This window comes from Streptomyces sp. NPDC014623 (genome assembly GCF_043088245.1).
Taxonomy (GTDB): Bacteria; Actinomycetota; Actinomycetes; order Streptomycetales; family Streptomycetaceae; genus Streptomyces.
The window spans coordinates 166,560-213,125 of the sequence record NZ_JBIBZU010000015.1 but is presented as its reverse complement, the minus strand read 5'-3'; the positions used below and the strand labels follow the sequence as shown (position 1 = coordinate 213,125).

At 70.1% G+C, this 46,566-nt stretch carries 39 protein-coding genes and 3 tRNA genes (1 of these 42 cut by a window edge); 19 read left to right on the top strand and 23 right to left on the bottom strand.

What is annotated here, in order from left to right; translation table 11 throughout:
* Nucleotides 1-262: 262 nt before the first annotated feature.
* Complete coding sequence (locus ACF1FZ_RS24185; RefSeq protein WP_391775478.1) at nucleotides 263-679, top strand: VOC family protein; 417 nt, start codon at nucleotides 263-265, stop codon at nucleotides 677-679.
* A 59-nt stretch (nucleotides 680-738) separates the two neighbouring features.
* On the opposite strand, the gene ACF1FZ_RS24180 is transcribed toward ACF1FZ_RS24185, so the two are convergent.
* The 4 genes from ACF1FZ_RS24180 to ACF1FZ_RS24165 form a co-directional block, all read right to left on the bottom strand.
* Entirely contained in the window at nucleotides 739-1,902 is a 1,164-nt protein-coding gene (locus tag ACF1FZ_RS24180) for an alkaline phosphatase PhoX (protein ID WP_391775477.1), read from the bottom strand.
* A 116-nt stretch (nucleotides 1,903-2,018) separates the two neighbouring features.
* Complete coding sequence (nirD, locus tag ACF1FZ_RS24175; RefSeq protein ID WP_391775476.1) at nucleotides 2,019-2,378, bottom strand: nitrite reductase small subunit NirD; 360 nt, start codon at nucleotides 2,376-2,378, stop codon at nucleotides 2,019-2,021.
* The gene (gene nirB / locus ACF1FZ_RS24170; protein ID WP_391775475.1) at nucleotides 2,378-4,963 is read right to left on the bottom strand and encodes a nitrite reductase large subunit NirB; all 2,586 of its coding nucleotides are present in this window, start codon (nucleotides 4,961-4,963) and stop codon (nucleotides 2,378-2,380) included. Before nirB ends, nirD begins: the two co-directional genes overlap by 1 nt.
* Nucleotides 4,963-6,210: an NAD(P)/FAD-dependent oxidoreductase gene (locus ACF1FZ_RS24165; RefSeq protein ID WP_391775474.1), complete on the bottom strand. Its 1,248-nt coding sequence runs from the start codon at nucleotides 6,208-6,210 to the stop codon at nucleotides 4,963-4,965. The genes nirB and ACF1FZ_RS24165 overlap by 1 nt, the downstream gene beginning before the upstream one ends.
* A gap of 148 nt (nucleotides 6,211-6,358) precedes the next feature.
* Here ACF1FZ_RS24165 and ACF1FZ_RS24160 point away from each other — a divergent pair, with 148 nt between their 5' ends.
* Nucleotides 6,359-7,150 (top strand): sulfite exporter TauE/SafE family protein, encoded by a 792-nt coding sequence (locus ACF1FZ_RS24160; RefSeq protein ID WP_391775473.1) that lies wholly within the window; start codon nucleotides 6,359-6,361, stop codon nucleotides 7,148-7,150.
* A 26-nt stretch (nucleotides 7,151-7,176) separates the two neighbouring features.
* Here ACF1FZ_RS24160 and ACF1FZ_RS24155 read toward each other — a convergent pair whose 3' ends face one another.
* The 4 genes from ACF1FZ_RS24155 to ACF1FZ_RS24140 form a co-directional block, all read right to left on the bottom strand.
* Complete coding sequence (locus ACF1FZ_RS24155; protein ID WP_391775472.1) at nucleotides 7,177-7,809, bottom strand: class F sortase; 633 nt, start codon at nucleotides 7,807-7,809, stop codon at nucleotides 7,177-7,179.
* A 23-nt stretch (nucleotides 7,810-7,832) separates the two neighbouring features.
* Nucleotides 7,833-8,543 carry a hypothetical protein gene (locus ACF1FZ_RS24150; protein WP_391775471.1) on the bottom strand — a complete coding sequence of 237 codons (711 nt, stop codon included), beginning with the start codon at nucleotides 8,541-8,543 and terminating at the stop codon, nucleotides 7,833-7,835.
* Nucleotides 8,544-8,908: 365 nt separating this feature from the next.
* Nucleotides 8,909-9,385: a DUF5990 family protein gene (locus ACF1FZ_RS24145; RefSeq protein ID WP_391775470.1), complete on the bottom strand. Its 477-nt coding sequence runs from the start codon at nucleotides 9,383-9,385 to the stop codon at nucleotides 8,909-8,911.
* A 73-nt stretch (nucleotides 9,386-9,458) separates the two neighbouring features.
* Nucleotides 9,459-10,274: an aminotransferase class IV gene (locus ACF1FZ_RS24140; RefSeq protein ID WP_391775469.1), complete on the bottom strand. Its 816-nt coding sequence runs from the start codon at nucleotides 10,272-10,274 to the stop codon at nucleotides 9,459-9,461.
* Nucleotides 10,275-10,343: 69 nt separating this feature from the next.
* Here ACF1FZ_RS24140 and ACF1FZ_RS24135 point away from each other — a divergent pair, with 69 nt between their 5' ends.
* Nucleotides 10,344-10,922 carry an NADPH-dependent FMN reductase gene (locus ACF1FZ_RS24135; RefSeq protein ID WP_391775468.1) on the top strand — a complete coding sequence of 193 codons (579 nt, stop codon included), beginning with the start codon at nucleotides 10,344-10,346 and terminating at the stop codon, nucleotides 10,920-10,922.
* A 56-nt stretch (nucleotides 10,923-10,978) separates the two neighbouring features.
* The gene (cutA, locus tag ACF1FZ_RS24130; protein WP_391775467.1) at nucleotides 10,979-11,317 is read left to right on the top strand and encodes a divalent-cation tolerance protein CutA; all 339 of its coding nucleotides are present in this window, start codon (nucleotides 10,979-10,981) and stop codon (nucleotides 11,315-11,317) included.
* A 119-nt stretch (nucleotides 11,318-11,436) separates the two neighbouring features.
* Here the strand turns inward: cutA and ACF1FZ_RS24125 are convergent, their stop codons facing one another.
* Nucleotides 11,437-13,512 carry a molybdopterin oxidoreductase family protein gene (locus ACF1FZ_RS24125; protein ID WP_391775466.1) on the bottom strand — a complete coding sequence of 692 codons (2,076 nt, stop codon included), beginning with the start codon at nucleotides 13,510-13,512 and terminating at the stop codon, nucleotides 11,437-11,439.
* A gap of 67 nt (nucleotides 13,513-13,579) precedes the next feature.
* Nucleotides 13,580-14,335 carry a vancomycin high temperature exclusion protein gene (locus tag ACF1FZ_RS24120; RefSeq protein ID WP_391775465.1) on the bottom strand — a complete coding sequence of 252 codons (756 nt, stop codon included), beginning with the start codon at nucleotides 14,333-14,335 and terminating at the stop codon, nucleotides 13,580-13,582.
* 181 nt (nucleotides 14,336-14,516) lie between these two features.
* Here ACF1FZ_RS24120 and ACF1FZ_RS24115 point away from each other — a divergent pair, with 181 nt between their 5' ends.
* The 5 genes from ACF1FZ_RS24115 (at nucleotide 14,517) to ACF1FZ_RS24095 (ending at nucleotide 21,255) form a co-directional block, all read left to right on the top strand.
* A complete protein-coding gene (locus tag ACF1FZ_RS24115) occupies nucleotides 14,517-15,305 on the top strand; it encodes a sirohydrochlorin chelatase (protein ID WP_391775464.1) in 789 nt (262 codons plus the stop codon).
* 16 nt (nucleotides 15,306-15,321) lie between these two features.
* Nucleotides 15,322-16,632, top strand: coding sequence for a deoxyguanosinetriphosphate triphosphohydrolase (locus tag ACF1FZ_RS24110; RefSeq protein WP_391775463.1), 1,311 nt, complete (start codon nucleotides 15,322-15,324; stop codon nucleotides 16,630-16,632).
* Nucleotides 16,633-16,748: 116 nt separating this feature from the next.
* On the top strand, nucleotides 16,749-18,008 hold the full coding sequence (locus ACF1FZ_RS24105; protein WP_391775462.1) for an NAD(P)/FAD-dependent oxidoreductase: 1,260 nt from the start codon (nucleotides 16,749-16,751) through the stop codon (nucleotides 18,006-18,008).
* Nucleotides 18,009-18,104: 96 nt separating this feature from the next.
* Nucleotides 18,105-20,012: a DNA primase gene (gene dnaG, locus ACF1FZ_RS24100; RefSeq protein WP_391775461.1), complete on the top strand. Its 1,908-nt coding sequence runs from the start codon at nucleotides 18,105-18,107 to the stop codon at nucleotides 20,010-20,012.
* Between the two features lie 175 nt (nucleotides 20,013-20,187).
* Complete coding sequence (locus ACF1FZ_RS24095; protein ID WP_391775460.1) at nucleotides 20,188-21,255, top strand: RNA polymerase sigma factor; 1,068 nt, start codon at nucleotides 20,188-20,190, stop codon at nucleotides 21,253-21,255.
* A gap of 191 nt (nucleotides 21,256-21,446) precedes the next feature.
* Here the strand turns inward: ACF1FZ_RS24095 and ACF1FZ_RS24090 are convergent, their stop codons facing one another.
* The 4 genes from ACF1FZ_RS24090 to ACF1FZ_RS24075 form a co-directional block, all read right to left on the bottom strand.
* Nucleotides 21,447-23,372: an ABC transporter ATP-binding protein gene (locus tag ACF1FZ_RS24090; RefSeq protein WP_391775459.1), complete on the bottom strand. Its 1,926-nt coding sequence runs from the start codon at nucleotides 23,370-23,372 to the stop codon at nucleotides 21,447-21,449.
* Nucleotides 23,372-25,105: an ABC transporter ATP-binding protein gene (locus ACF1FZ_RS24085; protein WP_391775458.1), complete on the bottom strand. Its 1,734-nt coding sequence runs from the start codon at nucleotides 25,103-25,105 to the stop codon at nucleotides 23,372-23,374. The genes ACF1FZ_RS24090 and ACF1FZ_RS24085 overlap by 1 nt, the downstream gene beginning before the upstream one ends.
* A 112-nt stretch (nucleotides 25,106-25,217) precedes the next feature.
* Nucleotides 25,218-26,663 carry an FGGY family carbohydrate kinase gene (locus tag ACF1FZ_RS24080; protein WP_391775457.1) on the bottom strand — a complete coding sequence of 482 codons (1,446 nt, stop codon included), beginning with the start codon at nucleotides 26,661-26,663 and terminating at the stop codon, nucleotides 25,218-25,220.
* Nucleotides 26,664-26,732: 69 nt separating this feature from the next.
* On the bottom strand, nucleotides 26,733-27,035 hold the full coding sequence (locus tag ACF1FZ_RS24075) for a YtxH domain-containing protein (RefSeq protein ID WP_391775456.1): 303 nt from the start codon (nucleotides 27,033-27,035) through the stop codon (nucleotides 26,733-26,735).
* A gap of 181 nt (nucleotides 27,036-27,216) precedes the next feature.
* Here ACF1FZ_RS24075 and ACF1FZ_RS24070 point away from each other — a divergent pair.
* The 3 genes from ACF1FZ_RS24070 (at nucleotide 27,217) to ACF1FZ_RS24060 (ending at nucleotide 27,656) form a co-directional block, all read left to right on the top strand.
* Nucleotides 27,217-27,289: transfer RNA gene (locus ACF1FZ_RS24070), tRNA-Asn, on the top strand.
* Nucleotides 27,290-27,294: 5 nt separating this feature from the next.
* Nucleotides 27,295-27,367, top strand: a tRNA-Asn gene (locus tag ACF1FZ_RS24065).
* Nucleotides 27,368-27,579: 212 nt separating this feature from the next.
* Nucleotides 27,580-27,656: transfer RNA gene (locus tag ACF1FZ_RS24060), tRNA-Ile, on the top strand.
* A 149-nt stretch (nucleotides 27,657-27,805) separates the two neighbouring features.
* On the opposite strand, the gene ACF1FZ_RS24055 is transcribed toward ACF1FZ_RS24060, so the two are convergent.
* The 3 genes from ACF1FZ_RS24055 to ACF1FZ_RS24045 all read right to left on the bottom strand — a co-directional run bounded on the left by ACF1FZ_RS24055 (nucleotide 27,806) and on the right by ACF1FZ_RS24045 (nucleotide 30,854).
* Nucleotides 27,806-29,164 carry a tyrosine-type recombinase/integrase gene (locus ACF1FZ_RS24055; RefSeq protein WP_391775455.1) on the bottom strand — a complete coding sequence of 453 codons (1,359 nt, stop codon included), beginning with the start codon at nucleotides 29,162-29,164 and terminating at the stop codon, nucleotides 27,806-27,808.
* Between the two features lie 139 nt (nucleotides 29,165-29,303).
* Nucleotides 29,304-29,762 carry a Crp/Fnr family transcriptional regulator gene (locus tag ACF1FZ_RS24050; RefSeq protein WP_391775454.1) on the bottom strand — a complete coding sequence of 153 codons (459 nt, stop codon included), beginning with the start codon at nucleotides 29,760-29,762 and terminating at the stop codon, nucleotides 29,304-29,306.
* Nucleotides 29,763-29,957: 195 nt separating this feature from the next.
* Nucleotides 29,958-30,854, bottom strand: a complete 897-nt coding sequence (locus tag ACF1FZ_RS24045) for a universal stress protein (protein WP_391775453.1) — start codon at nucleotides 30,852-30,854, stop codon at nucleotides 29,958-29,960.
* Between the two features lie 366 nt (nucleotides 30,855-31,220).
* Between ACF1FZ_RS24045 and ACF1FZ_RS24040 the strand changes: the two genes are divergently transcribed.
* Nucleotides 31,221-32,291, top strand: a complete 1,071-nt coding sequence (locus ACF1FZ_RS24040) for an alcohol dehydrogenase catalytic domain-containing protein (protein WP_391775452.1) — start codon at nucleotides 31,221-31,223, stop codon at nucleotides 32,289-32,291.
* Between the two features lie 26 nt (nucleotides 32,292-32,317).
* On the opposite strand, the gene ACF1FZ_RS24035 is transcribed toward ACF1FZ_RS24040, so the two are convergent.
* Nucleotides 32,318-33,013 (bottom strand): response regulator, encoded by a 696-nt coding sequence (locus ACF1FZ_RS24035; protein ID WP_391775451.1) that lies wholly within the window; start codon nucleotides 33,011-33,013, stop codon nucleotides 32,318-32,320.
* Nucleotides 33,014-33,218: 205 nt separating this feature from the next.
* Here ACF1FZ_RS24035 and ACF1FZ_RS24030 point away from each other — a divergent pair, with 205 nt between their 5' ends.
* Nucleotides 33,219-34,949 carry a GAF domain-containing protein gene (locus ACF1FZ_RS24030; RefSeq protein ID WP_391775450.1) on the top strand — a complete coding sequence of 577 codons (1,731 nt, stop codon included), beginning with the start codon at nucleotides 33,219-33,221 and terminating at the stop codon, nucleotides 34,947-34,949.
* 40 nt (nucleotides 34,950-34,989) lie between these two features.
* Here the strand turns inward: ACF1FZ_RS24030 and ACF1FZ_RS24025 are convergent, their stop codons facing one another.
* Nucleotides 34,990-37,671, bottom strand: coding sequence for a GNAT family N-acetyltransferase (locus ACF1FZ_RS24025; RefSeq protein ID WP_391775449.1), 2,682 nt, complete (start codon nucleotides 37,669-37,671; stop codon nucleotides 34,990-34,992).
* A 173-nt stretch (nucleotides 37,672-37,844) separates the two neighbouring features.
* On the opposite strand from ACF1FZ_RS24025, the gene ACF1FZ_RS24020 reads away from it, so the two are divergent.
* Nucleotides 37,845-38,750 (top strand): universal stress protein, encoded by a 906-nt coding sequence (locus ACF1FZ_RS24020; RefSeq protein WP_391775448.1) that lies wholly within the window; start codon nucleotides 37,845-37,847, stop codon nucleotides 38,748-38,750.
* Nucleotides 38,747-39,403: a CBS domain-containing protein gene (locus ACF1FZ_RS24015; RefSeq protein WP_391775447.1), complete on the top strand. Its 657-nt coding sequence runs from the start codon at nucleotides 38,747-38,749 to the stop codon at nucleotides 39,401-39,403. The genes ACF1FZ_RS24020 and ACF1FZ_RS24015 overlap by 4 nt, the downstream gene beginning before the upstream one ends.
* Before the next feature lie 54 nt (nucleotides 39,404-39,457).
* On the opposite strand, the gene ACF1FZ_RS24010 is transcribed toward ACF1FZ_RS24015, so the two are convergent.
* Nucleotides 39,458-39,913: a universal stress protein gene (locus ACF1FZ_RS24010; protein ID WP_391775446.1), complete on the bottom strand. Its 456-nt coding sequence runs from the start codon at nucleotides 39,911-39,913 to the stop codon at nucleotides 39,458-39,460.
* A 278-nt stretch (nucleotides 39,914-40,191) separates the two neighbouring features.
* Between ACF1FZ_RS24010 and ACF1FZ_RS24005 the strand changes: the two genes are divergently transcribed.
* Together ACF1FZ_RS24005 and ACF1FZ_RS24000 are read left to right on the top strand one after the other, a co-directional pair.
* A complete protein-coding gene (locus ACF1FZ_RS24005; protein ID WP_391775445.1) occupies nucleotides 40,192-41,064 on the top strand; it encodes a universal stress protein in 873 nt (290 codons plus the stop codon).
* A gap of 185 nt (nucleotides 41,065-41,249) precedes the next feature.
* Nucleotides 41,250-41,927 (top strand): helix-turn-helix domain-containing protein, encoded by a 678-nt coding sequence (locus ACF1FZ_RS24000; protein ID WP_391775444.1) that lies wholly within the window; start codon nucleotides 41,250-41,252, stop codon nucleotides 41,925-41,927.
* A 43-nt stretch (nucleotides 41,928-41,970) separates the two neighbouring features.
* Here ACF1FZ_RS24000 and ACF1FZ_RS23995 read toward each other — a convergent pair whose 3' ends face one another.
* Genes ACF1FZ_RS23995 through ACF1FZ_RS23985 form a run of 3 tightly spaced genes read right to left on the bottom strand, consistent with a single transcriptional unit; the run spans nucleotide 41,971 to nucleotide 45,439 of the window.
* A complete protein-coding gene (locus ACF1FZ_RS23995) occupies nucleotides 41,971-42,966 on the bottom strand; it encodes an Acg family FMN-binding oxidoreductase (RefSeq protein ID WP_391775443.1) in 996 nt (331 codons plus the stop codon).
* Nucleotides 42,967-42,995: 29 nt separating this feature from the next.
* Nucleotides 42,996-43,931 carry a universal stress protein gene (locus tag ACF1FZ_RS23990; RefSeq protein ID WP_391775442.1) on the bottom strand — a complete coding sequence of 312 codons (936 nt, stop codon included), beginning with the start codon at nucleotides 43,929-43,931 and terminating at the stop codon, nucleotides 42,996-42,998.
* A gap of 47 nt (nucleotides 43,932-43,978) precedes the next feature.
* A complete protein-coding gene (locus ACF1FZ_RS23985) occupies nucleotides 43,979-45,439 on the bottom strand; it encodes a nicotinate phosphoribosyltransferase (protein WP_391775441.1) in 1,461 nt (486 codons plus the stop codon).
* A 241-nt stretch (nucleotides 45,440-45,680) separates the two neighbouring features.
* Here ACF1FZ_RS23985 and ACF1FZ_RS23980 point away from each other — a divergent pair, with 241 nt between their 5' ends.
* Nucleotides 45,681-46,566: the 5' portion of a universal stress protein gene (locus tag ACF1FZ_RS23980; RefSeq protein ID WP_391775440.1), read on the top strand. The gene runs 11 nt beyond the window's last position; the window shows 886 of its 897 coding nt (coding positions 1-886); its start codon is at nucleotides 45,681-45,683; its stop codon lies beyond the right edge, outside the window.

The following is a 46,566-nucleotide window of genomic DNA, read 5'->3' as shown; positions in this document are numbered from 1 at the left end:
CCCCCAGGTCATGCCTTCGACAGGGGGACACAGTCATGCCGGGCCCGGAGGCCAGCGGTCCCATTGCAGGACCGCCAAGAACATAACGGGGGCGGCGGACCAGCCGGCCCGGCGTCCGGGCCCGGAAGACCGGGAACGCGGTGCGCGGAAAAGTTTTCGTCTCCCGGGCGATGAGTTCCGTACGCCGCCGTCGTCTACCTCTCGTAAGCGCTTCGACGGAGCACGCGGAAGCACCCAGAGTGCCGGACGGAAGAGTGGAACCATGTCTCAGCCCCAGATGATCTTCGTGAACCTGCCGGTCAAGGACCTGGAGACGACGAAGAACTTCTTCGCGAAGCTCGGCTTCGGTTTCAACCCGCAGTTCAGCGACGACTCGACGGCCTGTCTGGTCATCAGCGACACGATCTTCGCGATGCTCATCAGCGAGCCGCGCTTCAAGGACTTCACCAAGAAGGACCTGGCCGACGCGTCGAGAACGACCGAGGTCATCCTCGCCCTGAGCGCCGAGAGCCGCGAGAAGGTCGACGAGATGGCCGACGCCGCGCTCGCCAACGGCGGGTCGCCCGCCAACGACCCCATGGACGAGGGCTTCATGTACGGCCGTTCCTTCCAGGACCCCGACCACCACATCTGGGAGGTCGTCTGGATGGACGCCTCCGCGGTCGAGGGCCAGGCCTGACATCCGGTGGGGCAGCGGTCGCGTGAGCCGGCCCCGCGACCGCTGCCGCACGGGGCGCGTCAGGAGCGGAACGGCCCGGTGACCTCGTAGGTGATGCCGCCGGAGGAGCTCCCGCTGGTCCCGCGCTGCGAGGAGAAGTAGAGCCGCCTGCCGTCCGGGGAGAACGCCGGGCCGGTGATCTCCGAGCCGGACTGGCCGCTGACCCGCAGGAACGGGGCGACGGTGTCGTCCGGGGTGATCAGGCAGATCTCCATGTTCCCGCCGTCCTCCGCGACGTACAGGTCACCGGAGGCGGCACGGGTGACGTTGTCGACGCCGGTCAGCGGGGCGCCGCCCGTGACGAGCGAGTCGTCGTAGGCGAGCGAGAGGGACGAGGTGTTCGCGTCGTACGCCCACACCCGGTTGTCGCCCTTGGTGGTGAACCAGCAGGTGCCCGCCGCGTAGAAGCAGCCCTCGCCGCCGTTGAACACCTTGGCGCCGGAGACCTGGTAACGGGTCTGTGCGGGCGAGCCGTCCGGGTCGGGAACCGTCTTCCAGGTGACCGGGCCCGAGGTGCCGGTGCCCGCCACCAGCACCTGGAGCGTGCCGGACGACAGGTTGCCCCACGTGGTGGGGCGGAAGCGGTAGAAGCGGCCGTCCGTCTCGTCCTCGGTCAGGTAGACGTAGCCGTGATCGGGGTCGGCTGCCGCGGCCTCGTGCTTGAAGCGGCCCATCGCGGGACGCTGTACGGCGGCGCTCACCCCCCACGGGTCGGTCTCGTACACGAAGCCGCGGGTCACCTCCTCGCAGGACAGCCAGGTGTTCCAGGGGGTGCGGCCGCCCGCGCAGTTGGTGTTCGTACCGGACAGGATGCGGTAGGCCGAGGTGACGGCGCCCGAGGAGTTGAAGCGCACCGCGCTCGCCCCGCCGCCGCTGCTCGCGGAGACCTCCGCGTTGGAGACGTAGATCCAGCCGCTGCCGTCGGTGAACGTGGCACCGCCGTCGGGCGCGTGGTGCCAGGTGTACGAGGTGCCGGGGACGGTCCGGCCCGAGCGGGCGATGATCCTGCTGGTGAAGCCGCTCGGCAGCAGGATGCCGTTGCCGTCGGCCGCCTGCAGCGCACCGTAGGGGCCGGCGGCCGGCTGGGCCGGGTCCGCGAAGGCGGCGCCTCGCCACAGGGTGCCGCCGAAGGCCGCCGCCGAGCTGCCGATCACCGCTGTACGCAAGAAGGTCCGACGTTCCACGATCACTCCACGGGTGACGTGCGGGCCCGCCGGACCGGCCGGCCCGGCGGGACGAACGTCAGGACAGTAGAGGGACGCGGTTTACGGAGCGTCAACACCCGGTGAACGCAACGGAGTCAGCCCGCGCGGACCGGGAAGACCGGCACGGTGACGTCGTCGTCGTCCAGGCAGGCGCCCGTCTCCAGATCGAAGCGCTGCTTCAGCAGCGGCGACGCGACGAACGGCCGCCCCTCCGCGGAGCCGACCAGGCCGCGTGAGAGGACGTACGCACCGGTGAACGGGTCACGGTTGTCGATCGCGTACGCGCGCCCCGCCCGGTCCACGAACAACGCGACCTGCCGGCCGTCCGGGAGGAGCGCCGCCACACCGCGCCCCGGGGTCAGCAGCGAACGGTCGCAGACCGTGAGCCAGCCGGCCCCGTCCGCGAGCTGGATCGCCCGGGTGTCCTGCGCCGTTTCCATCGTCTGGGTCGTCATCAGGAAGAAGTCCCTTCAAGAGTACGGATGGCAAGCACCGGGCCCGCGAGGATGTCCAGGTCGGGCTTGACCTGGTCGCGCTCCGGGACGAACCTGACCGAGGGGTCGGGCGCGTCGGGGGCGTTGACGAAGGTGACGAAGCGCCGCAGCCGCTCCGGGTCGTTGATGGTCTCGGCCCACTCGTCGCGGTAACCGGCGACGTGGTCGGTCATCAGCCGCTCCAGCTCGTCGCACAGGCCCAGCGAGTCGTGGACGACGACGTCGCGGACGTGGTCAAGGCCGCCCTCGATCCGGTCCAGCCAGGTCGAGGTGCGCTCGAGGCGGTCCGCCGTGCGGATGTAGAACATCAGGAACCGGTCGATGAGACGGACGAGTTCGGCGTCCGAGAGGTCCTGGGCGAGCAGGTCCGCGTGGCGGGGAGTCGCGCCGCCGTTTCCACCCACGTAGAGGTTCCAGCCCTGCGCCGTGGCGATGATCCCGAAGTCCTTGCCCCGGGCCTCCGCGCACTCCCGGGCGCAGCCCGAGACCGCCGACTTCAGCTTGTGCGGCGAGCGCAGGCCCCGGTAGCGCAGCTCCAGGTCGATGGCCATCCTCACCGAGTCCTGCACGCCGTAGCGGCACCAGGTCTGCCCCACACAGGACTTCACCGTGCGCAGCGACTTCCCGTAGGCGTGTCCCGACTCGAAACCCGCGTCCACCAGGCGCGTCCAGATCAGCGGCAGCTGGTCGACGCGGGCGCCGAACAGGTCGATCCGCTGGCCGCCGGTGATCTTGGTGTAGAGGCCGAAGTCCCGGGCCACCTCGCCGATCACGATCAGCTTCTCCGGGGTGATCTCACCACCGGGGATGCGCGGCACGACGGAGTACGAGCCGTTGCGCTGGAGGTTGGCGAGGAAGTGGTCGTTGGTGTCCTGGAGGGCCGCCTGCTCACCGTCCAGGACGTAACCGCTCGCACCGACCGTCGGGGCCAGCGAGGCGATGACCGAGCCGACCGTGGGCTTGCAGACCTCGCAGCCGTCGCCACCACGGGCGGCCTCACGGCCGTGCGAGTCGAGGAGGCCGGCGTACGTCGTGATGCCCAGGGTGCGGACGATCTCGTACAGCTCGCTGCGGGTGTACGCGAAGCAGCCGCACAGTCCCTGGTCCTCGGGTTGCGGAAGCAGCTGCCCGATGACCTTGAGGCAACTGCCGCAACCCGTGCCGGCCTTGGTGCACTTCTTCACCTCGGGCAGCGTGGTGTGTTCACAGATCGCACCCTTGGTGACGTTGTGGCAGGAACAGATCACGGCCTCGTCGGGCAGCGAGGACGGGCCGAGGGTGACCGGGCCGCCCGCGCCGGCCGGCAGCACCAGTTGCTCCGGGGCGACGGGGAGCACCGTGCCGGTCATCGGCCGCAGCGTCCCGTACTGGTCGGCGTCGCCGACCAGGACACCACCGAGGAGCGTGCCGTCCTGGCCGATCACCAGCTTCTTGTAGACACCCGAGCGGGAGTCCGCGTACACGACGTCGAGACAGCCCTCGGCCGCGCCGTGCGCGTCACCGAAGGAGGCGACGTCCACACCGAGCAGCTTGAGCTTCGTGGAGAGGTCGGCGCCGGTGAACGAGGCCGGGCTGCCCGCGATCACCTCGGCGACCGCCAGCGCCATCTCGTAACCCGGCGCCACCAGGCCGTAGACCCGGCCGTCGGAGGCCAGCGCGCACTCGCCGATCGCGAACACGGCGCTGTCGGAGGTGCGGCACTGCTCGTCGACGACGATGCCGCCGCGCGGGCCGACCGCCAGTCCGCAGTCGCGGGCCAGCTGGTCCCGAGGGCGTACACCGGCGGAGAAGACGACGAGGTCGGTCTCGAGCGACGAACCGTCCGACAGGGACATGCCGTCGACCCGGCCGTCCTCGCCCGCGGTGACCTCCTGGGTGCCGACACCCGTGTGGACGGAGAGACCCATGTTCTCGATGGTGCGCAGCAACGCGGCGCCGCCGCCGTCGTCGACCTGGACCGGCATCAGCCGGGGGGCGAACTCCACGACGTGCGTGTCGAGTCCGAGACCTTTCAGCGCGCCCGCGGCCTCCAGGCCGAGGAGCCCTCCGCCGACGACCGCACCGGTCTTCGCGGTCTTCGCGTACTCCTCGATCGCGAGGAGGTCCTCGATGGTGCGGTAGACGAAGCAGCCCTCGGCGTCCTTGCCGGGCACGGGCGGGACGAAGGGGTACGAGCCGGTGGCCAGCACCAGTGTGTCGTAGGAGAAGACCTCTCCGGAGCGCGCGGTGACGGTGCGCGTCTCACGGTCGATGCTCTCCGCCGGATCGCCGACGCGCAGCTCGATGCCGTGCTGCTCCATGAAGCCCGGCTCGACGAGCGAGAGGTCCTCCGGCGTCTTCCCGGAGAAGTAGGAGGTCAGCTGCACCCGGTCGTACGCGGGGCGGGGCTCCTCGCAGAGCACGACGACCCGGGCGGTGCCCGCGGCGGCGGTCAGACCACGGTCGGCGAGCGCTTCCAGGAACCGCTGCCCGACCATTCCGTGCCCGACGACCACGATCGTCGGCACGCCTGCGGTGGGGGCGGTCGGGGGAGTGGACACCGGCATCAGAAGCCTCCGTCGTTGGTCAGCAGGTGGAGCAGGGACATGTCGGCGGGGAGGAGAGCGTCGTCCTGCCAGGTCCGGGCGAGAGTGCCGACCGCGGCGAGATCGCCGAACAGCACCCCGCCGGCCAGCCGGTCGCCCCGGACGACGACCGTGCGGTACGCGTTCCGGGTGGCGTCGGCCAGCCGGATCACGTCGTCACCGGGCATCGGGCGGGAGTCGCCGAAGGCTGCCAGGTCGAGGTTCCCGGTGGGCACGGTGGCCCCGGCGGCGGCGGGGGCGACGGAGGGGGAGCGCAGGGTGAGCCGGGTCAGCGCCCTGGTGCCCTCGTAGCGGGCGGGGCGCCCGGCCAGCACCTCGGCCAGGACGTCGGCCTGTTCGAGGGCGGCCCCCGCCAGCCCGTAGACCTTCCCGCCGTGTTCCGCGCAGTCGCCGACGGCGTGGATGTACGGGTCGGAGGTGCGCAGTTCGCCGTCCACGACGATGCCCTTGCGGACGTCGAGACCGGCTGCCTGCGCCAGACCCGCCCTGGGGCGGACTCCGCAGGCCAGCACGGTGATCTCGGCCTCCAGCTCATAACCGTCGGCCATTTCCACGGCCCGCACCGCCGGGGTCTTTCCGTCGGTGCAGCGCAGTCCGCGCACCCGGCACTCGGTGTGCACCTCGACCCCGAGGGCCTCCAGATGACGGCGCAGCATCCCGGCCGCCTCGGCGTCCAGCTGCCGCTCCATGAGGTGCTCACCCTGCTGGGCCAGCACCACCTGGGCGCCGCACTCCGCCAGAGCGCGGGCGGCCGACACCCCGAGGAGCCCGCCGCCGATGACGACGGCGCGCACCCCGGGACGTACGGCGGCGCGCAGGGCCAGGCAGTCGTCGAGGGTGCGGAAGGGATGCACCCCGTCCGGCAGCGTGTGGCCCAGGCCCCGCAGCGGCGGCAGCACCGGGTTGGAGCCGGTGGCCAGCACCAGGCGCTCGTAACCGATGACACCGCCGTCGTCGCAGAGCACCTGCCGTTCCGTCCGGTCGATCCGCACGACCCGCACCCCGCGCCGCACCTCGGCGGGCGGCAGTGCGATCACGTCCGGCTCGTACCGGCCGGCGAGCACCTCGGCCAGCAGCACCCTGTTGTACGGTGCGTGCGCTTCCTCGCCGATGACGGTGACACCGGGGACCCGGGCGGCGAGCCGCGCGCCCGCCATCCCGGCGCCGATCACCACCACCCGCGCCGCGTTCTCCGTCTGTGTCCTCATGTCCATGAGCGTGCGCGGTGGGTGTTACCCGACCGCATCCCTCCTGTTTCCCGGGAGGAACCTTGCGCTCAGCGCGCCGTGAAGCCCTCTGTGAGGGAAGGGGAGGCCGGTTGGACGGTGTACCCGCCACCTGCTTAGGGTCACGGTCATGCCCGAGACGACGCTCACCACCCTGGTCCTCCTCTGCCTGGCCGCCCTGGCGGCCGGCTGGATCGACGCGGTGGTGGGAGGCGGTGGGCTGCTCCTCCTGCCCGCCCTGCTGCTGGGCCTCCCGCACGTCCCCGCCGCGCACATCCTGGGCACCAACAAGGCCGTCGCCGTCGTGGGCACCTCGGGAGCCGCCGTCACCTACGTACGCAAGGCGCCCGTCCAGGTGGGGACCGCCGTACGCATCGGGCTGATGGCGCTCGCGGGATCGATGGCCGGTGCCTTCTTCGCCGCGGGCATCAGCAGCGACGTACTGCGCCCGGTGATCATGGTGGTGCTGCTCGCCGTGGCGGCCTTCGTGGTGCTGCGCCCGTCCTTCGGCACGGCGGCGGTCGGCGACGGCACGGGCAAGAAGGTCTCCCGGGCCCGCACGGTCACCGCGATCGTGCTGGTCGGCGGCGGTATCGGTTTCTACGACGGACTGTTCGGGCCCGGTACGGGCACCTTCCTGGTGCTGGCCCTGACCGCCGTGCTCCACCTCGACCTGGTCACCGCCTCCGCCAACGCCAAGATCGTGAACGTCTGCACCAACGCCGGGGCGCTGGCGATGTTCGCCTACCAGGGCACCGTCCTGTGGCAGCTGGCCGCGCTGATGGCCGTGTTCAATCTGGCGGGCGGGATGCTCGGGGCACGGATGGCGCTCAGGAAGGGCAGCGACTTCGTCCGCGGGGTCCTGCTGGTCGTGGTGTTCTCACTGGTCGCCAAGCTCGGCTTCGACCAGTGGACGGCCTGAGCGGCTTCGACCGGTGGGCGGCCTGATCAGCGCACCTCGGTGAGATGGGCGTACGCCACCACGTTGCCCTGGTAGCCGGTTTCGCGGGTGAAACCGCCGCCGCAGGTGATCAGCCGCAGTGAGGCGTGCGGCGTGGCGCCGTAGACGCGCTCGTCCGGGAAGTCGTCCTTGTCGTACACCTCGACCGCGTCGACCGAGAAGACGGCGGTACGGCCGTCCCGGCGGCCGATCTCGACCGTGGCCCCCTTCTTCAGGGAGCCGAGGGCGTAGAAGACGGACGGCCCCTCGGCGTTGTCGACATGACCGGCGACTATCGCGGTGCCCTTCGCGCCGGGGGGCGTGCCGTCCTCGAACCAGCCCGCGAGGTTCCGGTTCCCGGCGGGGGGTGCGTCGAGGCTGCCGTCCGCGCCCAGCCCCAGACCCGTCATGGGCGCGTCCACGCCGATGGCGGGGATGCGGATCCTGACCGGTCCTGAGGGGCGCAGAGGCTCGGCGACCCGTGTACCGGGCCGTGGGCCGGGGCCCGCGGCGAAGGCCTCCGCGGTGGCCGGCTGGGGGGCGGCGGTCCTGACGGCCGCACCGTTGTGGACCAGCCACAGGCCGCACAGCGCGACGATGCCCACCAGCCAGGCCCTGGCTTTCAGCGCCGTCCTGTCCACGTCTCGTTCTCCGCCGGCCGGCCTCAGTAACGCATGCCGTCCGTGCGGCGCCGGCGCAGGAGCAGGACGCCGCCGACGACCGCCGCCCCGACGAGGCCGGCGCCCGCGGCGAGCTGAGCGGTGTCGGGTGCGGCGCTGCCGCCGGTGCCCGTCCCGACGTGCCCGGAGGGCCGGCTGGGACGGGGTGCGGCCGTGGGCCTGTGCCCCGGGGGCACGGTCGGTTTCGCGGACTCCGGGCCGGTCCCGGGCGGACGTGTGGGGTCGGGGCGTGTTCCCGGCTTCGTCCCGGGGGGTGTCCCCGTGCCGGACCCGGGCCGCTGGACCGCTCCGGCCTCGTCCCCGGTCCCTGCCTCGTCCTCCTCCGGCCAGGCGGGCTCCTCGATCGCCGCGAGGTCCTCGGCCTCCAGGCCGTCGGCGGGGCCCGGGTCCTCGGCCGGCTCCAGATCCCCGAACTCCGGGACCCCGGGCTCCGGGACCCCGGGCTCCAGGTCTTCGGGCTCCAGGTCTTCGGTCATGTCGCCGACCGCGGCCTCGGCGCTGTCGCAGGAGACGGCCGCGCCGGTGCCGGCCCCACCCTCGGGCCCGCAGTCCGCCGCACCGACCGCGGCCGTCGCGGCGGAGAGCTGCGGTCTGCCGAGGCCGTCCGCCTGGGCGGAGGGGGCGGCGAGGCCGAGCGCGGCGGCAGTGAGGGCCGCGGCGGCGGTACCGGTCACGAGGCGGGCAGGGCTGCGCATGGGAATCCTCCGGGCAGACGGATGTGTCCTGCCTCCGAGGTAACGGGCCGTGCCTCCCGGCCGCATGCTGACGGAGCGTCAGTTTTCACCCGTACGGGCCCCGCGTGTGCGCCCGCCCGCCCGGACCGGCGCAGGTCGCGGTGCAGGTGGAAGCCGCCGGGCCCGCCCGGGCCCGTACGGGTGACCCCCCTGGTGATTGAAGTGTGACGTAGGTCACAAGAATGGACCTGTATGGGCCGGGAACATGATCCGTACCCCCCCACGGGACGGCGCCCCCCGCCGGTCCCAGGGGCACCGCCCTCACCGGCCCTCCCCCCCTGGGGCCGCTGAGGGCGGCGCCATGTCTCCCCCTCCGCCTCCCTGTCTCAAGCCTCGCGGGGGGCGCTCCCGTCCGTCGCGGACCAGACGATGTCCGGCGGGCGTACGCGGGCACAGCGAGGCTGCCCCCTCTCGTCGGTCAGGCGCAGCCGGGCGGTGAGGTGTCCCGTCCGCGAGGCTGCCTCCAGGATCTCCGGGCCGATGTCGCTCATCATCAGCTTGGCCCGCCGGAACATGGTGAAGGCGCCGGAGGCGTCGACGGTGCCCCAGGAGAGGTAGACGAAGCGCCCCCCGAGCCGGTTCTGGATGTACGGCCCCGACACCTCGACGCCCTCCGCGGTGGGCGCGGCGGTGCAGTCCAGGGTCCAGGAGGCGAGCGGCGCGTCGCCGGGGTGCAGGCCGAGCAGTTCGCCGGGCCGGTCCTTGCGCTGCACGCCGACGTGGATGTTGTCGAAACCGGCGAAGTCGGTGTCAGGGCCGCAGGTGCGGCCCGGGAGTTCTGAGGCTTCGATGTGGATCTGCATGGCTCCATGGTCCTGTACGCCGAGGAGGCCGGGCAGCCCCCGGAGGAAGGCCGGGCGTCTCGCGGGAGAGGGTTCAGACCGTCTCCGGGGAAGGCCGGACCGCCTCGCACGGGGAGTCCTCGTACACCTGGCCGAGCATCTTCATCAGGCCCTCGTCGACGGCGAAGGGGGTGGCGTCGATCCGGCGGACCGGTGCGATGCCCTGCGAGTTGGCGACGAACGCCGCCCGGTACGCGCCCACTCCGTCCAGGGCCACCCCGCGCCGCACGGAGGGGTGGTCCGTCCGCGCGAGTCCGCTCTCCAGCAGTGCCATGGTGATGCCCGGCAGGGCCGGGGCGTCCGGCCAGACCACCGAAGTGCCGTCCCAGAAGCCGATGTTGGTGACCGCTCCTTCGGTCACCATGCCGCCGGGCGAGATGAGCAGCGCCTCGTCGAAACCCGCCTGCCGGGCCTGCTGACCGTAGTAGATCTGGCAGAACTCACCGGGTCGCTTGATGTGCGGCACGGAACGTGCGAACGGGACCGACATCAGGCTCCTGGGGGCACCGTCCGCACGGGCCGGCCCCCGCACCGTCACCATCACCACCGTCGCCGTGGTGTCCGGTGGCAGGAAGCCGTGCACCCGGACCGACGCGTCCCGCACGCCGGCGCCGTCGAGTGCGTGCCCGATCAGGTCCCGCACCCGATTCCCGTCCAGGGGCTGCCCGAAGAGTTCCCGGTTCGCGGAGTCCAGCCGGTCCAGATGCAGGGGGAGTCCGCGCACCGTACGGTCCCTGACCTGCATCGCGGTGAAATGGCCGTAGCCGGCGAAAGCCGGGATCCGCAGGTCCTCCGCGGTGGCGGGGCGGCCGTCGAACTCGACATGGAGGTCCGGTGCGGGAGCGGTCATGCCCTCCACTTTAGGTGCCGGCGGCCGATGCTTGACCTCAAGCGCAGTTGAGGTGTGAGTCTTCGGTGCATGGACCTCAACACACCTGTCTCCCCTTCCTCCGACGCCCCGCTCGAGGTGGCCGTCATCCTCGGCAGCAACCGCGAGGGCCGCTTCGGGCCCAGAGTCGCCCGGTGGTTCCTGGAGCAGGCGTCCGGCCACCCGGACGTCGGGGCCGAGCTGATCGACGTCGCCGACACCGAACCGCCCGCCACCGGGGGCGCGCACGCGGCCTCCCGGCTGGCACGCGCCGACGCCTTCGTCGTCCTGACCCCCGAGTACAACCACTCCTACCCGGCCCCGCTGAAGAACCTCATCGACCGGCACTTCGCCGAATGGCAGGCCAAACCCGTCGCGTTCGTGTCCTACGGCGGGGTCTCCGGCGGTCTGCGGGCCGTGGAGCACCTGCGTCAGGTCTTCGCCGAACTGCACGCCATGTCCGTGCGTGAGACGGTCTCGTTCCACAACGCCGGCGCGCTCTTCGACGACCGTGGTGTGCTCAAGGACCCGGCCGAGGCCGACGGGGCGGCGAAGAGGATGCTCGACCAGCTGGTCTGGTGGGGCCGCGCCCTGCGCGAGGCCAGGATCCGGCATCCGTACGGCGGCTGACATGACGAGGGCCGACCATGGAAGGGCCACGGACACCGATCAGAAGGAGACCCGGGATGGCCGAGCCCGCATGGCTGACCGTACTGACCACGACGGACAGCGAGGAGAAGGCCCGCGCCCTGGCCCGGGGCGCGGTGGACGCACGGCTCGCCGCCTGCGCCCAGATCTCGGCGCCCGTCACCTCCGTCTTCCGCTGGCAGGGCGCGGTCGAGACCGGTGAGGAGTGGCAGGTGGTGTTCAAGACGGCGGCCGGGCGGTACGACGAACTGGAGGCCCACCTCGTCGCGGCCCACGACTACGAGACACCCGAGATCATCGCCACCCCGGTGGTGCGCGGCAGCGACCGCTACCTGGCTTGGGTGTCGGCGGAGACGGCACCTGACGCGATGCTGTGACGGACGTTCCGCCGCCTTCTTCGCGTGCGGCACGCCGTTCCCCGAAGAGCCCGGCCACGACCGGTTCCTCCAGGGGCGCGTCCGCGAGGAGAGGCCGCCCGTGCCCGGCGGGGGCCGGCTCAGTCCGCGGCCTCCACCCGCACCGCGCACACCTTGAACTCCGGCATGCGTGACACCGGGTCCAGCGCGGGATTGGTCAGGGTGTTGGCCCGGCCCTCGCCCGGCCAGTGGAACGGCATGAACACGGTGTCCTGCCGGATCGCCACGGTGATCCGGGCCGGTGCCACCACCCGCCCACGCCGCGAGGTGACCGCGACGCCCTCGCCCTCGGCGACCCCGATCCGTTCGGCGAGCCGCGGGTGCAGCTCCACGAACGGCCCGGGCGCGGCGGCGTTCAGCTCGGCCACCCGGCGGGTCTGCGCCCCCGACTGGTACTGGGACACGACCCGTCCGGTCGTCAGCACCACCGGGTACTCCGCGTCCGTCTCCTCGGCGGCGGCCCGGTGGGCGACGGGGACGAACCAGGCCCGCCCGTCGTCCGTCGCGAACCGATCCAGGAACAGCCTCGGCGTCCCGGCGTGCTCCTCGTCGGGACAGGGCCAGAAGACCCCGTCCTCCGCCGCGATCCGGGCGTAGGTGATACCCGCGTAGTCGGCCGGGCCACCCGCCGAGGCCCGGCGCAGTTCGTCGAAGACCTCCTCCGGCTCGGCCGGGAAGCCCTTCCCGTGTCCGAGGAGCCCGGCCAGCGCGTTCAGCACCTCCAGGTCGCTGCGCACCCCCTCCGGCGGCGTGACCGCCCGCTGCCGCAGCAGCACCCGGCCCTCGAGGCTGGTCGTCGTCCCGCTCTCCTCCGCCCACTGCGTCACCGGCAGCACCACATCGGCCAGCGCCGCCGTCTCCGACAGCACCACGTCCGCGACCGCCAGGAAGTCCAGCGACCGCAGCCGCTCCTCGACGTGCCCCGCGTGCGGCGCCGACACGACGGGATTCGACCCCATGACCAGCAGCGTCCGCACATCCCGCCCCAGCGCGTCCAGCAGCTCGTAGGCACTGCGTCCCGGCCCCGGCAGCGTGTCGGGGTCGACGCCCCACACCCCCGCCACATGGCGGCGCGCCGCCGGGTCCGTGAGCTTGCGGTAACCGGGCAGCTGGTCCGCCTTCTGGCCGTGCTCCCGGCCGCCCTGGCCGTTGCCCTGGCCGGTCAGGCAGCCGTAACCCGACAGCGGACGGCCCGCCCGGCCGGTGGCCAGACAGAAGTTGATCCACGCCCCGACCGTGTCCGTGCCCTTGGCCTGCTGCTCGGGCCCCCGCGCGGTGAGCACCATCCCGTCCCCGGCCCCGCAGAACATCTCCACGGCCTCGCGCAGCTGCGGCACGGGCACCCCGGTGAGGCGCTCCACCAGCTCCGGCCAGTGCGCCATCGCACCCGCCCTGGCCTCGTCCCAGCCGCTCGTCCGGGTGCGGACGAACTCCTCGTCCACCCGCCCGTCGGCCACGACCAGGTGCAGCATGCCCAGTGCGAGGGCCAGATCCGTGCCGGGCCGGGGCGCCAGGTGCAGATCCGCCTGCTCGGCGGTCCGGGTCCGGCGCGGATCGATGACGATCAGCCGGCCGCCGTTCTCCCGCAGCTCGGTCAGGTAGCGCAGGGCGGGCGGCATCGTCTCCGCGAGATTCGAGCCGACCAGGATCACGCACCCGGTCCGGGGGATGTCCTCCAGCGGGAACGGCAGCCCACGGTCCAGGCCGAACGCCCGCTGGTGCGCGGCGGCCGCCGACGACATGCAGAAGCGGCCGTTGTAGTCGATCTGCGAGGTGCCGAGCACCACCCGGGCGAACTTCCCCAGGGCGTACGCCTTCTCGTTGGTGAGTCCGCCCCCGCCGAACACCCCCACGGCGTCCGCGCCGTGCTCCGCCCGTGTCCCGCGCAGCCCGTCCGCGATCCGCTCCAGCGCCTCGTCCCAGCTCGCCGGCGCCAGCTCACCGCCCGCGCCGCGCACGAGAGGGCCCGTCAGCCGCACACCGGCGGCGAGCACGGCGGGCGCCGTGCGCCCCTTGCCGCACAGGGCCCCCCGGTTGACGGGGAAATCGGTACGCTCCACGACCTCGACCACCCCGCCGTCGGTGACCGGTCGCAGCTTCATCCCGCACTGGAGCGCGCAGTACGGGCAGTGGGTGGACGTCTCGGTGCGGGCCATACGCCCAGCGTACGAGGCGGGTATTACGAGCACCGGTGCGCCCGGTTACACCCCCGGTACGTGCACCTCAGCCCGCCCCGCCCGGCTCCGTGAGGTCACCGGCGAGCGCCCGGGCCACCCCCGGCTCCCGCGGACCCAGGAAGTGCGGATCCGGCTCGAACACGGTGTCCAGGAGCGCCTTGCCCGCCGCGAACACCTCCCGCGCCCCGCCGTAGTACCAGGTCACGTCGTGTACGGCGTCGACGCCCACCCCGTACGCCTCGATCCCGGCGGACCGGCACAGGGCGATCGCCCGCCGTATGTGGAAGCCCTGGCTCACCAGGACGGCCCGGTCGACCCCGAATATCTTCTTGGCCCGGACGCAGGAGTCCCAGGTGTCGAAGCCCGCGTGGTCGCTGACGATCCGCCCGTCCGGCACCCCGCGCCGGACGAGGTACGTACGCATGGCGTCCGGTTCGTCGTACTCCACACGGCTGTTGTCCCCCGTGACGAGCACGACCCGGACCTTGCCGGCCCTGTACAACCCGGCGGCGGCGTCCAGCCGGTGTGCGAGGTACGGCGACGGCCGGCCCTCCCGCAGCCCGGCCCCGAACACCACGGCCACCTGCTGCGCCGGGGCGTCCGCCGCCGTCCGCACCCGGGCGTCGGCCGTGGTGTGCAGCCATGCCGCGGGCGCCAGAGCCACAGCGCAGGCGACCATCAGCGCCTGCACCAGCCGTCGCTGCCCCCGGCGGGTCCGCGGCAGCCGCGGCCGCGTGACGGCGAACCCTCCCGGCTTCCCGCGCACCGCACGGCGGAGCCCCTCCGGTGTCCTCAGCCGCATGCGGCGCCCCCCGCGCTCGTACCGGATGCCTCATGGAGAGGACGAACCACGGGCGCGAAAGGTTCGCGGGTCCGGGCGTGGAAAGGTACTGACACCCCGGGCCACCCGTCCGTGAGGCGGAGGCAAACACCCGTCACCGGTGCGAAACGGCCCGGCAACGTCCGTCCGGGACGATCGGTCCATGAACCGCAGGCCCACGCACCGCATCCGGAGAGCCGCCCCCACCCTGGTCGCCGTCGCGCACGGCAGCCGGGACCCGCAGGCCCTGCGCACCGTCCTGGAGCTCCTGGACCGGGTACGGGAGCTGCGGCCCCTCCTCGACGTCCGGCTCGGCCACATCGAGCTGAACGAACCACTGCTGCCGGACACCCTGGACGGCATCGGGCGGGGCGAGGCCGTCCTCGTACCGCTGCTGCTCGGACGCGGCCACCACGTCCGGCACGACCTGCCCCTCGCCGCGGTGGCCGCGAGCCACCTGCGGACCCGTGTGGCAGCCCCGCTCGGACCGCACCCGCTGCTCGTCGAGGCCCTGTACGAGCGTCTCGTCGAGGCCGGCTGGCAGGACGAGGACGGCAGGAGCCGCAGCGCCGCCGTCGTGCTGGCCGCCGCGGGGTCGCGCGACCCCGCCTCGGACGTCGACGCCCGCCGCACCGCCGCCATGCTCGGCGACCGCCTCGGCGGGGTGCCCGTCGTACCCGCGTACGCCTCGGCGGCCAGCCCCGACGTACCGGCAGCCCTGCGCGCACTCGCCGCCCGTGGCCGCCACCGCGTGGCCCTCGCCTCCTACTTCACGGCCCCCGGCCGCTTCGCGACCGTCTCGGCGGCCGCCGCACCGGGCATCGCCTCCGCGCCGCTCGGCGCGCACCCGGCGATGGCACGCCTCCTGCTGCACCGCTACGACCAGGCCCTGGCCGGCGGCGAGCCCACCCGCGGCGCTCTGCCGTCTCCGTGGCTCCTGGCCTCCGCCTGACCGTTACTGTCGGGGCATGGACGGTACGCACGACCCCAGGGACACGCCCTACGGCCCCGCTGACACGGAGCGCTGGGACACCGAGCCCGACAAGCGGCCCGGCCGCACCGCGTTCCAGCGCGACCGCGCGAGGGTGCTCCACTCCGCAGCCCTGCGCAGGCTCGCCGGCAAGACCCAGGTCGTCACGCCCGGCACCCGGAGCCTGGTCTGGGACGCCAGCCCCCGCACCCGCCTCACCCACTCCCTGGAGTGCGCCCAGGTCGGCCGGGAGCTCGGCGCCGCGCTCGGCTGCGACCCGGATCTGGTGGAGGCGGCCTGCCTCTCCCACGACATGGGCCATCCGCCCTTCGGCCACAACGGCGAACAGGCGCTCAACGACTTCGCCTCGGACTGCGGCGGCTTCGAGGGCAACGCCCAGTCGCTGCGCCTGCTGGCCCGCCTCGAACCCAAGCGCTTCGTCCGCGACCCCCGCAGCGGGGAGCTCGTCAGCGTGGGGCTCAACCTGACCCGGGCCGCCCTGGACGCCGCCACCAAGTACCCCTGGCCACGGGGCGGGCACCCCACCGACCCCGGCTCACCGAAATTCGGGGTGTACGAGGACGACCTGCCGGTCTTCGACTGGATCCGCAAGGGCGCGCCGCAGGACAGGAAGTGTTTCGAGGCCCAGGTCATGGACTGGTCCGACGACGTCGCCTACTCGGTGCACGACTTCGAGGACGGACTGCACGCCGGACACATCGACCCCGCCTGTCTCTTCTCCGAGCCGGAACGGGCGGAGATCCGGGGCGTCGCCGTCGGACGCTACGTCCCGGCGGACACCGACCCCCAGGAGCTCTCCGACGCCCTCGACCGGCTCACCGCCCAGGAGTGGTGGCCGCACGACTACGACGGCACCGCGGTCGCCCAGGCCCGGCTGAAGGACGCGACGAGCCAGCTCATCGGCAGGTTCTGTCTCGCCGCCGAATCGGCCACCCGCGCCGCTTACGGGCCCGGACGGCTCGGCCGGTACGGCGCCGAGCTCATCGTCCCGCGCGAGGTGCGCAACGAATGCGCCGTACTCAAGGCCGTCGCCGACCGTTACGTCATGCAGCGTGCCGAACAGGGGGTCATCCGTGCCCGGCAGCGGATCGTCATCGCCGAACTCGCCGCCGCGCTCACCACCCGTGCGCCCGAAGGGCTCGAGCCGCAGTTCCGCGCGCTGTACACCGCCGCCCCCGACGACCGGGCCCGCAAGAGGGTCCTCGTCGACCAGATCGCCGCATTGACGGACGCCTCCGCGCGGTCCCTTCACGGAACACTCACGGTCGTTGGGCAGACTGGACCCTGACCGGGCCACATGCCGGTGGCCGTGACCTGACCGGGACAGACCCCCTTTCGTCATCACGCTGCGCGCAGGACTCGCAGGTGGTGGCGCCGCGCAGCACAGTACCGAGGAGGCATCAAATGGTCGACGCACATCGGACGTTCGTCATCATCGGCGGGGGACTCGCCGGAGCCAAGGCGGCCGAGACACTCCGGGCGGAGGGTTTCAGCGGCCGGGTGATCCTCATCGGCGACGAGCGCGACCATCCGTACGAGCGGCCTCCCCTGTCCAAGGGATATCTGCTGGGCAAGGACGAACGGGACTCCGTCCTCGTCCATGAGACCGCCTGGTACGCGGGCGCCGACATCGAGCTCCACCTCGGCCAGACCGTCACCTCCCTCGACAGGGCCGGCCGGTCCGTGCAGCTCGGCGACAACACGGTCGTCCACTACGACAAGCTGTTGCTCGCCACCGGTGCCGAGCCCCGCCGCCTCGACATCCCGGGCACCGACCTGGCCGGCGTCCACCACCTGCGCCGTCTCGCCCACTCCGACCGGCTGCGCAACGTCCTGACCGCCCTCGGCCGGGACAACGGCCACCTGGTGATCGCCGGAGCCGGCTGGATCGGTCTGGAGGTCGCCGCGGCGGCCCGCGGCTACGGCGCCGAGGTGACCGTCGTCGCCCCCTCCGCGACCCCCTTGCACCACGTCGTCGGCCCGGAGGTCGGCCAGATCTTCACCGACCTCCACGCCGGGCACGGCGTCCGTTTCCACTTCGGCGCCCGCCTCACCGAGATCACCGGACAGGACGGTCTGGTCCTCGCCGCCCGCACCGAGGACGGCGAGGAGCACCCCGCCCACGACGTGCTCGCCGCGATCGGAGCGGCTCCGCGCACCTCGCTCGCCGAGGCCGCCGGACTCGCGATGGCGGACCGGTCCGAGGGCGGTGGCGTCGCCGTCGACGCCTCCCTGCGTACTTCCGACCCGCACATCTTCGCCGCGGGGGACATCGCGTCCGTGGACCATCCGCTCTTCGGCCGCCGACTGCGCGTGGAGCACTGGGCGAACGCCCTGAACAGCGGACCCGCCGCCGCGAAGGCGATGCTCGGCCAGGACGTGTCGTACGACCGGGTGCCGTACTTCTTCTCCGACCAGTACGACCTCGGCCTGGAGTACTCCGGCTGGGCGCCGCCCGGTTCGTACGACCAGGTCGTCATCCGGGGCGATGCGGGCAAACGCGAGTTCATCGCCTTCTGGCTGAAGGACCGCCGGGTCCTGGCCGGGATGAACGTCAATGTGTGGGACGTCACCGGGAGCATCCAGAAGCTGATCAAGGGCGCCCGCCCGGTCGACCCGGACACCCTGGGCGACCCGTCCGTGCCCCTGGAATCCCTGCTCTGAGCGGTGGGACCGGATGCCCGGGACCGGCCGGCGCCCGTCCGGGACGCCCGTCGTCGGCCGGTCCCGGGCGTCCGGTCCCACCCGTAGACTTCACCCGTGGCAGGCAGGATCAATGACGACGACGTGAAGGCGGTCCGGGACGCGGTCCCGATCGACGCCGTCGTGTCCGAATACCTCCAGCTGCGCAACGCCGGCGGCGGAAACCTCAAGGGCCTCTGCCCCTTCCACGACGAGAAGTCCCCCTCCTTCCAGGTGAGCCCCGGCAAGGGCCTCTTCCACTGCTTCGGCTGCCAGGAGGGCGGCGACACGATCGCCTTCGTGATGAAGATCGATCACCTCACCTTCTCCGAGACGGTCGAGCGCCTCGCCGCCAAGGCGGGCATCACCCTGCGCTACGAGGAGGGCGGTTACAACCCCTCCCACCAGCGCGGCGAGCGCATCCGGCTGGTCGAGGCACACAAGATCGCCGCCGATTTCTACCGCGAGCAGCTGAACGGCCCCGAAGCCGAGATCGGCCGGAAGTTCCTCGCCTCACGCGGCTTCGACCAGGACGCGGCGGCCCACTTCGGCGTCGGTTACAGCCCCGCGGGCTGGGACCACCTCACCCGTTACCTGCGCGGCAAGGGCTTCAGCGACAAGGAGCTCATCAGCTCCGGCCTCTCCCAGGACGGCCGCCGCGGCCCCATCGACCGCTTCCGCGGCCGGCTGATGTGGCCGATCAGCGACACCTCGGGCGAGGTCGTCGGCTTCGGCGCCCGCAAACTCCGCGACGACGACAACGGACCGAAGTACCTCAACACCCCCGAGACCTCGATCTACAAGAAGTCCCAGGTGCTGTACGGCATCGACCTGGCGAAGAAGGACATCGCCAAGGCGAGCCGGGCCGTCGTCGTCGAGGGGTACACCGATGTCATGGCCTGCCACCTCGCCGGGGTCACGACCGCCATCGCGACCTGCGGCACCGCGTTCGGCAACGACCACATCAAGATCCTCCGACGGCTCCTGATGGACAACGGCAGCGCCCGGGTCATCTTCACCTTCGACGGTGACTCCGCAGGCCAGAAGGCCGCCCTGCGCGCCTTCGAGGACGACCAGAAGTTCGCCGCCGAGACCTACATCGCGATCGCCCCGGACAACATGGACCCGTGTGACCTGCGGCTCGCCAAGGGCGACGACGCCGTCCGCGACCTGGTCGAACCCCGCACCCCGCTCTTCGAATTCGCGCTCCGCCAGATCGTCGGCCGGTACGACCTGGAGACCCCGGCCGGCCGCGCCGCCGCGCTCGACGAGGCGGGGCCGGTGGTCGCCCGCATCAAGAACAGCTCCTCGCAGCACGAGGTCGCCGTCCAGCTGGCCGGAATGCTGGGCATCCTGGACACCCAGTTCGTGGTCAAGCGCGTCGGTCAGCTCGCCCGCTGGGCCCGTGACCGGGGCGACCGCGGACCCGCAGGGGGCAAGCCCTCCCGGAACGGGCCCCCGCAGCAGCAGGTCCAGGCCCCGAAGGCGCCGCAGGGCCCCGCCCTGAACCTCCGCAGCCCGGCCCACCGCACCGAGCGCGAGCTGCTCAAGCTGGCCCTGCAGAAGCCCGCTCTGGTGTCGCCCGCCTTCGACGCCTACGGCGTCGACGAGTTCACCGCACCGCCCTACGCGGCGGTGCGTCAGTGCATCGCCGAGGCGGGAGGGGCGGAGCAGGGCCTGGCCGAGACCCGCGACTACCTGGTCAACGTGCTGGACGCCGCACCCGACGACACCGTGCGCAACCTCGTCACCGAACTCGCCGTCGAGGTGTTCCACGGCAAGACGATCGACGAGACATACGCGGGCATGCAGCTCGTCCAGGTCCGTCTCCGTGCCGTCGACCGCAGGATCGACGACGTGCAGGGCAGTCTCGCCCGCCTCGGCAGCAACGTCGCCCCCGAGCACCTGGCCGCCGCGCAGAACGAGGTCTGGGTCCTCCAGCAGTACGCCCAGTCGCTGCGGAGCCACGGCGCCGCAGCCCTCTGAGCCGTATCAGCGCTCCGTCACGCTCCGGGCGCAAAAAGTCACCGCACGCCCCTCGTGGCGGCGATGTGTCATACCCCACACTGGGTGGCGGTGCCCGAGTCATCGGAGCGCGGCCGGTCCGCCCGGGGCGGACCTCCACCCCGCGGTCCGGCAGCGATCACCTGGAGGCCGCCCCGTGCAGACCCGGACCGTGCCGACCACGACCGAGCTCATCCCGGCGATTCCCGGGCAGAACCGGGTCACACGTCATCCGGAGGCGATGGACGCGCCCGGACCGGTGCTGGAGGAACCGGTGGAGCACCCCGGGCCGCGGAGCCGCCCGGAATCAGGCGGCCCGACGTCCGACCTCTTCCGGCAGTACCTACGGGAGATCGGGCGGATACCGCTGCTCAGTGCCGCCGAGGAGGTGGACCTCGCCTGCCGCGTCGAGGCAGGACTCTTCGCGGAGGAACGGCTCGCGGGCACGCCGGACCCCGACTCCCGGCTCGCCGCCGACCTGGACCGGCTCGTGGTCATGGGACGGATGGCGAAACGCCGGCTCATCGAGGCCAACCTCCGCCTCGTGGTCTCCGTGGCCAAGCGTTACGTGGGCAGAGGGCTGACCATGCTCGACCTGGTCCAGGAGGGGAACCTCGGACTGATCAGGGCGGTGGAGAAGTTCGACTACACGCGGGGCTACAAGTTCTCCACGTACGCGACGTGGTGGATCCGCCAGGCGATGTCCCGGGCACTGGCCGACCAGGCCAGGACGATAAGAGTTCCGGTGCACGTCGTCGAGCTGATCAACCGCGTCGTACGCGTTCAGCGCCGCATGCTCCAGGAGCGCGGCTACGAGCCCACCACCGAAGAGGTCGCCGCCCAGCTCGGCCTGACACCCGGACGTGTCGGCGAGATCCTGCGCCTGGCCCAGGAGCCCGTGTCGCTGCACGCACCCGTGGGCGAAGAGGACGACGTGGCCTTCGGCGACCTCATCGAGGACGGCGACGCGGCCTCGCCCGTGGAGTCCGCTGCCTTCCTCCTGCTGCGCGAACACCTGGAAACGGTGCTCTCCACCCTCGGGGAACGGGAGAGGAGGGTCGTCCAGCTGCGCTACGGACTGGAGGACGGGCGGCCCCGCACGCTCGAGGAGATCGGAAGGATCTTCGGCGTGACACGCGAACGCATCCGCCAGATCGAGTCCAAGACCCTGGACAAGCTGCGGGCCCACGCCTTCGCCGACCAGCTCCGCGGCTACCTGGACTGAGCGGCGCGGCGGTCCGCGGCGCCGGTCACGAGCCGCCCCCGCCCTTGCGCTTCCCGGACGAGGACCCCGGACCGGCACCCGCGCCGATGCCGAGCGCCACACCCCTGCCGGCCCCACGGTCGCCCTGCTGCTCCACCGCTCTCCGCCACCGCTCACCCCGTTCTTCCGCGTTCGGCCGCCGGACGAGGCCGTCAGTCGATCTCGGCCGGCGCCTGCGCGAACTGCGCCGCGTACAGCCGGGCGTAGGCCCCGTCGGCTGCCAGCAGGTCTCCGTGGGTGCCCTGTTCGACGATCGATCCGTTCTCCATCACCAGGATCACGTCCGCGTCCCGGATGGTGGAGAGCCGGTGCGCGATCACGAAGCTCGTACGGCCGTGGGCCAGCCGCGCCATCGCCTTCTGGATCAGCACCTCGGTGCGGGTGTCCACCGAGCTGGTGGCCTCGTCGAGCACCAGGATCACCGGGTCCGACAGGAACGCCCGTGCGATGGTGATCAGCTGCTTCTCGCCCGCGCTGACCCCGGATCCCTCGTCGTCGATTACCGTGTCGTAGCCGTCGGGCAGCGTACGGACGAAACGGTCCGCGTGGGCCGCCCGCGCCGCCTCCTCGATCTCCTCCCGGGTGACCTCACGCGAGGCGCCGTAGGCGATGTTCTCCGCGATCGTGCCGCCGAACAGCCAGGTGTCCTGGAGCACCATGCCTATGACCGAACGGAGTTCGTCGCGGGACATCTTCGCCGCGTCGACCCCGTCGAGGGTGATCCGGCCGCTCGTCACCTCGTAGAACCGCATCAGCAGATTGACCAGGGTCGTCTTGCCGGCACCGGTCGGTCCGACGATCGCGACCGTGTGGCCGGGCTCCACGCTCAGCGAGAGGTCCTCGATGAGCGGCTTCTCCGGTTCGTAGCGGAAGGACACGTTCTCCAGCGAGACGCTGCCGCGCAATTCCTTCGGCCGCTCGGCCGGGTCGGGGTCGGGCGCCTGCTCCTCGGCGTCCAGCAGGCCGAAGACCCGCTCGGCGGACGCGATGCCCGACTGCACCAGGTTCGCCATCGAGGCGATCTGCGTCAGCGGCATCGAGAACTGCCGCGAGTACTGGATGAACGCCTGCACATCACCGATCGACAGCGCGCCCGACGCCACGCGCAGCCCGCCGACGACCGCGACCAGCACGTAGTTCAGGTTCGACACGAACATCATCAGCGGCTGCATGATGCCGCTGTTGAACTGGGCCTTGAAGCCCGCCTCGTACAGCGCGTCGTTCTGCTCGGCGAAGTCCCTCGCCGACTCGTCCTGCCGCCCGAACACCTTCACCAGGGTGTGCCCGGTGTACATCTCCTCGATGTGGGCGTTGAGCTTGCCCGTCACCTTCCACTGCGCCACGAAGTGCGGCTGGGACCGCTTGCCGACCCACGTCGCGACGAACACCGACAACGGGATCGTCACCAGCGCGACCAGGGCGAGCAGCGGCGAGATCCAGAGCATCATGATCAGCACACCGACAATGGTCAGCAGCGAGGTGATGAGCTGGCCCATCGTCTGCTGCATCGTCTGGGAGATGTTGTCGATGTCGTTCGTCGCCCGGCTCAGCACCTCACCGCGCTGCTGCCGGTCGAAATAGGACAGCGGGAGCCGCGCCAGCTTGGTCTGCAGGTCCTCGCGCAGCTGGAACACGACCCGGTTGATCACCCGGATCGACAGCCGGGTGGACACCAGCATCAGCAGCCCGGCGCCGACGTAGACCACCAGCGCCACCAGCAGGACCTGGCCCACCGCACCGAAGTCGATGCCGTCACCGGGGACGAAGTCCACCCCGGTCAGCATGTCGGCGAGCCCGCCGTCGCCCTGCTCGCGCAGGCCGTCGACGGCCTGCTCCTTCGTCGTGCCGTCCGGCATCTGCCGCCCGACGACACCGGCGAAGATCAGGTCGGTGGCCCCGCCGAGGATCTTGGGCCCCGCCACGGAGAGCGCCACGCTCAGGGTCCCGGCGCCCAGCATCAGGTACAGCGAGGACTTCTCCTTGCTGAACCTTCTCAGGAGCCGCTTCCCGGACCCCTTGAAGTCCATGGACCGTTCGGTGGGCCCTCCGGCCATCATCCGTCCGCCCGGCCCTGCCATCAGGCGGCCTCCGCTTCCGTCAGCTGGGAGAGCACGATCTCCCGGTAGGTTTCGTTGCCGTCCATCAGCTCGTGGTGGCTGCCCGCCCCGACGACCCGGCCCTCGTCCAGTACCAGGATCCGGTCCGCGTCACGGATCGTGGACACCCGCTGGGCCACGATCACCACGGTCGCCCCTGCCGTCTCGCGGGACAGCGCACCGCGCAGCGCGGCATCCGTCGCGTAGTCCAGGGCCGAGAAAGAGTCGTCGAAGAGATAGATCTCCGGCCGCTGCACCAGCGTCCGCGCGATCGCGAGCCGCTGCCGCTGGCCGCCGGAGACATTGGTGCCGCCCTGTGCGACCGGCGCGTCGAGGCCGTGCTCGAGTCGCTCCACGAACTCCCTCGCCTGTGCGACCTCGAGCGCGTGCCACAGCTCCTCGTCGGTCGCGTCCGGATTGCCGTAGCGCAGATTGGTCGCGACCGTCCCCGAGAACAGGTACGGCTTCTGCGGGACCAGGCTCACGGTCTTCGCCAGCAGGACCGGATCCAGCGTCCGCACGTCCGTGCCGCAGACGAGCACCTCGCCCCCCGTGGCGTCGAACAGCCGCGGTACGAGTCCGAGCAGCGTCGACTTGCCGCTGCCCGTCGACCCGATGATCGCGGTCGTCTCGCCGGGCCGTGCCACGAGGTCGACCGAGCGCAGCACCGGCTCCTCGGCGCCGGGGTAGCGGAACTCCGCGCCCCGCACCTCGAGATGACCGTGCTCGATCAGCTTCGTGACCGGAGCGGTGGGCGGCACCACGCTCGATTCGGTCTCCAGGACCTCCTGGATGCGCTCGGCGCAGACCTCCGCACGCGGCACCATGATGAACATGAAGGTGGCCATCATCACCGACATGACGATCTGCATCAGATACGCGAGGAACGCGGTCAGCGCCCCGATCTGCATCCCGCCGCTGTCGATGCGGTGCGCCCCGAACCAGACCACGGCGATGGACGACAGGTTCACCACGGTCATCACCGTCGGGAACATGAGGGCCATCAGCCGTCCCGTCGACACCGCGACGTCCGTCAGCTCCGTGTTGGCGCCGCGGAAGCGTTCCTCCTCGTAGCTGTCCCGGATGAAGGCGCGGATGACGCGGTTGCCGGTGATCTGCTCACGCAGCACGCGGTTGACCGTGTCCAGCCGCTCCTGCATCGTGCGGAACAGCGGCCGCATCCTCCGCACGATCAGGCCCACCGAGATGCCGAGCACGGGCAGCACGGCCAGCAGCACCGCCGAGAGCGGGACGTCCTGGCCGAGCGCCATGATGACGCCGCCGACGCACATGATGGGCGCCGAGACCATGAGCGTGAACGCCATGAGGACGAGCATCTGGACCTGCTGCACGTCGTTGGTCGTACGGGTGATCAGCGAAGGGGCCCCGAACCGTCCCACCTCACGCGCGGAGAACGACTGCACCTTGCCGAAGACCGACGCCCGTACGTCGCGCCCGAGCGAGGAGGCCGTCCGGGCGCCGTAGTAGACCGCCCCGATGTTGCAGACGATCTGGACGGTGCTGACGACGATCATCACGGCGCCGAATTCCATGATGTAACCCGTGTCCCCCCGCACGACACCGTTGTCGATGATGTCGGCGTTGAGGCTGGGCAGGTAGAGGCTTGCGCACGTCTGCAGGAGCTGGAGCAGCACCAGCAGCACGATGGGACGTCTGTACGGACCCAGGTAGGTCCGCAGGAGTTTTATGAGCACACGAGTCTCTCGGAGTCGGCGAAGGGCAGAGGCCGGTCCATACTCCGGCACCCCGGACCACGACTGCCATCGCTTTTCCTCAAGCCCCGGTCAAATTCCGGGACCGCGCTCCTCAGACGGCTCCGCCGAACGCCCCGGGGTGGACCTGGTCCCGGGTCGCCCCGTACTGCTGGCGCACCGCCCGGCCCACCGGAAGCTCCTCACCCGGCTCCAGCACCTGCGCCGCCGCGTCCTGCCAGGCCGGGGGAGTACGCGGATCGAGCGTGGCCTGCGAGACCCCGAGGGCCCAGGCCGCCTGCCGGGCCGCACCCAGCGCCGCGTACTCGGCCGGCTGAGGTACGACGACCTGGGTGCCGAAGACCGCGGGCGCCAGCGCCCGCACGGCGGGCAGCTCGGCCGCCGCTCCCAGCAGGAACACCCGCCGCACCTCCACACCCCGGCCCCGCAGCACGTCCAGTGCGTCGGCCAGCGAGCACAGCATCCCCTCGAAGGCGGCCCGCGCCAGGTGTTCGGGCTTCATCGACTCGCGCCGCAGCCCGCTCAGGGTTCCCGCGGTGTGCGGAAGGTGCGGGGTGCGCTCACCCTCCAGATACGGCAGCAGGACGAGGCCCGAAGCGCCCGGTGTGGACTCCAGCGCCAGCGCGGACAGTTCCTCCAGCCCTTCCAGCCTCAGCATCTCGGCCGTGCCACGCAGCGCGCGCACGGCGTTCGACGTGTGGACCACCGGCAGGTGCATGCCCGTCGCGTCGGCGAAGGAGGTGATCATCCCCGTGGGGTCGGACAGAGCCTCGTGGTGCACGGCCATGACGGAGCCCGAGGCGCCCAGCGACACGACGGCGTCCCCGACGGCGACGCCCAGCCCGAACGCCGCGGCCATCGTCTCGCCGGTGCCCGCCGAGATCAGCAGTCCCTCCGGCGTCGTCCCGGCGGCGTCGGCCGGGCCGAGGACCTCGGGCAGCGCGGCCTGATGGCCGAGCGCGAGCTCCACGAGATCGGGCCGGTAGGAACCGGAGCCCGCCGACCAGTAACCGGTGCCGGACGCGGCACCGCGGTCGGTGGTCCGGCGGGCGGGCCGGCCGAGCAGCTGCCACACCAGCCAGTCGTGGGGCTGGAGGACCGCGGCGACCCGCTGCGCGTTCTCCGGCTCGCTCCGTACCAGCCAGCGCAGCTTCGCCACCGGCTGCGCGGCCTGCGGCACGGCCCCGACAGCCTCGGCCCAGGGCTGCCGTCCGCCGAGCCCGTCGATCAGATCCGCCGCGGCTGCCTGCGCCCGCCGGTCGTTGCCGAGCAGCGCGGGCCGTACGAGGTTGCCCTGGTGGTCAAGCGGCACCAGGCCGTGCTGCTGCGCGGACACGCCGATGGCCTGCACGCCTTCGAGCAGCCCTCCGGAGGCCGCCTCACCGAGTGAGAGCAGCCACGCCTGCGGATCCACCTCGGAGGCCTTGGCCTCGATGGGATGCGCGGCGTATCCCTGCCGCAGCACGGCACCGGTGTCCGTGTCACAGACGACGATGTGCGTGAAGGCGGATGAACTGTCCAAGCCGGCCACTATGCCCATGGACAAGATTCTGCCGCACCCGCGGACCGTTCCCGTACCGGGCGGGTGCGCCCGGTACGGGAACGGTCCTCAGGTGTTCGTCGTACCCCAGTCGTCGCTGCCGTTGTGGCCGCTGCGCTCCCGCAGCGAGCGCACCCGGTCGGAGACGGACACGGGGACCCTGTCCCCGACCTTCTCGCTCACCGAGTGGTACGCCTTGCCGGCGAAGTCCCGGCTGCCGTGCGCGGCGGACTCCGCCGCGTTCCGCACAGCGGGATTCTCGGCGAGTTGCTGCGCAGCCCTCTTCAGCTGCTCGTAACGCTCGCGCCCGGCTCGCGTGCCGAGCACGTAACCGAGGGCCACTCCGGCGATGAACGTGAGCCGGTACCGCATGGCTGCCACCCTTCCTTCACTCCGTGCGACATGTGCTGCCCGCCTACCCGCACACGCCCGAGATCACCCCGGGAGATACCGATTGGCGAAGCACCCCCCTGCTTGCGCTAATGTATGTGTCGCAGCGAACGCGCGCCGCTCGGCAGCAGCCAGGCAGGCACGATTCGAGGCACCGCAGCAATCCCCTGTAGCTCAATTGGCAGAGCAGCCGGCTGTTAACCGGCAGGTTACTGGTTCGAGTCCAGTCGGGGGAGCGCGATCCCCTGTAGCTCAATTGGCAGAGCATTCGGCTGTTAACCGGAGGGTTACTGGTTCGAGTCCAGTCGGGGGAGCGATGCGGAAGAGGGCCCTTCGGGGTCCTTTTTCGTGTGCCCGTCACCGGGTGGTACGTGACTCTTTCGGGGTGATTCCGCACGGCCTGGAACCGGGCAGCACGCAGCGCTGTCTTCATGGTCACGCGAAGCCGGCCATCCGGAGCAGGAGATCGTATGACCGGCTATGCTGCGGCAGACGGCGCGCACACTTGTACGCGCCACGCCGAAACGGGGCGGTAGCTCAGCCGGTTAGAGCAGCGGACTCATAATCCGTCGGCCGTGGGTTCGAGTCCCACCCGCCCCACCAAAGAGTTCTCCCAGAGAATCGTTTCTACCTGCGAAAACGTGAGAACGGGGGGGCACCACTCCAGGGTGGTGCCCCCCGTTCATCCGTTCAGACCAAGATCCAGTGGACACGTAGTGGACGCGGGGACGATCCAGTGGACGGGAGCGCCCTCACGCCGCCTTCCGGCGCCCGTTCGGAGCCCGGCGGGCGGTCCGAGAGGCTGCCGGCGGCAGGCCCGTCGGCAGCGCCCAGCCGTCCAGGCCCGGGGACTCACATCGGGCGACCGTGAAGCGCGTGAGCGAGAAGTCGGCTCGCTGCTCCTCGGGGCAGCGGTCATTGAAGTTCTCCACCCGCACCAGCTCCAGCTCGTTCGCGGTGCAGTGGTCGCGTATCCACTTCACGGCCGCGTTTGCGGCGTCGTCCTGACCCCGGCCGGTCAGGGTGATCATGCCGAGGAGATCGGAGTCAGGTTGGGTCTGCGCTCCGACGGCCCAGGTGTCACCTGACTGCCGTGCGCCGTGGGCGAAGAAGACGGCGATGTCGTTCTGCCATACCGTCTCGGGGATCATCAGCGGGGTGCGCGCCTCGAAGGGGATGTCGCGGGGGGCGACGGCCATGACCGACTCGGCCTCGGCCCGCATCATCTCGGGCAGCACGCTGGTGTAGGTGTCGGAGGTGATCTGACGCGAGGAGTGCCCCAGCTTCTCCTGGACCACCTTGATGTCGTGGCCAGCGAGCAGGGCCAGGGTGGCGGCGAGGTGCCGAAGGTCGTGCAGGCGGACCGGCGGCAGGCCGGACAGCTCCACCAGGCGGGTGAAGCGTCGGGATATCCAGTCGGGGTGCAGCGCCTCGCCGTTCTCGTGCGTCCACACTCGGCCGGTCTCGACGTAGGCGTCCCCCCACTCCTGGCGCATCTGGTTCTGCTTCGCGCGGACGGTGATCAGGTTGTCACCGGACTCCAGGCTCAGGGACAGGGTGCGGACGCTGTCGGCCTTCGGCGCTTCGCCGTACAGCTTGTAGGCGACCTCCACGATCTGCTGGGAGATCCGCATCCACAGGGCGTCGGTGCTCACCTCGGTCCACGGCAGTGCGGCCATTTCACCGCGCCGAGGGCCGAGGAAGATGAAGGTGTGCCACAGCTCGTAGAGCCAGTCGTCCTTCACGAAGTCGAGGAACTGGCCGGTCAGCTCCGGTGTCCAAACCATCATGACGGGGCCGGGCTTCTCGCCGGTCCGCTTCCAGTGCTCGATGCGCTCGGGTGTCCAGACGAGCGGCTTCGGCCGGGTGACCGGCGGCAGCTCGACGAGCTGTGCCCAGTTCTTGGCGAACGCCTGCTCACGCTTGATCCCCCAGGACAGTGCCGAGCTGAGGGTGTCGTTGACACGGTGCATGGTGGCGGCGGAGGCGACTTTCCGCAGCCCTTTCTTCCCCTCGCGGAGCGCGGCGTTCGCGTCGAGGGCGGACGTTGAGGGCCACGTGCGCGTGACGGTGCAGCCGGAGCGCTGGAAGGGCTTCGGCTGCACCGTCACGGTCGGCACACTGAGCACCGGATCATGCGGGACCCGCAGGATCTGGCGATTCAGTGCCTGTTCGCCACATGGCAGTAGGGGGATGCCTCGATCACGGTGCGGCGCCAAGCAGGCATGTCCTCCCCAGCGGGGCGAGAATCTACAGGCCGCTCCCGTGCGGGGCGTACAGATCCAGGAGCCGCACACGCGCGGAGAAGAGACGGTGGGCGAGCATCTGTCCGACGAAGTGGTCCAAGGCGAATCCGAAGCTCGGATCGGCATCCATCGTCATGCGCACGGCCGCCGCGTCGAACTCGTCCGCTCGTACCCGCGTCATGGTCTCGGCTCCGAAATGCCAGCGGTACGGCTCGAACAGCCACGACCAGCCCAGCAGTTCACCCGCGTTGACGCTGTCGACCCCTGCAGGCCGCTTGCCCGGCACGTGGACGTCCAGGGTGACCGTCCCGGTCCGGACGATCCAGAACCGATCGGCGTATCCGCCTTCCTCGAAAAGCCGGGTCTCCGCGGGAAAGTCCACGGGGCGGGCGTGTTGCAGTAGCCGTTCTCGCTGCTCGGCGGAGAGAGCAGCGGTCAGCCGCGGGTTGAGGGGAGTGCTCATCGGGGCCTCCTGATCGGTGTCCACTCCCGGTCCGGCCTCTTTTCTGCGAGGGAGAGGTAGGCCGGATGGTCCTCTCGGGGCCCTGTTCGGCCCGTGCGAGGTGTGTTCAGAACCTTTTCCTGCGTCTCGCTGCCGCGGACGGCTTCGGATGTGTGATCTCAAGCCCGGCGCCGGCACGCGGGCCGCAGTGGCCGGTCATTCCGAAAGTCGTTGCCCAGGCCCCGCGTGGTGGGCGATGACCGCTACGGGGGGAGTGGCGTGGTGGAGGACGGCATGGGTGACCGGGCCGATGTAGGTGCCGATCGAAGCTGTACGGATGTGCCGTCCGACCACCACGAGGCCGGCGTCGGTGCCTGCCTGGAGTATCTGGTCAGCTGGGCGCCCGATCGCAGCCCGCACCTCGACCGGAACCGCCGGATACCTGTCGCGCCACGGCACGAGCACATCGCCCAGCTTCGCCGCCACACGGCTCGTGACCTGCTCCGCGACCTCGGGGTCGTAAGCAGTCCCGGAACCGAACAGCGGGGGAGGCGCCCAACTGTGAATTATGCGGAGCAGACAGCCGCGCTGTGCCGCCTCGTCGAATGCGAAGGAAAGGAGGGCATCGTGCGGTCGGTCGATCCCGACGACGACGGGCAGGCTCGCCTGGTGGCCCTGGGGCGCGAGCTTCGCCTTCTCCGCCTGGCGTACAAGGACGACAGGCCGTTCCGTGGCACGGATAGCGGCAAGGCCAACGGAGCCCAGTATGTAGCCCGAGAGGGTTCCAAGCCCCCGTGAACCCAGAACCAGCATTTCGGCGGTAGGGGCCACTTCGGCGAGTGAGGCGGCCGGCGGACCGTTGATGGACCTTGTGCTGAAGTGCAGCTGCGGGTGGGCCTCGCGCAGTACGTTCGCGGCGTCAAGGAGAAGCGCCTCCGCCCACTGGCGACGCGCCTGTGCACCGGCGGCGGCGGGGCCAGCATGCGACAGCCATTCCTCGGCGTGTACGAGGAGCAGGGATTGATTCCGGAGGAGGGCCTCCCGCGCTGCCCAGTGGGCCGCGGACACGCTTTCCGCGGATCCGTCCAGACCGACGACAATGCTCTGGTCCATCGGGTGCCTCCTCGCCGGCCTTTCGGTATCGGCTCGCGCTACCGGTTGTCCGGTGGGTCGAGCGCGAAGTCGCGGTGACGACGATCCGGGTTCCACTCTCGGCGGCCCGGGAAGTTGAGGGAAGGGCCGTGCGGGCCGTCGCCGGGACCGACCGGCCACTTTCGCACCATGACCGACTCCGCCCCGTCCGCTCTGTGGTCGGAGCATCCGTCGCGGAAGCTGGCGCTCGGGATTTCCGCGACATACAGGCGTTTCATATGAGGGCCTTGGTGGTCCCGGACAGGTGCCGACCGGCCCAAGCGTGGCAGGCCTCACGGTTGCGAATCTGGGGACAGGCGCTTCGAACAGAGCGGAGAGGGAGATGTCATGAAGGCACTGGTTTTCCAAGGCGAGGGGCGTAAGGCCTGGCAGGACGTTCCTGACCCGGGCGTCGAAGACCCCGGAGACGCGGTGATCCGCGTTGACGCGGTCACCATCTGCGGAACGGATCTGCACATCCTGAATGGAGACGTTCCCGAAGTGAGGCCTGGCACCGTCCTCGGGCACGAGGCGGTGGGGGAAGTGGTGGAGACAGGGGGTGATGTACGGAGCGTGCGACCGGGTGACCGGGTGCTGATCTCCTGTATCACCGCGTGTGGCCGTTGCCGCTTCTGCCGTGAGAACCGCTTCGGGCAGTGCCGGGGCGGAGGGGGCTGGATCCTAGGGCATCTGATCAACGGGACGCAGGCCGAGTACGTGCGCGTCCCCTACGCGGATATGTCCGTCCACCCCTTGCCCGATTCGGTGAGCAGCGAAGACGCCGTCCTGCTGGCGGACATTTTCCCGACGGCGTACGAGGTCGGCGTGCTGAGCGGCCATGTGGGGCCGGGGGACACAGTGGTCGTCATCGGGGCCGGGCCGATCGGGCTCGCCACCGTGGCCACCGCACGCCTGTACAGCCCGCGCCGTGTGATCGCAGTCGACGTCGCACCGTCCCGGCTGGACGCGGCACGATCCGTGGGCGCGGACGTCACCGTCGGTGCGGACGAAGACCCAGAGGCCCTGGTGGGTGACCTCACCGGCGGCCTTGGAGCAGACGTCGTCGTCGAAGCGGTCGGAGTCCCCGAGACGTTCGAACAGTGCACGCGCATGGTGCGGCCAGGCGGCCGGGTCGCGAACGTAGGAGTCCACGGGGAACCGGCGACGCTCCACCTGGAGAGCCTCTGGTCGAAGGACGTGACCATCACGACCGGCCTGGTGGACACCTACTCCACACCGCTGCTGCTCGAAATGACGGCAACCGGGCGCATTCCCGCGGCTCCCGCTTTGGTCACTCACCGCTTCACCCCCTCGCAGATGGAAGAGGCGTACGACGTCTTCTCCAGGGCTGCTGACACCGGCGCGCTGAAGGTCGTGGTCGGTGCGCCTTCACACGACGCCGTGTCGCTGCCCGCCTGACCGGGGGGCGTCGGCAGCGGTGCGGATCAGCGTTCTGTCCGCTGGTCGTCCTGTACCTGAGTCGCGATGACCGCAGCCTGCACCCGGCGCTCCACTCCCAGCTTCGCCAGCACACGCGAGATGTGGTTCTTGACCGTCTTCTCGGACAGGTAGAGCTTCTTGCTGATCTGCCGGTTGGTGAGGCCTTCGCCGATGAGATCGAGGACAGCCTTCTCGCGGTCGGACAGCACGGACAGCCGTTCGTCCTCTTCCGTGTGGGGCTGTGTGGGGGCACGCAGTGAGCGCATGAGCTGCGCCGTGGTCGCCGGGTCCAGCATCGACTGCCCACTCGCCACCGTTCGTACCGCCGCGATGAGATCGACCCCCTTGATCTCCTTGAGCACATAGCCCGCGGCGCCCGCCATGATGGAGTCGAGCAGGGCTTCCTCCTCGTCGAAGGAGGTCAGCATGAGGCAGGCGAGGTGGGGCATGCTTGAGCGAAGTTCCCTGCAGACGGTGATGCCGTCGCCGTCCGGCAGCCTGACGTCGAGCACGGCGACATCGGGCCGCAGTGCCGGCCCGCGGGCGACGGCCTGCTGAACGGTCGCCGCCTCACCGACCACGGTGAGATCCGGCTCGGAGGCCAGTAGGTCGCGCAGGCCGCAACGCACGACCTCGTGGTCGTCCAACACGAAAACTCGGGTCGGTTCCTTCGTGGGCGTACTGGCCGGTATGTCATTCATCGCGGCTCCCGGTACTCATCACGACACACCAGGCGCACTGGGTGCGACCGGTCAGAGCCAGTATCCCTCCACGAACCCCGTTCGGCTCGGAGCGGGGATCCGCAGGGTCGTAGCCGGCCCGGTTCCGGGCCGGCGCGCGGCCTGTCGCTACAGGCCATACCGTGGAACAGGAGACCTTCCATACACGCACAGGAGGCTGCCTGTCGTGAGCGAGGGCGATGTGGAGTCCGGGCTGACACCCGACGAGCCTCTGAGTCGGCTCCAGGCACGGCTCGATGCCGCCCGCGGCGCCCGGGATCGTATCCACAGCCTCCTGGAGGCAGTCCTGTCGGTCGGCCGCCAACTCGAACTGGCGCAGGTGCTGCACCGCATAGTCGAGGAAGCCACCGTCCTCGTGGATGCCGAGTACGGGGCTCTGGGTGTGATCGGTGAGGATGACAGTCTTGCGGAGTTCATACCGGTGGGCGTGAGCGACGATCAGTGGGCCGCCATCGGTCGGCTCCCCGTTGGCCACGGCCTGCTGGGCGAGGTGATCCGTCACCCGCAGCCTCTCCGACTGACAGAACTGTCCGAGCATCCCGCGTCGTACGGCTTCCCGCCGCATCATCCGCAGATGCATTCCTTCCTGGGCGTCCCGATTCGGGTATGCGGACGCGTCTTCGGCAATCTCTATCTCACGGAGAAGCGCGGCGCCGCCGAGTTCGACGTGGAAGACGAGGCGGTGCTGCTGACGTTGGCCGTCGCCGCGAGCATCGCCATCGAGAACTCACGGCTCTACGAGGAATCGCGTCGCCGTGAACGCTGGCTGGCTGCCGGCTCCGAGGTCACGAACAGTCTGATGTCCGGCTGCCCCCGAGCTGAAGTCATGGGCCTGATCATCGAGCGTGCCCGTGCGAACGTCTCAGCGGACCTCGGGGTGATCGCGGTACCCGTCGAGGGTGCGGGCAAGCTGCGGATCGCGCTTGCCACCGGGGAGGAGGGGGAACGGCTTCACGGAGCGTTCGTGTCCATGAGTGGTGGCTATCTAGGCACCGCCTTCACGCGGGTAGGAGCGTCCGAGACCCCTGACATCGAGAACGATTCGCGGAGTCGGGAGGACCTGGCACGGTGGGCCGGCTTCGGGCCGGCCGTGGCGGTCCCCATCGGATCCGGCGACGTGGTCCGCGGCGTTCTCCTTCTGACCCGGAGAAAGGGAGGAACCGTCTTCTCCCGTGAAGAGTCAGAACCCTTGACGGCGTTCGCCCGACAGGCTTCGCTGGCCATGGAACTGGCTGAACGGCGAAAGGACGCCGAACGCTCAGCGCTGCTGGAGGACCGGGACCGCATTGCGCGTGACCTGCACGACCTGGCCATCCAACGGCTGTTCGCCACCGGCATGACACTGCAGAGCGCACAACGGTTCGTCACCCATCCGCAGGCCGAACAGCGAATCCGCAGGGCAGTCGACGACCTGGACGCGACGATCAAGATCATTCGTTCGACCATCTTCGGTCTCCGTGCCCACGAGAGTCCGGGTGAGGCACCGCCGGGACTGCGCAGCAGAATCGCACAGACAATCGAAGCGTCCACGACGCTTCTCGGCTTCCCGCCCGCACTGCGCATCGAGGGGCTTGTAGAAACCCGCGTCCCGGTGACTCTTGCCGATCACGTGGAGGCGGTACTCGTCGAGACGCTGAGTAACGCCGCCCGGTACGCACGCGCGCGGTCGGTCGACGTACACCTGCGTGTCACGCCCGAGTGTCTTACGCTGACGGTCACCGACGACGGTGTAGGTATCCCGGGGGATGCCAGGTTCAGCGGGCTGAGCAACCTGGACGAACGTGCCCGGGCGGCCCGCGGAAGCCTGGAGATCACCACTCCGGACAACGGAGGCACCGAAGTGACCTGGTCAGCTCCGCTGACGCTGGAGTGCATCGTCGACGAGCGCGAGCATTGACCGCGCCGACTTGGCTCCGGAGGCACCCGTCAAGGCCGTGTCAACTCTGCCGAGGCCCGAGACCGGGGGACCGCAGGGGGCGCAGACGTACACGAACGTCCGGTACTACGACGCCGTCGGGCAGTGCCACGACGGGGTTGAGGTCCGCTTCGACCAATTCGGGCAGGTCGCAGGCACACAGAGACAGGCGGGCCAGCAGATCGGAGACGGCTGCCACGTCGACCGTCTCGTGCCCGTCAGGGTCGTACAGAAGACGCGCGCAGCGAGGCGCGAGCATCAGATCGCGTACATCCACGTCGGTCAGAGGAGCCAGGCGCGCCGCGTGGTCGGCGAGTATCTCGGTCGCGGTACCGCCCGAACCGAACAGAACCATAGGCCCGAACACCTCGTCCTGGACCATCCCTGAGAACAGTTCGATGCCCCGGGGGACCATCGACTGCACGAGCACCCCGGTCATGCGATCACCGAAGCGCCCGATCAGGTCTCCGTACGCGGAGCGAACCTGGCGGGAGCCGGTCAGGTCCAGGACCACAGCTCCCTGGGTGCTCTTGTGGACAAGACCTGGCCAACAGGCCTTCAGCGCCACCCGCCCCGACGAGCCCCCGAGACGCTCAGCCGCCCGCACCGTGTCGTCCTGGCTCTCCGCCCAGGCCCACTCCGCCAGAGGAACGGAGTAGTGACCCACCAGTTCCGCGGTCGTGGCGGGGTTCAGCCAGCCGCCGTCCCTGTGCTGGGCGAGGAAGCGGCTGACGACCCCACGGGCTGCGTGGCGATCTATACCGGTGGGCTTCGGGGGACTACCGACGGGCCTGGCCAGCCACCGGGTCCGCGCAACGGCGTGTGCCAGTGCCCGCATCGCTTCCTGAGCATCCCCGTAAGCGGGAACACGGCCCCCTCCCTCAACGGGGAGGAGTTTCGTACGCTCACTCTGGGACGGCAGGACCCCGATGACCGGACGAGGGCGGTGGCCCGCGTCGTGGGTCAAGGCTTGTACCAGGTCTTCCCCGACAGCTGAGGCGACCGCTGTGGGGACCAGCGCCACCACCAGCGCGTCGATTTCGTCGCAGTCCGACATCAGGTCGACGCAGCGCCGCAATCGGTCCTCGCTCACGGCTGCTGTCGCATCGACAGGGTTCGCGGCCGACGCCCCACGGGGAAGTTCTGCCAGCATGGCATCGGTCACCTTGGCACTCAACGGCGGCAGGGAAAGGCCCGCCTCGGTGCACGCATCCGCGGCGAGCACTCCGATGCCCCCGGCATCGGTGAGGACAGCCACGCGTTCGGCCCGGGGGAGCGGCTGGGAGTGCATCAGCGCCGCGGCGTCCAACAGCTCCTGTGTGGACCTCGTGGCTGTGATGCCGGCCTGTACGAACAGGGCCTGGCGCGTCATGGTCCGTGTCGCGGCGGCAGCCGTGTGGGAAGCCGCCGCTCTACGACCCTCTGGGGACCTGCCGGAGTCGACCGTCAGGAGCGGCATCGCGTGAGCCACACGCCGGGCGGTGCGCGAGAAAGCTCGAGGGTTGCCGAACGATTCCAGGTGCAGGAGAGCCAGGTCCGTCACGCCGTCGGCCTCCCACCACCGCAGCAGGTCGTTGCCGCTGACGTCGTACTTGTCGCCGAGAGAGATGAAGGACGAGACTCCGATACCGAGCCGCGACATGCCGGCCAGCACCGCGATACCCACGCCCCCCGACTGGACCCCGACACCAGCCGTTCCCGCGAGCGGCGGTCGTGCTGAGAACGTGGCGTCCATCCTGACATCCGGCGACGTGTTGAGAAGCCCCAGGCAGTTGGGGCCGACCATCCTCATCCCGTACGTATGGCAGGCGGCCGTCAACTCGGCCGCCTGGGCATGGTCCAAGTCCGAGGTCAGCACCAGCAGAGCCCTGACACCCGCGTCGCCGCACCCCTCCGCTACACCGGGTACCGCGGGGGCGGGCACTGCCAGCACCGCCAGATCGGGCACGCGAGGCAGCGCGGCTACCGAAGGGTGGCAGTGGACCTGCTCGATGCTCTCGGCATGCGGGTTGACTGCGTACAGAGGCCCTGGGAAGCCGGTGCGGCGCAGATTGCGGAGTACCGACCGCCCGACCGATCCGGGTCGGCGGCCCGCCCCGACGACGACCACGGAGCGCGGTGTCAGGAGCGGCCGCAGACTCGCCACGTCGGCGACCGACGCACGCCTGTCCACAGCCGAGGAATACGTCCCGACTTCGGTCAGTTCGACGGTGCAGTGGATGTCAGGGCCGTCGACGCGCTGGGTCCACGGAAGCCCGAGGTCGGCGAACACTCTGAGCACTTCGTGGTTCGCGGTGAGGGCATCGGCGCTGAACTCGGAGATTCCGACCGAACGAGCTTCCTGGACCAGCCGCTCCAGCAGCGCGGTTCCAAGACCGCGGTGATGGTGGTCATCTGCCACCGCCAGAGAGATGTCGGCCGACGTGCCACCCGATTCCCGGGCAAAGTCCGCTACGCCTAGCACTCGTTGGCCGGACTCAGCGACAAACGCGCGGTAGTTCTCGTCAGGCAGCTCCGCCACCCGGGCAGCCGCCTGTTCAGCCGACCGGCGTCCGGTAGCAAGGAAACGCAGGCGCCTGGTGCGCGCCGACATGGCGTCGTAGAAGCCCAGCACCCGGTCCGCGTCGGGTGGAGTAGCACGCCTGACGCGAGCGCTCGATCCGTCTCTCAGCCGCACATACGTCAGCACCTCGGTTCGTGCCATTGCCGGACTCCTTGCGCTCGGCTTGCCCCGTGATTCCTATCGTCCGTCGGTATCGGGAGGGCTACCCAGGGCCGCCTGGGCTTCTGTGGGGCCCAGTCGGCCCTGGGGTGGAGTGCCCGCCCGGTGGGACGGTGGCAGTACCGGAAGGCAGGCAGCAAAGGGTGGTGAGTGCCATGGGGTCTCGTCCAATGGTTGTCGGTGTGGACGGGAGCGAATCGAGTCTCCTCGCGGCCGACTGGGCAGCCGATGAAGCCCTCCGCCACGAGGTGCCCTTGCGGCTCGTGTACGCCTCTCTGTGGCATCGATACGAGGGCGCCGCCCTCGCAACCAGCCTCTCGCGGCCGGACGAACAGGTGATGGCCGAGAACATCGTCGGTTCCACCGCTGAACGGGTTCGGCGTCGCGCGCCGAACCTGCGGGTCACAACAGAAGTGGTTCCCGAGGAAGCGGCCGGCGCGTTGCTCAGAGAGGGACAGAACGCTTTCGCCCTGGTCACCGGATCCCGAGGGCGCGGTGAGATCGCCGGGTTGCTTCTCGGATCGGTCGGCCTGGCGGTCGCTGCCGGGGCACAGTGCCCGGTCGCCGTCGTGCGAGGAGACAAGGCAGGCCTGGCGGGAGCACACGGACGGATCGTGCTGGGCATCGGTGACACCGACGGGAACTCGCCGGCCGTGCGGTTCGCCTTCGCCGAGGCCCGGCTGCGGGACTGCGAGCTGGACGTGGTTCGTGCTTGGCGCTGCCCCTCCCACGAAACGGCGGATCATCCGCTTCTCGTCGGCGAACCCGCTCACTACCACGAAGCGCGAGCTTCTTCCCTGCTCGATAAGGCGGTGGCGACCGCAGAGGGTGACTACCCGGACGTCGCCGTACGGCGAATCACCGCAGAGGGGCCGGCCCGGAAGGTCCTCCTCAAGCATTCCGCCGTGGCCGACCTGCTGGTGGTGGGAGCGCGCAGACGACAGCGTCAGGTCGGCCTGCAGCTGGGCAGGGTCGCGCACACGGTCCTGCATCATGCAGTTTGTCCCGTCGTCGTGGTGCCCCGCGGAGCCGAGAGCCCTTCGGAGGGATCGACGCCATGACGAGTCGATCACCTCACCACGTGAGCGACGTGATGACGCGGACGGTCGTCGCAGTGGGGCTTGACGCGCGCTTCAAGGAGATAGTCGCCGCTGTCAATCAGTGGCAGGTGACCGCTGTGCCCGTCCTCGAAGGGGAGGGGCGAGTGGTGGGTATCGTCTCCGAAGCGGACCTGCTCGCGAAAGAGGAGCTGCGTGACGAGGACGCCACCATGATCGGTCAGCGAGACCGCTTGACGAGTTACGCGAAGGCAGGGGCCGTGACCGCGCGGGACCTCATGTCGTCCCCAGCCGTCACCGTGTCCGCTGACGCGACCCTTCCCGAGGCTGCCCGGCTCATGGCGCAACACGGGATCAAGCGTCTCCCGGTCGTGGATGGGCAAGGAATTCTCAAGGGGATCGTGAGCCGTGCCGACCTGCTCAAGGTGTTCCTGCGTACGGACCGGGAACTCGCCGATGAGGTGCGGAAGGAAGTGGTCGACCGTCTCTTTCCTGTCTCACGTCGGGACATTCGCGTGGATGTCAGCGAGGGGCGTGTGACGATCGACGGGACGGTCCGCGACGCAGCTCTGATCCCCGTCGCCGAACGACTGGCCCGATCCGTGGACGGTGTGGTGGATGCGCAGTGCCGTCTGGAAGCCCCCAGCACACCGTGACGTCGCCGAGAGAACGGGCGCGTCGATGCGACATCCGGTCCGCCTCAGTGAACCTCAGTGAGCTTTTGAGGCACCGGCCCGTACGACGACCACCGGGCACTTGGCGTGCTGGGCGCACCGCTGGCTCACAGACCCCAGCATGGCCCGCGCGAAGCCTCCGCGCCCCCGATTACCGACCACCAGCAGATCCGCCCCTTCGGATGCTCTGATCAGGACTTCGGACGGGTCACCTCGTACGAGCATCTCCTGCACCTCGGCGGGCTTGACGTCGCCGAACACGGCACGGATCCCCTCCGCGAAGCGGAGCTGGGCGCGCTCCAGGTCGAAGCCCGCTTCCGTTGCGGGCCCCGCCCAGCCGATCTCCGAGGGGGTGTCCCAGGCACACACCGCCTCGACGACGGCGCCGGTGAGCTGAGCATGATGCGCTGCCCAGCGCAGAGCCTCCTGAGAGGGGCTGGAGCCATCGACACCGACTACGACGCGGGGGGTGATTTCGGTATCGCTGCCCATGACCGCCTCATCGCTCGTCCGAGTCCTTCACCGCCCACAGTGCCTGTGCTCCGGGTGCCGCGCCAGCGGAGAGCGTGGCGCCCGGCGGCCTGGTCCGTCCCCGCTGAGGCCCTTCGCAAAGAACCCGTGCCCCCGATTGGCTGAGCGGCGGGATTCCCGATGTGGTGGCCGGCCACATCGACGGGCCGACCGGCCCGGATGGTGCCCTTCCGGCCCTCCTCGGGGCCGACGAAGTGAGCAACGCTGGCGGCAGGCCTCGACCTCATGAGGAGCGCACCATGTCCCAGATCGTCAGTGTCGGAATCGACGGCTCGCGGGAGAGCCTCGCAGCCGCGAACTGGGCAGCCGATGAAGCCCTGCTCCGTGGGTGCCCTCTGCGTCTCCTCCACGTGTTCAGGGACGGCGATGCTCCAGCGGCCCATTACACGGATCCGGAGACCGAACGGCGGGCGGCGGGAGTGGCTCTGCACAGGGCCGCCGAGCAGGTGAGGCTGAACCATCCGCGCATGCAGATCGACACACAGCCACAACCGGGCGACCCCGTCGAGGAACTGCTGGCCGCCGGCGAACGATCCGCACTCATGGTCCTCGGTTCTCGCGGACTCGGCGGCCTCACTGGATTCATCGTCGGGTCGGTGTCCTTGGCGGTTCTGGCTCGCGCAAGGTGTCCGCTGGTCCTGGTGCGGGCGGTACCTCCTGATGACCCGGGCACCCTGTCCTCGGCGGACGACGTCGTCGTGGGGCTGGATCTGCCGGAGGCACGCCAAGAGGTTCTGGGTTTCGCGTTCGCCTGCGCCGAGAGGTATGGATGCGGATTGCGCATCGTTCACAGCTGGTCCCTGCCGCCACTGTTCGGACCCGGTACGACAGACGTCGTACCGGCGCTGATGGAAGAAGTGGCGACCGGACGACAAGAGGCAATGACCCGGGCACTGGAATCTTGGAAAGAAGTGTATCCGGCGGTTCCGGTGAGTAGTGAATGTGTCCAGGGGCATCCGGCGCAGGACCTGGTCGAAGCATCACACCAGGCCAGGCTGGTCGTCGTGGGTCTCCGCCACCGCGCCTCGCGCCTGGGCGCACATGTCGGGCCGGTCGTCCACTCGGTACTGCACCACACGGCTGCCCCGGTGGCCGTTGTTCCGCACGGCTGACAGGAAGTCGCAGGTCGTCGAGCGGTCCTGGCCTCGCCCTGCGGGCGTACGGCCGGCCAGGCCCGGCGGCTGTGGTGCGGCGTTGCCCATCCGTGCGTAGCGTGAACTGACTGGGCTGTACTCTGCCACGCCATCCGGCCTCGGGCGGGGTCGCTTCGCTGTCGACAGCGGGAAGGTGAACCGTCATGACCGATCGGCCGCAGAAGGACTCGCCCCCAGCAGCTGGTGACTTCGGCAGACGTGTGGCGGCGCGCCGTGAGCATCTGGGACTGTCCCGGAGGGAGCTGGCGCTGCGCACCGCTTCGGCTCCCGGATATATCGAGTACGTGGAGACGCAGCCTGGGTCTCACGGGATGGGATTCATGGTGCGCCTGGCAAACGCGCTCGAAACGACGGTGGACGAACTCACCGGAGGAACGGTCGACCTGCCTCCCGGTGTGGGCCGAGCGGCCTATCACCCGGAGCTGGTGGAACTCGGCCAGGAGGAGTGCTGGAAGCTGCTAGGGACCCACGGCGTGGGTCGCGTGGTCGTCAGCGACGGGCGTGGCCCAGCCGTGTTCCCGGTCAACTACGTCTCCACCGGCGGGGAGGTCGCCTACAGGACCTCGCCCGACTCCGGCCCGGCGAACGCGGCCGGACACGAGACCGCCTTCGAGGTGGATCACATCGATGAAGCCTTCAGCCGGGGATGGAGCGTGCTGGTCGTCGGGGAGGCTCAGGCAGTGACCGCGCCGGAGGCTGTCCAGCGTCTCGAGGAGCACGGGTCCGTCACGTCACCCTGGGCCGGTGGGCAGCGGGACATGTGGATCACGGTGACGCCCGGCAGGGTGACCGGACGCCGCATCGTGGTCCGCGACCGCTGACGCCGCCGCGCGTCCTCGGTGGTGCCCAACGGGTTCTCGCCCCTCAGGGCGACGTCCCCCGATCAACATGGAGCACGTCGCTCACCGCACGGCGGGGGGTCGGTGGGACGACAGGACCGTACCCCAGCCGGAGCAGCATCTGCGGGAATGCCGATGCCGAGCCGGAGTGAGGGGCCCGCAGGAGCCACCGCAGTTCGGGTCGTTCAAGGGCTTGCGAGTTGAGGGACGTGGACAAGCCGTCCAGCGTCGACTGCAGCAGCACTCGTTCCAAGGCCTGGCCGGCGAGCAGCCAGTCCCGAGGGCGGTCCTCGGGCGTTCCGAGCACCGCGAGACAGGGAGCCTGCTCGAAGTCCGCCGAGCGGCGGTCAGGGACCTTGCGGCCCACGGCGAAATCCCGCACCGGCGCCCGGCCGTAGTGATGCCGTGGTCCGAAGGCGTAGGCCGGGATCCCGTCGGAGACGCCGGTGCCGGATCCTGTCCACCGGGTGATCTCCTCGCGGACGGCAGGAGACAGAGTCTCGTCCTGCGCGGCCTCTCTGACCACATCGATCACCGCGTCGACCTGCCAGTCGCCGAGAACGGACATGGCCGCGCCCTCCGCCCGGGCAGCGCCCTTGAGGCCGTCGAGAAGAACCTCGGGGACCGGCTCGTCGGTGAAGGGCTCGCGGCTGCTGTGCCGATGATGGATCGCTGGGTAGAGGCTTGAGACCGAGTCGTTTCCCTCGCGCTCGGCGAACACCGCGGTGGCCAGCAGCGTGGGATCGTCCGGGTCGGGCAGCAATTGGACTTCGGCCGACCACCCGGCGTGCGCGACGGCCACACGGAGGTTGAACAAAGCGGCGCCACAACTGATGTGCATGCCGCGGTGGGTCGGATCCGTACGAGGCATGGAGCGGTCCGTATCCATGTGCAGGCGGAGAACATTCAACGCCGGCACATAACGGAACTTCCAGGGCTGGGCGTTGTGCATCGACGGCGCCTTGGTGGCGTCATCGACCCAGGCGGTGACTGACACGACGTCAGCGCGGTGGGTCGGCATCAGGGTTCCTCTCCCGTCCGGAGCAGCCATCACGTGTGAGGGATCACGACGACGGGGCACTTGGCGTGATGGATCACCGCGTGGGCCACGTGCCCGAGCCGAGGGCCGACGGGAAGTGGCCGTTTCCGGCGACCGACGACGAGCAGGTCGGCACCGGGCGACGCGTACACCAGCTCGGCTCCCGGCGCCCCCACCACCGCCTTGGCCTGGACCGGTACGTCCGGAAACCGCTTCTGCCACGGCTCCACGGTGCGGCTCAGAGTCCGCGATATCTGGTCGGCCAGTTCCTCTCCTATGCCGGGATCGGCGGTTTCGGCGTACGCGTACATGGCCGGCAAGGTCCAGGCGTGGAGGATCTGAAGCCGACTGTTCCTCCTGGCCGCTTCGGCAAAGCCGAATCCCAGTACCGCTTCGTGGTCCTCGTCTCCCCTCAGATCGATACCGAGAACAAGCCGCCCGGTCTCCGCCGCCGTGTGGCCGCCCTGTGCTCCGGAGTCGGTCTCCCGGCTGCGTACGAGTACCACCGGGCGTTCGGACGCCGCGGCCACAGGCAGGGACGTGGTGCCGACGAGGAAGCCGGTGAAGCTGTCGAGCCCTTGCGATCCCAGAACAAGCAGATCCACACTCCCGGGCGTCTCGAGCTCGGCCAGAAGAGCCCGATGAGCGAGACCTTCTCCGACCAGCTCCTCCGCGACGATCGCCAGACCGGGCTCGGCCTGCTCGGCGACCCCGGCTGCTCGCTGGAGCAGTTCCTCATACTGCCGGGAACGCTCCGGAGGTACGGGCCCTTCACGGGTGGAACCCCATGCCGCCACGTGTTCCAGGCGCTCGGGAGGAACAGGCCATTCCTGCACATGGATGATGCGGAGTGCGACTGCCCGCAGCGCTGCTTCCCGGGCTGCCCACCTGACGGCTGCGAGACTCTCCGGAGACCCGTTCGCACCTACTGCCACATTTCCTGTCATGTCCGGCTCCCAGAAGCGATGGTGTATCCCTCTCGGCATCTCGCACATCACCGGCGGTGTCTGCTCTCCGGTGGGCGGGTGGCTCCTTCCGTCTGACCGTTGTGCGCGAGTTTCGGACGCTCTGCGGTTCGCCGGGCCCCAGGAAGGTCCGAGTGCTGCGAGCGGGCCCCACCACTGCGCCGCTGCTCGACACCCTTCTCCAGGCGCTGACGAACGTCGGAGGCCAGCGCTGAAAGCCGAGCGGAAACCACGGGGTCCGGCGCCTCGGGGTCACGGATTCGGCACGCCTGCTGCGGTAGGGCAGCCAGGTCACCGACGAACCGCTCGTGGGCGGTGGCAAGGGTGTCGCGCGCGTGGGTGCGGCGTCCAGCCGACATCACTGTCCGCAACAGCGGCTCCCGGCCCTCGGGTACGTCGTCCTCAGCCAGAGCGATCACATCGTCCATCCCCGCTGCGCGAAGGACTTGCTTGCGCCCGGGTGCGGTCACCTTGGCAGCGGACAGCTTCATCACCGGCCGGCCGTCGTATTCGACCAGCTTGTAGGCCGAGTCGAGATACGGGGCGTCGGACGATGTCCCCACCTTGGTCCCGACGGCGTACACATCGATCGGTGCGCCGGAACGGACCAAGTCGTCGATGCGGTACTCGTCGAGACCGCCACTCGCGATGATGCCGACGTCCGGCAAACCTGCTTGGTCCAGGACTGTCCGTGACCGGTGGGCCAGGTCGGCCAGGTCCCCGCTGTCGAGCCGGATCGCGGAGCCGCGACCCCGTTCCAGGGCGTTCAGGACGCGAGCCGCAGTCACGACGCCCTCCACCGTGTCGTATGTATCGACCAGGAGGGTGATCGGCCCCGCACGGCTGCGTGCGAAGGCCATGAACGCTGCTTCCTCGTCGCCGAAGGCCTCGATGTACGAATGTGCCATCGTTCCGGAAGCCGGCGTGTTCCACCGGAGTGCCGCAGCGACGTTACTGGTTCCGGCGAAGCCGACCATCGCGCCGACGCGGGCCGCTTGCATCCCTGCCTCCGGCCCGTGCGCCCGGCGCAGAGAAAAGTCGACGACAGGGTGCCCGGCAGCGGCAAGCACGCACCGGGCCGCCTTGGCCGCCACGGTCGTCTGATGGCTGACCTGACTCAGCAGCCACGTCTCGACGAGTTGCGCTTGCGGCAGTGGTGCGGTGACTTCCAGCAGAGGCTCACCGGGCAGAACGACCCGGCCTTCCGGTACGGCTCTGACCTCACCCTCGAAACAGAGTCCGACGAGGGGCTCCACCTCGTGCGCCGGACGTCCGAGAGCGGCGGCGAAGTCCCGCGCGTCATTGGCGGTGACGCGGAAATCGGTCAGGAAGTCGAGAACCGGCTCCAGCCCCGCGCTCACCAGGAAGCCACGGCCCGGGGGCAGACCGCGTACGAAGAGGCTGAACGTGGCGTCCTCAGTCATGCCTTCTCGCAGGTAGGAGAGGGCCATCGACGCTTCGTACAGATCCGTGGTCGTGGCTTGCGACATGGCGCTCAGCGCTTCTTCCTGATCGTCGGAGCCGCCCACCCCAACCGGGGCGCGTCCGATTACCCGTAAAGCATTTCTCGGAGCGGTCTCCTACGGGTAGGGCCGAGTGGGGCACCTTCGGCGCTATGTCAGAGGTTCCTCGGAGGACCTTTCGGTCCTCAGAAGGGACCGCCGTGGCCCTGTCGTCCACTTGCTGGTGAGGGCACCTTGAGATCGAGTGCATGCTGCCCGAGGAGCGGATATGAGCACTGGAACGTTCGGAACAGCGCGACCAGGACAGGTCGTCGTAGGCATCGATGGTTCTGCACACGCCAGAGCGGCCGCTCTCTGGGCGGCGGCCCAGGCCGATGCGTGCCGACAGAGGCTGTGCGTTCTGTACGCGGCTGATCTCGACCGGATCTCCAGATTCGCCTCTTTTCAGACGGTTGAAAGCGTCCGCGAGAAGGCGCGCGAACGGCTCTCCGAAACCGCGAAAGCGGTGCAGGAGTGTTTCCCGTCTCTAGACATCGCCAGGCAGCTCAGCCGCGGAGAGCCCGTATGGGCTCTGCACCAGGCGGCCGGCCCGCGGGACTCCATCGTCGTGGGCAGCCGTGGGCGTGGGGGTTTCAGCGCGCTCATGCTCGGTTCGGTGGGCCTCGGGGTGACGGCGGGAGCCACCGTCCCTGTCGTGGTGGTACGCGGTGAGTCCACATGGTCGGAAGTTGAGAGCGTTACGGCGGCTGTTCGAGGAGCCACGGATGAGGACTGGATCGAAACCGCGGCGCAAGAGGCGCAGATCCGGGGAGCGAACCTGCATCTGCTGGGGGTCAGGAGCATTCTGGCGAGAGCGGTCGACACGACGCCCCTCCCCGGTGCGGATGAGGGGGCCGACCGTCGAAGCGAACAGCAGATACAGGACCTCGCGGCAAGCGTCCGTCAGAAGTTCCCTGGGACAACCGTCTCCACGGAGCTGGTGACAGGGAGATCCGCAGCAGCCGTACTCGTCGAGGCGAGCCGTCACTGCGGCCTCATCGTCCTGGGGGGACGCCGAGACCTCGGCATGGGGGCCGGTGCTGGTCGCCTCGCTCACGCACTGCTGCACCATTCCCACTGCCCCGTCGAGATCGTGCCCCGGGGCGTTACCGAGG

Excerpts from the sequence above, each read along its gene's own strand:
- ACF1FZ_RS24185 (WP_391775478.1), top strand. The coding sequence starts at position 263 with ATGTCTCAGCCCCAGATGATCTTCGTGAACCTGCCGGTCAAGGACCTG.
- nirD (WP_391775476.1), bottom strand. The coding sequence starts at position 2,378 with ATGACGACCCAGACGATGGAAACGGCGCAGGACACCCGGGCGATCCAG.
- nirB (WP_391775475.1), bottom strand. The coding sequence starts at position 4,963 with ATGCCGGTGTCCACTCCCCCGACCGCCCCCACCGCAGGCGTGCCGACG.
- ACF1FZ_RS24165 (WP_391775474.1), bottom strand. The coding sequence starts at position 6,210 with ATGAGGACACAGACGGAGAACGCGGCGCGGGTGGTGGTGATCGGCGCC.
- ACF1FZ_RS24160 (WP_391775473.1), top strand. The coding sequence starts at position 6,359 with ATGCCCGAGACGACGCTCACCACCCTGGTCCTCCTCTGCCTGGCCGCC.
- ACF1FZ_RS24150 (WP_391775471.1), bottom strand. The coding sequence starts at position 8,543 with ATGCGCAGCCCTGCCCGCCTCGTGACCGGTACCGCCGCCGCGGCCCTC.
- ACF1FZ_RS24145 (WP_391775470.1), bottom strand. The coding sequence starts at position 9,385 with ATGCAGATCCACATCGAAGCCTCAGAACTCCCGGGCCGCACCTGCGGC.
- ACF1FZ_RS24140 (WP_391775469.1), bottom strand. The coding sequence starts at position 10,274 with ATGACCGCTCCCGCACCGGACCTCCATGTCGAGTTCGACGGCCGCCCC.
- ACF1FZ_RS24135 (WP_391775468.1), top strand. The coding sequence starts at position 10,344 with ATGGACCTCAACACACCTGTCTCCCCTTCCTCCGACGCCCCGCTCGAG.
- cutA (WP_391775467.1), top strand. The coding sequence starts at position 10,979 with ATGGCCGAGCCCGCATGGCTGACCGTACTGACCACGACGGACAGCGAG.
- ACF1FZ_RS24125 (WP_391775466.1), bottom strand. The coding sequence starts at position 13,512 with ATGGCCCGCACCGAGACGTCCACCCACTGCCCGTACTGCGCGCTCCAG.
- ACF1FZ_RS24120 (WP_391775465.1), bottom strand. The coding sequence starts at position 14,335 with ATGCGGCTGAGGACACCGGAGGGGCTCCGCCGTGCGGTGCGCGGGAAG.
- ACF1FZ_RS24115 (WP_391775464.1), top strand. The coding sequence starts at position 14,517 with ATGAACCGCAGGCCCACGCACCGCATCCGGAGAGCCGCCCCCACCCTG.
- ACF1FZ_RS24110 (WP_391775463.1), top strand. The coding sequence starts at position 15,322 with ATGGACGGTACGCACGACCCCAGGGACACGCCCTACGGCCCCGCTGAC.
- ACF1FZ_RS24105 (WP_391775462.1), top strand. The coding sequence starts at position 16,749 with ATGGTCGACGCACATCGGACGTTCGTCATCATCGGCGGGGGACTCGCC.
- ACF1FZ_RS24090 (WP_391775459.1), bottom strand. The coding sequence starts at position 23,372 with ATGGCAGGGCCGGGCGGACGGATGATGGCCGGAGGGCCCACCGAACGG.
- ACF1FZ_RS24080 (WP_391775457.1), bottom strand. The coding sequence starts at position 26,663 with ATGGGCATAGTGGCCGGCTTGGACAGTTCATCCGCCTTCACGCACATC.
- ACF1FZ_RS24075 (WP_391775456.1), bottom strand. The coding sequence starts at position 27,035 with ATGCGGTACCGGCTCACGTTCATCGCCGGAGTGGCCCTCGGTTACGTG.
- ACF1FZ_RS24050 (WP_391775454.1), bottom strand. The coding sequence starts at position 29,762 with ATGAGCACTCCCCTCAACCCGCGGCTGACCGCTGCTCTCTCCGCCGAG.
- ACF1FZ_RS24045 (WP_391775453.1), bottom strand. The coding sequence starts at position 30,854 with ATGGACCAGAGCATTGTCGTCGGTCTGGACGGATCCGCGGAAAGCGTG.
- ACF1FZ_RS24040 (WP_391775452.1), top strand. The coding sequence starts at position 31,221 with ATGAAGGCACTGGTTTTCCAAGGCGAGGGGCGTAAGGCCTGGCAGGAC.
- ACF1FZ_RS24035 (WP_391775451.1), bottom strand. The coding sequence starts at position 33,013 with ATGAATGACATACCGGCCAGTACGCCCACGAAGGAACCGACCCGAGTT.
- ACF1FZ_RS24025 (WP_391775449.1), bottom strand. The coding sequence starts at position 37,671 with ATGGCACGAACCGAGGTGCTGACGTATGTGCGGCTGAGAGACGGATCG.
- ACF1FZ_RS24020 (WP_391775448.1), top strand. The coding sequence starts at position 37,845 with ATGGGGTCTCGTCCAATGGTTGTCGGTGTGGACGGGAGCGAATCGAGT.
- ACF1FZ_RS24015 (WP_391775447.1), top strand. The coding sequence starts at position 38,747 with ATGACGAGTCGATCACCTCACCACGTGAGCGACGTGATGACGCGGACG.
- ACF1FZ_RS24010 (WP_391775446.1), bottom strand. The coding sequence starts at position 39,913 with ATGGGCAGCGATACCGAAATCACCCCCCGCGTCGTAGTCGGTGTCGAT.
- ACF1FZ_RS24005 (WP_391775445.1), top strand. The coding sequence starts at position 40,192 with ATGTCCCAGATCGTCAGTGTCGGAATCGACGGCTCGCGGGAGAGCCTC.
- ACF1FZ_RS24000 (WP_391775444.1), top strand. The coding sequence starts at position 41,250 with ATGACCGATCGGCCGCAGAAGGACTCGCCCCCAGCAGCTGGTGACTTC.
- ACF1FZ_RS23995 (WP_391775443.1), bottom strand. The coding sequence starts at position 42,966 with ATGCCGACCCACCGCGCTGACGTCGTGTCAGTCACCGCCTGGGTCGAT.
- ACF1FZ_RS23990 (WP_391775442.1), bottom strand. The coding sequence starts at position 43,931 with ATGACAGGAAATGTGGCAGTAGGTGCGAACGGGTCTCCGGAGAGTCTC.
- ACF1FZ_RS23985 (WP_391775441.1), bottom strand. The coding sequence starts at position 45,439 with ATGTCGCAAGCCACGACCACGGATCTGTACGAAGCGTCGATGGCCCTC.